This is a genomic window from Candidatus Eisenbacteria bacterium, from assembly GCA_035577985.1.
GTDB lineage: Bacteria > Desulfobacterota > Binatia > DP-6 > DP-6 > DATJZY01.
This window is the reverse complement of the sequence record DATJZY010000025.1, coordinates 54,738-111,540: the sequence shown is the minus strand read 5'-3', so window position 1 is coordinate 111,540 and position 56,803 is coordinate 54,738. Positions and strand designations below refer to the sequence as shown.

The 56,803-nt window shown below is 71.4% G+C and carries 51 protein-coding genes (2 of these 51 only partly in view); 16 read left to right on the top strand and 35 right to left on the bottom strand.

Features of this window, described 5'->3' with window-relative positions; all coding sequences use genetic code 11:
- Positions 1-612, bottom strand: the 5' portion of a protein-coding gene (locus VMS22_03780; protein HXJ33136.1) for a DHHA1 domain-containing protein. It extends 336 nt beyond the left edge of the window; only the first 612 of its 948 coding nucleotides appear in the window; it begins with the start codon at positions 610-612; its stop codon lies beyond the left edge, outside the window.
- 41 nt (positions 613-653) lie between these two features.
- Complete coding sequence (locus VMS22_03775) at positions 654-1,220, bottom strand: DUF488 domain-containing protein (GenBank protein HXJ33135.1); 567 nt, start codon at positions 1,218-1,220, stop codon at positions 654-656.
- Here VMS22_03775 and VMS22_03770 point away from each other — a divergent pair.
- A complete protein-coding gene (locus VMS22_03770; GenBank protein ID HXJ33134.1) occupies positions 1,219-1,989 on the top strand; it encodes a hypothetical protein in 771 nt (256 codons plus the stop codon). The genes VMS22_03775 and VMS22_03770 overlap by 2 nt on opposite strands.
- A 32-nt stretch (positions 1,990-2,021) precedes the next feature.
- Here the strand turns inward: VMS22_03770 and VMS22_03765 are convergent, their stop codons facing one another.
- Together VMS22_03765 and VMS22_03760 are read right to left on the bottom strand one after the other, a co-directional pair.
- Positions 2,022-2,651, bottom strand: coding sequence for a TMEM175 family protein (locus VMS22_03765; protein HXJ33133.1), 630 nt, complete (start codon positions 2,649-2,651; stop codon positions 2,022-2,024).
- The gene (locus tag VMS22_03760; protein ID HXJ33132.1) at positions 2,648-3,583 is read right to left on the bottom strand and encodes a DUF5996 family protein; all 936 of its coding nucleotides are present in this window, start codon (positions 3,581-3,583) and stop codon (positions 2,648-2,650) included. The genes VMS22_03765 and VMS22_03760 overlap by 4 nt, the downstream gene beginning before the upstream one ends.
- 371 nt (positions 3,584-3,954) lie before the next feature.
- Here VMS22_03760 and VMS22_03755 point away from each other — a divergent pair, with 371 nt between their 5' ends.
- The 3 genes from VMS22_03755 to VMS22_03745 are packed head-to-tail and all read left to right on the top strand — an operon-like array spanning position 3,955 to position 6,100.
- Entirely contained in the window at positions 3,955-4,845 is an 891-nt protein-coding gene (locus VMS22_03755) for an alpha/beta hydrolase (GenBank protein HXJ33131.1), read from the top strand.
- Positions 4,846-4,877: 32 nt separating this feature from the next.
- Entirely contained in the window at positions 4,878-5,648 is a 771-nt protein-coding gene (locus tag VMS22_03750) for an SDR family oxidoreductase (protein HXJ33130.1), read from the top strand.
- Positions 5,649-5,653: 5 nt separating this feature from the next.
- On the top strand, positions 5,654-6,100 hold the full coding sequence (locus VMS22_03745; GenBank protein ID HXJ33129.1) for a VOC family protein: 447 nt from the start codon (positions 5,654-5,656) through the stop codon (positions 6,098-6,100).
- Positions 6,101-6,103: 3 nt separating this feature from the next.
- On the opposite strand, the gene VMS22_03740 is transcribed toward VMS22_03745, so the two are convergent.
- From VMS22_03740 to VMS22_03725, 4 genes are read right to left on the bottom strand one after another with little or no spacing between them, the layout of a single operon-like run.
- Positions 6,104-7,051, bottom strand: a complete 948-nt coding sequence (locus VMS22_03740; protein HXJ33128.1) for a hypothetical protein — start codon at positions 7,049-7,051, stop codon at positions 6,104-6,106.
- The gene (locus tag VMS22_03735; protein HXJ33127.1) at positions 7,048-8,730 is read right to left on the bottom strand and encodes an AAA family ATPase; all 1,683 of its coding nucleotides are present in this window, start codon (positions 8,728-8,730) and stop codon (positions 7,048-7,050) included. Before VMS22_03735 ends, VMS22_03740 begins: the two co-directional genes overlap by 4 nt.
- A 7-nt stretch (positions 8,731-8,737) precedes the next feature.
- Positions 8,738-9,985, bottom strand: a complete 1,248-nt coding sequence (locus VMS22_03730; GenBank protein ID HXJ33126.1) for an aminotransferase class III-fold pyridoxal phosphate-dependent enzyme — start codon at positions 9,983-9,985, stop codon at positions 8,738-8,740.
- Positions 9,985-10,827, bottom strand: a complete 843-nt coding sequence (locus tag VMS22_03725) for an alpha/beta hydrolase (GenBank protein HXJ33125.1) — start codon at positions 10,825-10,827, stop codon at positions 9,985-9,987. Before VMS22_03725 ends, VMS22_03730 begins: the two co-directional genes overlap by 1 nt.
- A gap of 67 nt (positions 10,828-10,894) precedes the next feature.
- Here VMS22_03725 and VMS22_03720 point away from each other — a divergent pair, with 67 nt between their 5' ends.
- Together VMS22_03720 and VMS22_03715 are read left to right on the top strand one after the other, a co-directional pair.
- Positions 10,895-11,611 carry a gamma-glutamyl-gamma-aminobutyrate hydrolase family protein gene (locus VMS22_03720; protein HXJ33124.1) on the top strand — a complete coding sequence of 239 codons (717 nt, stop codon included), beginning with the start codon at positions 10,895-10,897 and terminating at the stop codon, positions 11,609-11,611.
- A gap of 46 nt (positions 11,612-11,657) precedes the next feature.
- Positions 11,658-12,611, top strand: coding sequence for a helix-turn-helix domain-containing protein (locus VMS22_03715; protein HXJ33123.1), 954 nt, complete (start codon positions 11,658-11,660; stop codon positions 12,609-12,611).
- Between the two features lie 238 nt (positions 12,612-12,849).
- Here the strand turns inward: VMS22_03715 and VMS22_03710 are convergent, their stop codons facing one another.
- From VMS22_03710 to VMS22_03685, 6 genes are all read right to left on the bottom strand, one after another.
- A complete protein-coding gene (locus VMS22_03710) occupies positions 12,850-15,132 on the bottom strand; it encodes a hypothetical protein (GenBank protein HXJ33122.1) in 2,283 nt (760 codons plus the stop codon).
- On the bottom strand, positions 15,129-17,213 hold the full coding sequence (locus VMS22_03705; protein HXJ33121.1) for a discoidin domain-containing protein: 2,085 nt from the start codon (positions 17,211-17,213) through the stop codon (positions 15,129-15,131). The genes VMS22_03710 and VMS22_03705 overlap by 4 nt, the downstream gene beginning before the upstream one ends.
- 40 nt (positions 17,214-17,253) lie before the next feature.
- Entirely contained in the window at positions 17,254-18,120 is an 867-nt protein-coding gene (locus VMS22_03700) for a hypothetical protein (protein HXJ33120.1), read from the bottom strand.
- 84 nt (positions 18,121-18,204) lie between these two features.
- Entirely contained in the window at positions 18,205-21,573 is a 3,369-nt protein-coding gene (locus tag VMS22_03695; protein ID HXJ33119.1) for a choice-of-anchor Q domain-containing protein, read from the bottom strand.
- Positions 21,570-22,034, bottom strand: coding sequence for a hypothetical protein (locus VMS22_03690; protein ID HXJ33118.1), 465 nt, complete (start codon positions 22,032-22,034; stop codon positions 21,570-21,572). The genes VMS22_03695 and VMS22_03690 overlap by 4 nt, the downstream gene beginning before the upstream one ends.
- Positions 22,035-22,193: 159 nt before the next feature.
- Positions 22,194-23,684, bottom strand: a complete 1,491-nt coding sequence (locus tag VMS22_03685) for a hypothetical protein (protein ID HXJ33117.1) — start codon at positions 23,682-23,684, stop codon at positions 22,194-22,196.
- Positions 23,685-23,758: 74 nt separating this feature from the next.
- Here VMS22_03685 and VMS22_03680 point away from each other — a divergent pair, with 74 nt between their 5' ends.
- The 3 genes from VMS22_03680 to VMS22_03670 are packed head-to-tail and all read left to right on the top strand — an operon-like array spanning position 23,759 to position 25,821.
- A complete protein-coding gene (locus VMS22_03680; protein ID HXJ33116.1) occupies positions 23,759-24,244 on the top strand; it encodes a hypothetical protein in 486 nt (161 codons plus the stop codon).
- Positions 24,245-24,287: 43 nt separating this feature from the next.
- Positions 24,288-25,259 (top strand): aldo/keto reductase, encoded by a 972-nt coding sequence (locus VMS22_03675; protein HXJ33115.1) that lies wholly within the window; start codon positions 24,288-24,290, stop codon positions 25,257-25,259.
- A gap of 16 nt (positions 25,260-25,275) precedes the next feature.
- A complete protein-coding gene (locus tag VMS22_03670) occupies positions 25,276-25,821 on the top strand; it encodes a YceI family protein (GenBank protein HXJ33114.1) in 546 nt (181 codons plus the stop codon).
- Between the two features lie 12 nt (positions 25,822-25,833).
- Here the strand turns inward: VMS22_03670 and VMS22_03665 are convergent, their stop codons facing one another.
- From VMS22_03665 to VMS22_03625, 9 genes are all read right to left on the bottom strand, one after another.
- Positions 25,834-27,975 carry a tetratricopeptide repeat protein gene (locus VMS22_03665; protein ID HXJ33113.1) on the bottom strand — a complete coding sequence of 714 codons (2,142 nt, stop codon included), beginning with the start codon at positions 27,973-27,975 and terminating at the stop codon, positions 25,834-25,836.
- The gene (locus tag VMS22_03660) at positions 27,972-28,376 is read right to left on the bottom strand and encodes a biopolymer transporter ExbD (GenBank protein HXJ33112.1); all 405 of its coding nucleotides are present in this window, start codon (positions 28,374-28,376) and stop codon (positions 27,972-27,974) included. Before VMS22_03660 ends, VMS22_03665 begins: the two co-directional genes overlap by 4 nt.
- On the bottom strand, positions 28,363-29,022 hold the full coding sequence (locus VMS22_03655) for a MotA/TolQ/ExbB proton channel family protein (GenBank protein ID HXJ33111.1): 660 nt from the start codon (positions 29,020-29,022) through the stop codon (positions 28,363-28,365). Before VMS22_03655 ends, VMS22_03660 begins: the two co-directional genes overlap by 14 nt.
- Before the next feature lie 25 nt (positions 29,023-29,047).
- On the bottom strand, positions 29,048-30,298 hold the full coding sequence (locus VMS22_03650; GenBank protein HXJ33110.1) for a vWA domain-containing protein: 1,251 nt from the start codon (positions 30,296-30,298) through the stop codon (positions 29,048-29,050).
- A gap of 66 nt (positions 30,299-30,364) precedes the next feature.
- Positions 30,365-31,126, bottom strand: coding sequence for a LytTR family transcriptional regulator DNA-binding domain-containing protein (locus tag VMS22_03645; protein HXJ33109.1), 762 nt, complete (start codon positions 31,124-31,126; stop codon positions 30,365-30,367).
- Entirely contained in the window at positions 31,123-32,256 is a 1,134-nt protein-coding gene (locus VMS22_03640; GenBank protein HXJ33108.1) for a histidine kinase, read from the bottom strand. Before VMS22_03640 ends, VMS22_03645 begins: the two co-directional genes overlap by 4 nt.
- A 546-nt stretch (positions 32,257-32,802) precedes the next feature.
- Entirely contained in the window at positions 32,803-34,320 is a 1,518-nt protein-coding gene (locus VMS22_03635) for a sigma-54-dependent Fis family transcriptional regulator (GenBank protein HXJ33107.1), read from the bottom strand.
- A 64-nt stretch (positions 34,321-34,384) separates the two neighbouring features.
- Positions 34,385-34,816, bottom strand: a complete 432-nt coding sequence (locus tag VMS22_03630) for an OB-fold domain-containing protein (protein HXJ33106.1) — start codon at positions 34,814-34,816, stop codon at positions 34,385-34,387.
- Entirely contained in the window at positions 34,813-35,988 is a 1,176-nt protein-coding gene (locus tag VMS22_03625; GenBank protein ID HXJ33105.1) for a thiolase family protein, read from the bottom strand. The genes VMS22_03630 and VMS22_03625 overlap by 4 nt, the downstream gene beginning before the upstream one ends.
- Positions 35,989-36,068: 80 nt before the next feature.
- Between VMS22_03625 and VMS22_03620 the strand changes: the two genes are divergently transcribed.
- Positions 36,069-37,613, top strand: coding sequence for a sigma-54-dependent Fis family transcriptional regulator (locus VMS22_03620; GenBank protein ID HXJ33104.1), 1,545 nt, complete (start codon positions 36,069-36,071; stop codon positions 37,611-37,613).
- Here VMS22_03620 and VMS22_03615 read toward each other — a convergent pair.
- On the bottom strand, positions 37,610-37,906 hold the full coding sequence (locus tag VMS22_03615) for a hypothetical protein (GenBank protein ID HXJ33103.1): 297 nt from the start codon (positions 37,904-37,906) through the stop codon (positions 37,610-37,612). The genes VMS22_03620 and VMS22_03615 overlap by 4 nt on opposite strands.
- Before the next feature lie 97 nt (positions 37,907-38,003).
- Between VMS22_03615 and VMS22_03610 the strand changes: the two genes are divergently transcribed.
- Positions 38,004-38,348 carry an SCP2 sterol-binding domain-containing protein gene (locus VMS22_03610; protein ID HXJ33102.1) on the top strand — a complete coding sequence of 115 codons (345 nt, stop codon included), beginning with the start codon at positions 38,004-38,006 and terminating at the stop codon, positions 38,346-38,348.
- Positions 38,349-38,350: 2 nt separating this feature from the next.
- Here VMS22_03610 and VMS22_03605 read toward each other — a convergent pair whose 3' ends face one another.
- Together VMS22_03605 and VMS22_03600 are read right to left on the bottom strand one after the other, a co-directional pair.
- The gene (locus tag VMS22_03605; protein HXJ33101.1) at positions 38,351-39,481 is read right to left on the bottom strand and encodes a hypothetical protein; all 1,131 of its coding nucleotides are present in this window, start codon (positions 39,479-39,481) and stop codon (positions 38,351-38,353) included.
- Between the two features lie 44 nt (positions 39,482-39,525).
- Positions 39,526-40,011 (bottom strand): gamma-glutamylcyclotransferase family protein, encoded by a 486-nt coding sequence (locus tag VMS22_03600; GenBank protein HXJ33100.1) that lies wholly within the window; start codon positions 40,009-40,011, stop codon positions 39,526-39,528.
- A 144-nt stretch (positions 40,012-40,155) separates the two neighbouring features.
- Here VMS22_03600 and VMS22_03595 point away from each other — a divergent pair, with 144 nt between their 5' ends.
- Positions 40,156-42,147, top strand: coding sequence for a beta-propeller fold lactonase family protein (locus VMS22_03595; GenBank protein HXJ33099.1), 1,992 nt, complete (start codon positions 40,156-40,158; stop codon positions 42,145-42,147).
- A 7-nt stretch (positions 42,148-42,154) separates the two neighbouring features.
- On the opposite strand, the gene VMS22_03590 is transcribed toward VMS22_03595, so the two are convergent.
- The 5 genes from VMS22_03590 to VMS22_03570 form a co-directional block, all read right to left on the bottom strand.
- Entirely contained in the window at positions 42,155-42,544 is a 390-nt protein-coding gene (locus tag VMS22_03590) for a cupin domain-containing protein (GenBank protein ID HXJ33098.1), read from the bottom strand.
- An 11-nt stretch (positions 42,545-42,555) separates the two neighbouring features.
- Complete coding sequence (locus VMS22_03585; GenBank protein ID HXJ33097.1) at positions 42,556-43,002, bottom strand: VOC family protein; 447 nt, start codon at positions 43,000-43,002, stop codon at positions 42,556-42,558.
- A gap of 19 nt (positions 43,003-43,021) precedes the next feature.
- Positions 43,022-44,056, bottom strand: coding sequence for a methyltransferase (locus VMS22_03580; protein ID HXJ33096.1), 1,035 nt, complete (start codon positions 44,054-44,056; stop codon positions 43,022-43,024).
- Positions 44,057-44,067: 11 nt separating this feature from the next.
- Complete coding sequence (locus VMS22_03575; GenBank protein HXJ33095.1) at positions 44,068-45,072, bottom strand: methyltransferase; 1,005 nt, start codon at positions 45,070-45,072, stop codon at positions 44,068-44,070.
- A gap of 65 nt (positions 45,073-45,137) precedes the next feature.
- Positions 45,138-46,223, bottom strand: coding sequence for a DUF2235 domain-containing protein (locus tag VMS22_03570; GenBank protein ID HXJ33094.1), 1,086 nt, complete (start codon positions 46,221-46,223; stop codon positions 45,138-45,140).
- 222 nt (positions 46,224-46,445) lie between these two features.
- Between VMS22_03570 and VMS22_03565 the strand changes: the two genes are divergently transcribed.
- On the top strand, positions 46,446-48,941 hold the full coding sequence (locus tag VMS22_03565) for a di-heme oxidoredictase family protein (protein HXJ33093.1): 2,496 nt from the start codon (positions 46,446-46,448) through the stop codon (positions 48,939-48,941).
- 78 nt (positions 48,942-49,019) lie between these two features.
- Positions 49,020-49,469, top strand: coding sequence for a VOC family protein (locus tag VMS22_03560; protein HXJ33092.1), 450 nt, complete (start codon positions 49,020-49,022; stop codon positions 49,467-49,469).
- Here the strand turns inward: VMS22_03560 and VMS22_03555 are convergent.
- Genes VMS22_03555 through VMS22_03545 form a run of 3 tightly spaced genes read right to left on the bottom strand, consistent with a single transcriptional unit; the run spans position 49,466 to position 54,250 of the window.
- Positions 49,466-50,692, bottom strand: coding sequence for an FAD-dependent oxidoreductase (locus tag VMS22_03555; protein HXJ33091.1), 1,227 nt, complete (start codon positions 50,690-50,692; stop codon positions 49,466-49,468). The two genes, VMS22_03560 and VMS22_03555, sit on opposite strands and share 4 nt — an antisense overlap.
- A 4-nt stretch (positions 50,693-50,696) precedes the next feature.
- Positions 50,697-53,075 carry a CoA transferase gene (locus VMS22_03550; protein HXJ33090.1) on the bottom strand — a complete coding sequence of 793 codons (2,379 nt, stop codon included), beginning with the start codon at positions 53,073-53,075 and terminating at the stop codon, positions 50,697-50,699.
- Entirely contained in the window at positions 53,072-54,250 is a 1,179-nt protein-coding gene (locus tag VMS22_03545) for an amidohydrolase family protein (protein ID HXJ33089.1), read from the bottom strand. The genes VMS22_03550 and VMS22_03545 overlap by 4 nt, the downstream gene beginning before the upstream one ends.
- Before the next feature lie 90 nt (positions 54,251-54,340).
- On the opposite strand from VMS22_03545, the gene VMS22_03540 reads away from it, so the two are divergent.
- Positions 54,341-54,889 (top strand): hypothetical protein, encoded by a 549-nt coding sequence (locus VMS22_03540; GenBank protein ID HXJ33088.1) that lies wholly within the window; start codon positions 54,341-54,343, stop codon positions 54,887-54,889.
- Positions 54,890-55,182: 293 nt separating this feature from the next.
- Positions 55,183-56,373 (top strand): hypothetical protein, encoded by a 1,191-nt coding sequence (locus tag VMS22_03535; GenBank protein ID HXJ33087.1) that lies wholly within the window; start codon positions 55,183-55,185, stop codon positions 56,371-56,373.
- A 57-nt stretch (positions 56,374-56,430) separates the two neighbouring features.
- Here VMS22_03535 and VMS22_03530 read toward each other — a convergent pair whose 3' ends face one another.
- On the bottom strand, positions 56,431-56,803 hold the 3' portion of the coding sequence (locus VMS22_03530) for an OB-fold domain-containing protein (protein ID HXJ33086.1). It continues 62 nt past the right edge of the window; 373 of the gene's 435 nt are visible here — the last part of the coding sequence; the start codon falls outside the window, past its right edge — the gene reads right to left on this strand; its stop codon occupies positions 56,431-56,433.

Sequence of the window (56,803 nt, the reverse complement as noted above, 5' to 3'; positions counted from 1 at the left end):
ACCGACGCGGTCGCGCGCCGCCGCCATGCGCGGCGTGTACGTAACTCGCTCATCGAGCGTGAGAAAATCCGGATAGGCGTCGGGGCCGAGCGCGCGCACGACCCATCCGAGCTCGCGCGATCCGGGAATCTCGTGCAACCAGCGGTCGTTGTCGTCGGCCATCGCGACGGTGGGGCGGAAGGACGCGAGGCGCACATGCGGTCGTCCCTCCCGTGCGGCACGCGCCTGCAGGTAGTCGAAGACGAGGCGCGACGCCGCGAAGTCCTCGGACAGCACCGTACCCGCGAAGGGAACGTCGACCTTGCCCGCGCGGACGCGCTCGAGCGCGGTGCGGTGATGATCGATCCAGTAGATGCGGACGCCGTCGGCGACGAGACTCCGCAAGTGGGCGTCCGTCGCCGCCTCGCGCCACGAGATGTCGGTGATCCAGAGCTCGGTGTCGCGGCTCGCCGCCGGACGCAACCCCTGGAGCACGCGATCGATCTCGCTGTTCGACGCGAAGGTGGCGGTGACCTCGGCCGCGTCGTCGAAGTAGCGCGCGACCGCGGCCGCGGCGGTGACGCCGTCGAGGCAATGAGGGCCGTGGCTCACCACCAGAACCTGCGGACGCATCGACGGATTATGGCCGAAGGGGATGAGCGGAGCCAGGCGGATCAGGTTCCCGGAAGGCGTCCCTGCCGGCCGCGATCGTAGACGAGCCGTTTGCCATCGACACGCGCGAACGGCGTCAGCCGATGCGGCTCGCGCATGCCCGGCCCGACGTTCACGACTTCGACCCCACGGACGACGAGCGCGTCGCCCAGGAGCCGGCGATGGCAGCGCCACGGCACCGCCTCGGCGCACATCACGGTCGTCGGCCGCTCGCCGGCGATCCGCAGTAAGGTCGCGATGCCGCTCGCGAACTCCGGCGTCTCCATGTGGTCGGCGTAGCCCCGGAAGGCCTCCACCTCCCACGCCACGTGGGGCGAGTCGGGGCGCGACGGCCGCCGCCCACCCAACGCTTCGATCCAATCGTAGCGCACGCGCTCGCGCCCGAGCGCGGCTTCGAGGGCTTCGCGGCTGAAGTGCGGGTGCCGGCGCGAGGCGGGAAAGCGGCGGATGTCGACCAGCCCGCGGATGCGGTGCTCGTGCAGCAGCGCCACGAACGCCTCGATGGAAAGCGTCGAGTGCCCGAGGGTGTAGACGGTCACGACGCCGTCAATGTAGCAGAGGGCGACCATGCGGTGTCTCCTGGCGCTCGCGCTTCTGCTCTCCGCCTGCCCGGCGCCGACGCAGTACGCCATCGACCGGCCGGGTCTCGACTGCGATCGAGCGACCCGCGTGGCCAACAAGACCTTCGAGGCCATGGGCTACACCGTGACCGGTCTCGTGCAAGCGACGCCGAACAGCTCCGGTATGGTCTCCGGGACGAAGGTCGGTCCCGACGGCAAGGCACGGTCCGGCCGCGTCGTGATCCGGTGCACGGCGCAGGGCGCCGACCTGCAGCCGGTCGAGGAAGGCCTCCTTCCCGGCGACTTCGAGTTCAGCCGGGCCTTCGGCTACAGCTTCAAGACGCTCGTCCAGCGACCCGACGTCGAGACGCCGTGGAAGAGCGTCGGTCTGCAGGTGCTCGTCGAGCAGATCGGCACCTTCAAGGCGAAGCTCGACCTGGGTGACGTCGCGACCGTCGGCGGAGCCGTTCCCGTCCGGGTGACCGTCCGCAACAACACCGACCGCAAGGTGCGTCTGGATGCGCCACGCCTCTCGCTGGTCGACGCCGACGGAACGTCGCGCCAGCCCCTGGCGGGCGGCGCCCTCGACGCTGCGATCGCGGGCAACGCCGCCGGGAGCAAGCTCCGCGCCGAGCTCTTCGGACCGAAGCCGATCGCCGCCCAGCAGTCGGCCGTGGGGTTCCTCGTCTACCCCCCTGGCACGTACCGGGAGGCGCGCGTTTCCATCGAGGACGTCGAGACCGAGGAGAGCGAAGGGTTCGTCGTGCCGGTCGAGTAGGCCGACCCAGGACTACGTCTCGGGTCGGTCGACTAACCGAGGGCGTCGGACAGAAAGCGCGGTGCGATCGCGTAGTTGAGCTGCACGAGGACGATGAACGCGATGCTCCACCCGGTGCCGAGGACGCAGAGTGCCGCGCCGACGGCATAGAGGCTCTGGGCGACGGCGATGCGGCGCACGACGGCGTCGGAGATCTCGTCCGTCGTCTCCGGCCTCAAGAGCGCGGCCCCGCGCGCGTACCGCCACGACGCGTAGAGCACGACGCCGAGGAACACGACGTTCAGCCAGTAGACCAGGAGCGCCGTGCGGAAGGTGATGAACTCCGCCAGCAGCTCGGTCGAAAAGGGCATCAAGGCGACCAGGGCCAGGAACGCCAGGTGGATCCAGGTGAGGTGGCGGTTCGCGTGCCGGAAGTGGTTCAGTTGCGTCTGCTGCCCGACCCAGAAGATGCCGAGGGTGAGGAAGCTCATGAGATAGGTCACCATGCGCGGGCCGAGCGCGACCAGCGCCCACCAGAGCTCACCCTCGGTGTGGAGGCTCTCGCGCACCGGGACGTGGATCTCGAGCACGATCAGCGTCATGGCGATGGCGAAGAGCCCGTCGCTCAGGGCCGCGATGCGCTCGAGGCTCGTGCCGGCAACCTGGTTGTACGATCTGCTCACGGCCGGTGCGGCTCGGCCGCGCGCTCGAGAGCGGCGCGATCCCACTTGGCTGCGATCGCCGCGGCCTCGTACGTGGACTGCAGGAAGTCGAGCAGCGTCTGGTCCGGCGCCTCGGCCTCGCGAACGGCGTCGTAGGGCAGGAGGAACTCACGCAGATCGGTGCTGTAGAACGCCGCGCCCGGCCGGACCTTGGCCTGCGCGAATCCCGGCGGCTCCGGGTATGCATAGGAGTAGAACGCGGCGTGCGGCACCGCACCGCCGCCGGCCCAGAAGCCGCAGCTGCTCACCTCGTGCGAGTACGCTTCGCGCGTCACCCAGTCCGGTAGATTGGGCACGCCGCCGGGGTGCTCCGGCGCGCGCCGTCCCGAGAATCGCGTGACCGCCAGATCCGGCGCGCCCCAGAAGAAGTGCACGGGGCTGCACTTCCCGATGAAGCGCGCGCGGAAGATCTTGAAGACGCGATCGGCCTGGACGAGCGCGTGCCAGAACCGGTTCGCGTACTCCCGATCGTAGGCGCGCTGGGCCTCGTTGCGATCGAACGGGACCGGGTCGGGCACCTCGTTCGGCCGCGTGCGGATGTCGACGTGCAGGCCGAGCCCATCCAACGCGTCCATCAGGCGGCGGTAGAACGACGCCACCGACTGCGGCTCGAGCGGCACCCGCGCCGTCCCGCCGTCGCTCACGCGGACGGCGACGTGGTGGTCGATGAAGTCGAAGTCGATCTGGAACGCGCGTACGCCGTGCGGGATGGGCGACGTGGTCAGCCCCCGCGCGGTCACGTAGAGCGTCACGTGCCAGGAGTGGTTCAGCCACGGGCTCTGCACGAGGCGGACCTTGCCGGCGATCTGCGACCACATGTGGAGCGTGGCGTAGGTGTCGCTCCACGCCTCGAGCGGAAGCGCCGGCCATGCCTCGGAGACGCCAGGGCTCATCGGAGCCGTCTAGCACGAGGCCGCTCGCACCGTCATCCATCCCCGCGCCTCGCGCGTAGCCCCGTGGGAGGAGATACCTCCCATGCCACATCGGACCCCGTCCCGAGCCCTCGTCGCGCTCGCGCTCTCCCTCGCGGCGACGCCCGCGCCATCGATCGCTGCACCGCGGATCGCCCGTCTGGACGGCCAGCGGGTCCGGCGGGACGTCGTTCGCGGATCTCGCGACGTGTCAGGTCAGCGATCGGCCCGGACATGTTCCTCGTCGGTACGCAGTTCGACCCGTCGTCCACCTCCGCCAGCGGAGTCCTGGCACGCGTGACGTTCTGACGGCACGGCGGCGCCCGCAGTTGCGACACCGTCGTGCCGGGGGCATGTGCTCCACGGCGATGGAGAACGCACCGAGCGAAGGCATCGTGCGAGCCGGCGAGGCGTCCGTGAAGTGGCGCCGCGACGGCCAGGGCCCCGCGATCGTCCTCCTGCACGGGTTTCCCCTTTCGGGACACACCTGGGACGGCGTGATCGCGCACCTTCGCCCACGCTTCACGTGCTACACGCTCGACCTCATCGGGCTCGGCGAGTCGCGCAGCACCTCCGAGGACGACTACGGCTCGCCGGGGCAGGCGCGGGCGTTCCAGCGCGTCCTGTCGGAGCTGGGCGTCCCGTCGTACGCGCTCGTCGGCAACGACACGGGGGGCTGGATCGCGCGCGAGCTGGCTCTCATCGACTCGCGGGTGTCGCGCCTCGTTCTCACCAACACCGAGATCCCCGGTCATCGGCCGCCGTGGATCCCGATGTACCAGGTGACGGCGCACGTGCCCGGGTTCGGCGCCGTCGTCCGCCAGCTGATGAAGTCCTCGCTCTTCCTGCGCTCGCCGCTCGGCTTCGGCGGCTGCTTCCACGACCTCGGGCGCATCGCGGGCGACTTCCACGCGCGGCACATCGCGCCGCTGGTCGCGTCCGACGCGCGGATCGCCGGCACGATGACGTTCCTGCGGCAGATGAAGTTCACGCGGCTCGACGAGTTCGCGCAGCTCCATCGCCGCCTCACGATGCCGGTGCTCTTCGTCTGGGGCGCGGACGACCCGACGTTCCCCGAAGGGCCCGCGCGCGCGATGGTCCCGCAGTTTCCGAACGTGGCCGGGTTCCGCTCGGTGCCGGCCGCGAAGCTCTTCTTCTACGAGGAGTACCCGGAAGAGGTGGCCCGCGCGATCGAGGAGTTCGCGTCATCGGGGCGCTCCGGTACCCTCGAAACCTCGGCTTGACCCACGAGCCGCCGCGGTGCGATCACCTGCCGATGCAGAATCTCTTCGACGTTCGCGACAAAGTCGTGCTGGTGACCGGCGGCTCGCGCGGCATCGGCCTCATGATCGCCGAGGGCTTCGTCGACGCCGGCGCCAGGGTCTACATCTCGGCGCGCAAGGCCGACGTGTGCAACCAGGCGGCGGCCGACCTCTCGAAGAAGGGCATGTGCGTCTCCCTGCCCGCCGATTGCGGCACCGAGGCAGGCTGTCGCGGGCTCGCGGCCGCGCTCGCCGAGCGCGAGCCGGCGCTCCACGTGCTCGTGAACAACGCCGGTGCCAACTGGGGCGCGCCCCTTTCGGAGTACCCGGACACCGCCTTCGACAAGGTCTTCGCCCTCAACGTGAAAGGCGTCTTCCACTTGACGCGCGCGTGCCTGCCGCTGCTCGAGAAGGGTGCACGTCCCGGCGATCCCGCGCGCGTCATCAACATCGGGTCCATCGACGGCCTGCAGGCGCCGATGCTCGAGACCTACGCCTACTCGTCGAGCAAGGCCGCGGTGCACCACCTGACGCGCGTCCTCGCGCACCGCTTCGCGCCGAACATCACCGTGAACGCCGTCGCACCCGGCCCGTTCGAGAGCAAGATGATGCACGAGACGCTCGAGCGCTTCCGCGACGTCATCGTCGGCGGCTGTCCCATGGGCCGCATCGGCGAGCCCGCCGACATGGCGGGCGTCGCGATCTACCTCGCCTCGAAGGCCGGCGCGTACGTGACCGGCGCCGTCATCCCCGTCGACGGCGGCATCTCGACGCGGCACGGGTAGCGCGCATGCCGGTCGAGGTCATCGGCATCGATCACGTCTACGTCACGGTGCGCGACCTCGCGCGCTCCGAGGCCTTCTACGATCGCGTCATGCGCGTGCTCGGCTATCGGAAGGTGCGCGCGCCCATCGGCGGCGACCCCCACGTCCACTACTACAACCGGCAGTTCGGCTTCTCGCTGCGTCCCGCGCGCCCCGGCACGCCCGACCACGATCCCTACGCGCCGGGGCTGCACCACTTCTGCTTCCGCGTCCACGATCAGGTCGCCGTCGATCGGGCGGCGCGGGAGCTCGGGAACGAAGGCGTCGGCGCGACGCCGCCGCGCTACTATCCTGAGTACGCCGCCGACTACTACGCCACCTTCTTCACCGACCCCGACGGTGTGCGCCTCGAGATCACGAACTTCCGCGAGGCGCGACGGCAGCGGATGTTCGACTGGAACGCGGAGCAGTAGCGCTCAGCCGCGAATCTCGAGCGTGAACGGCTCCCCCTGCCATTTCAGCTCGACGCGGTCGGGGTGGATGCGGATCACCTGGATGCCCTGGGCCTCCTCGCCCTCGCGCAGCGTCGTCAGCCCCGCGTCGCCGATCGTGAGCGCGACGGTGCGGCGCGCGGGCGTCGTCGAGTAGACGAGGAAGCTGACGCGCAGGCGCGGCGCACCGGTGGGCGGCCGCGTGCGCACCGGAGGGGGCGGCTCGGCGGGCGGCGGAGCGGGTGCGGGAGGCGGGGGCGCCGCCGCGAGCGTCGTGGGCGTGGTGGGCGCCGGACGCGCGACGGTGGCGGGCACGGTCGTCGTCGGCGTCGCTCCGGGCGCCGCCTCCTGCGTTGCGGCAAACGGACGGTCGTGCGCGTCGCCGGTCGGCGCGGGCACGGGAGGAGCTGGCGCGGGCGCGGGAGGCGCCGCGGCGACCGGGGCCGTCGTGGGCGGCGGCGCCTGCGCTGCCGGCGACGTGCTGCTGGTCGTCGTCGCCGCCGGCTCCGTGGTCGAGACGACGGTCGTCGTGGTGGCCACGAGCGTCGTCGTCGCCGCGGCGACCGTGGTCGTGACGGCGAGCGTCGTCGTCACCGCGAGCGTGGTCGTCTCCGCGAGCGTCGTCGGCACCGCGACCGTCGTGGGGGGCGCGATCGTCGTCGGAGGCGCGACGGTCGTCGGCGCCGCCATCGTCGTCGGTACGGGCATCGTCGTCGAGGCCACGGCTGCGACGACCGCTTCCGGCTGGGGAGGTGCCGCCGCCCGGCTGCGGATGAGCATCGTCGTGCCGGCGCCTGCAGCGATCGCCGCGACGACGAGGACGGCGATCAGCCACGGCGGCCGGCGCCCGGGGTCGCCGCCTCCGCCGCCACCGGGCGGCTGCGGCCCGCCCGTCGCCTCGAGCTTCTCGAGCGCGTCGAGGATCGAGCTCACGAAGTGCTCCCGCCGCCGACGAGCGTCGGGCGGTGGTAGCCGCCGACGGCGGCGTAGAGCACCATGCGCGTCAGCTTCCCGACCTGTCCGTCGGGCTCGATGTACCGCGAGCGCTGGAAGGCCGTGACCGCCGTGCGCGTCGTCGGGCCGAACAAACCCGTCTCGCCGCCGTCGTAGAGGCCGGTACGCCCGAGCAGGGCCTGGAGCCGGATGACGCGGGCGCCGCGCGCGTCGACCGCGATCGCACCCGGCCCCAGCCCTTCGAAGTCGGGCGAGAACACGTGGGCGCGGCCGTACCAGTAGCGCTCGAGGAAGGCAGGCTCGACGACCACCGGCTCGCCGTCCACGGCGAGCGTGGCACGGTCGGGCTCGAGCGCGACCAGCGCCGCCCAGCGCGGGTCCGGAGCGCCGGGGAAGCGAAGCTCGAGCACGGCGGGCACGTCGATGAGGCGCAGCATGGCGAGGTTGCCGGTGATCGCCAGGTCCTCGAGGCCGCGCCGTTCGGCGAAGCGCGCGAGGTCGGCTTCCTGCCGGTCGTCGTCGGCCGGTCCGGGCTTCTGCCAGGCGCGCGCGATGGCGCCGAGCGCGCCGTGGAGGGTCGCGGCGCCGTCCATGGCCGTGAGCCGCTGCTCGGGCGAGGGCGCCGGCACCGTGGTCGACGTCGTCGTCATCGCCGCCAGGTTCTCGCCAGGCTGGGGCGTGTCTGCGGTGATGTTCGCGAGCAGCGGACCCGTGCTCGGCGCGGTCACGGTCGGGGCCGGCGACTCGGGCGGCGGCGCGAGCCGGCGGGCGCCGATGGCGATGAGCGCTCCGGCGGCGGTCGCGGTCACGATCGCCGGGACGAGCCACGAGCGACGCCGCGCCCCCGGCAGCGGCACCGTCGACACCTCGCGGTACGCCTTGCGCACGTCGCGCGCCGTGACGCGCTGGCGCTCGGCGGCGAACGCGGCGAGCAGTGCGCGATGCGCGAGCATGTTGGTGAGACGCGGCACGCCGCCCGAGTAGCGATGGACGAGTGCCAGCGCGCGGCGGGTGAAGAGATCGCGCGCCTTGGCGTGGCTCGCCACCGAGAGGCGATGGCGCACGTAGGCGCTGGTCTCCGCCGCCGAGAGGGGGCCGATGTGCCAGCGCAGCGTGATGCGCTGGTTCAACTGCACCAGCTCGGGATGCTGCAGCAGGCCGCGGAGCTGTGGCTGCCCGACCAGGATGATGCGCAGGAGCTTCTCGGTCGGCGTCTCGAGATTCGAGAGCAGCCGGAGCTGCTCCAGCACGTCGATGTCGAGGGCCTGGGCCTCGTCGATGATGACGACGGCGCGCCGGGCTTCCTGGCGCAGCTTGAGCAGATGCGCGTTCAGCAGGTCGGTGAGGGCCTTCTTGCTCGTGTTCGACGCGGGCAGGCCGAACTCGGCGTTGATCGTCTGCAGCAGCTCGAGCGCCGACAGGGACGGATTGAAGACGTACGCGGTCGAGACGTCGGGCCCGAGGTTCGCGAGGAAGTGACGCAGGAGCGTCGTCTTCCCGGTGCCGACGTCGCCGGTGATGCAGACGAAGCCGCTCTCGGTGAGGCCGAGGCGAAGGTGCGCGAGGGCGTCCTCGTGCTTCTTCGACAGGAAGAGGTAGCGCGGGTCGGGCGTCAGCCGGAACGGCGCGTCGCCGAGACCGAAGAACGTCTCGTACATGTCGTCTCTAGGGTTCCGGCGACCGCGCGACCTCCGCGAACGCGGCGTCGGTCACGTCGAGGATGCGCTCCACGTCCGGGTCGCCGAGCGCGGCGCAGACGAACCAGTTGTGGTACGGGTGCAGATAGACGCCGCGCACGACGCAGGCGGCGGCGAAGAGGCGACTGCGCGCGAAGCCGCCCTCGTCGGCGAGAAACGTCATGAACGGCAGCGCGGGTGGACCGGTCCAGTTGACCTCGAGCCCGTACGCCTTGCCCTGTGCCACCACGCCGTCGCGCAGGCGCGTGCCCGCACGCTTCATCCGCGCGATGGCGTCGCTCGCCTCCAGCTCGTCGATGCAGGCGAGGGCGGCCGCCATCTCGACCGGACCCGTCCAATACGAGCCCGTGAAGAAGACGCGCGTCGCGGCCTGCCGCAGGTGCTCCCGCCCGAGCGCTGCCGAAATGGGATACCCGTTGCCCAGCGCCTTGCAGTAGCACGTGAGGTCGGGCTCGACGCCGAAGGCGGCGCCCGATCCGGCGAGCGAGAGCCGGAAGCCGGCCCGGACGTCGTCGAGGATCAGCACTGCGCCGAGCGTGTCGCACCGGTCGCGGAGCCCGGCGAGAAAACCCGGCGCCGGCATCTCCTGGTCGTGGAAGGCATCGTGACGAAACGGGCTCACGATGATGCCGGCGACGTCGCCCGCGGCCACGCCGAGCGCGTGGTCGACGCTCGCGAGGTCGTTGTAGCGATACGACTCCACGTGCGCGCGGTCCTCGGACGTCGTGCCGCCGGGCAGCGGCGTGCACCAGGCGTGCGCGCCGTGGTACGCGCCCTTGGCGGCCAGGATCTTGCGCTTGCCGGTCGCCTCGCGCGCCACCTCTGTGGCCCACGTGCACACGTCGGAGCCGTTCTTCGCGAACACCGTCCACGCGGCCCACGGGGTGAGGCCGACCAGCCGCTCCGCGAGCTCGACGAACGGACGGCCGGGGCCGTTGTAGCAACGGCCGTTCGCGGCCTCGTGGCTCGCCGCCTCGTCCACCTTGGGGTGGTTGTGCCCGAGCACGATCGGTCCGTAGCCGCACATGAGGTCCAGATACTCGTTGCCGTCGACGTCCCACAGCCGGGCCCCCGCGCCGCGCGCGAAGAAGTACGGATAGGCGCCGGGAACGAGCGTGAGGGGCGACTGATGGCCGTAGATGCCGCCCGGCACGACGCGCTCGGCGCGCGCGAACAGCGCCTGCGTCTCGCGGTAGCGACCCGCCTCCGCTCCCATCAGGCGAGCACCCGGTCGAGGAACGCGTCCATGGCGGCGTTCGCGCGCTGATTCGCTTCGCCGCGCCAGTCGACCTGGAAGGCGTGCGGTGCGTCCTCGAGGATCAGGAGCTCGCTCGTCCGTCCGGCCTGCTCGAGCGCCTCGTGCATGCGGACGGATTCGCGATGCGAGACGACCGTGTCGGCGGTGCCGTGGACCAGGAACACGGGCGCGCTGGCCGCTGCGGCGTGTTGCACGGGCGACGCCAGGCGCACCCATTCGGGATCGGCGACACGCGGGCCCAGCAGGTCCGCGATCGGATCCCATCCCTCGATCGGCCTGCGGCGCGCGAGGTCGTAGGGGCCGTAGTGCGCGATGACGCCGCGCACGTCTTCCGGCACGCTGGCGAGCTCGGCGGGCAGATCCGGATCGAGCGGCCGCAGCTCGCGCGCGACGTGCGCCATCATCACCAGGTGTGCGCCGGCCGAGAGACCGAGCAGGACCATCCGGTCGGGGTCGATGCCGAACTCCGCCGCGTGCGCCCTCACGTGGCGCAGCCCGCGCCGGACGTCGTCGAGCGGGGCCGGGAAGCGATGCGCCGGGGCCAATCGGTAGGAGATCGACACGGTCGCGATCCCGCGCCGCGCGAAATGAAGGGCGTTGCCGCCGGCCTGACTCGGGTCGCCCCCCGTCCATCCCCCGCCGTGCACGACCACGACGACCGGCCGCGGCCCCGCAACCCCGAGCGGCCGGTAGTGGTCGTAACGCAGCGGAACACCGGCGACCTCGGCGTAGACGACGTCGGTCGTGAGCTCGTGGGTGGCCGAGCGCACCGGGATGAAGGGGACCTGACGCGGAAACATGTGCGCGGGACTACCATAGGGCCCCCAATGCTGGAACATCGCAGGGTCGGCCGTTACTCTAGGGGTGGTGCGACCACTCATCGGCATCTCGAGCTACGCGCGGGGCGGACAGCGGCTCTCGTTCTCGGTCCCCTGCGAGTACGTCGACGCGGTTCGCAAGGCGGGCGGCGTTCCGGTCGTGCTGCCGCCCATCCTGGGCCCGGTCTCCGAGGCGCTCGACGTCGTCTCCGGCTTGATCCTGCCCGGCGGCGGCGACATCAACCCCGAGCAGTACGGCGGCGACGAGCACGAGGCCAACTACGGCATCTGCCACGAGCGCGACCACTTCGAGCTCGTCCTGGCCCGCTCGGCGCTCGAGCGGCGCGATCTGCCGATCGTCTGCGTCTGCCGCGGCATGCAGATCCTGAACGTCGCGCTCGGCGGCGACCTCATCGCCCACGTCCCCGACGTCTACGGCTCCAAGGTCGTGCACCGCTCGCCCGACGTGCAGCCGGTCCCGCACGACGTACGGATCGCGCCGGAGAGCCGCCTCGCCACGATGTACGGCCGGCCGATGGTGACGGTGCAGTCGGTGCACCATCAGGCGGTGGGACGGCTCGGCGACGGGCTGCGGGCCGTCGCGTGGGCCGAGGACGGGCTCGTCGAGGCGGTCGAGTCCGAACGGCATGCGTTCGTGGTCGGTGTGCAGTGGCACCCCGAGCTCGACTGGGAGACCGACGACGCGTCGGTAGGCGTCTTTCGCGCCCTGGTCGAACGCAGCAAGTCCTACGCCGCCGAGCGCTGACCTGCGCTCTTGAACGTCGCGCCCGCGTCCGTGGTATGGGCTCTGCATGGGGGCGAGCCCCCTTCGCGACTACGTCGGTCTCGACCGATCCGGGAATCCGCTGCCGGAGCTGCTCGCGCCGCACCCGCGCACGCGGGTGCGGCGCCAGCGGCCGGGCGAAGTCGCGTGGGAGCTGTGGCTCCGCGACCCGCCGCCGGCGGTCTCGGGTTACGTCGCGAAGCTATGGGGCGGCGACGCCGACGAGACCTACGCCCTGCATCGCGCGCTGCCGAACGGCGAGCTGACGCTCATGTTCAACCTCGGCACGCCGCAGCATCTGCTCGACGATCGCGAAGCGCGCGGCCGCTTGTATCGCACCGCGTGGATCTCCGGCCTGCAGGAGCGCCCCGTCGGATGGGAATCGGTGCTCCGCCACCCGCGCGCGATCGCGGCGCAGCTCCGGCCGCTCGGCGCCTGGGCGCTCTTCGGCGGGCTCCCGCAGCAGGACCTCGCGAACGACACGACGGACCTGGAGTCGGTCCTCGGCGCCCCCGCCGGGGTCGAGCCGCTGCGCCAGCGCATGCTCGCGGCGCCGGACCTCGGCGTCGCGCTCGATCTCCTCGAGGGTTGGCTCACGACGCGCCTCCTGCGCGGACCCGCGGCCCATCCGCTGACGCGCGCCGCCGTCGACCGCATGCGCGCCAGCTCCGGCACGGTGCGCGTCGAGTCGCTCGCCCGCGACCTCGGCGTGTCGTCGCGCTATCTGGGTGACCTCTTCCACCGCGAGATCGGCCTCTCGCCGAAGGGCATGATGCGGATCCTGCGCTTCGAGCGCGCGCTCGGACGCCTCGCCGATCCGGCAACCGTCGAGCTCTCCGAGGTCGCGCAGGAGTGCGGCTATTACGACCAGTCGCATCTCCATCGCGACTTCCGCGAGCTGGCGGCGCTGACACCGACGGAATATCGCGCCCGCGTGTTCCGCGCGGAGGGGTGGCGGGAGATCCGCGGCCAGCGGGCCTAGGGGCGAGAATGATGCGCTCGTGGTACGGGCGACCGGCATGCCGCGGCCGGCGAAGGCGGCGGCACCCTCGCAGCGCGCGAGAGCATCGTTCCCATCGACCGTAAGCCGTCGTCGCGCCGCAACGCGCGTATTTCGTCTGCCGCGCCAGCTTGGCTGGCCGCGGCATGCCGGTCGCGCGTGCCCGGACGCCACACTCGCGTCCTCCCCGACCCAAGACGGAGTCTTGGGTCGGTCTCCTCTAGCCCGGCTCGTCGCTCGCACCAGCGCCGTCGCGGCGGGCCTCGACCTCGACGGGGATGCTGATCGGATTCTGCGGCGACGACAGGTCGGCGCCGCCCACCTGCTCGACGCCGACCTCGAGCCGATAGCTGCCGGGCTCGCGCGGCGCCGGCAGCATCACTGTCTGGCGCAGGGTCTCGCCCGCGGGCACGTCTCGCCGCAGGCGCTCGGCCGGCAGGTCCTCGCTGTGACCGTCGGCCCCGACCCAGCGCGCGAACAGGCGCACGGTGAGCACGCCGTCGACGGGTCGCCCCGGCAGCGCCGCCGGCCACCCGGCACTGCCGCGGTTCGTGACCTCGACGGTGACCGGGAGCCGCCGCCCGACGGACACCGTGCCGCGCGCCCCGGCGACGACCCCCGCGCGACCGCTTCGTACCATGACGACCGGGGTACCGAGGACCGTATGGTCGCGCTCCACGCCGCTCGCGACGGCCCGGAACCAGGCCGGGTGTCGCGAGCTGGGATCGAGCTCGACCAGGATGAACGGGTCCATGAGGAGGGAGCGGCGCACGCGCGGGCTGTGCACCAGCCGATCGAGATCGGCGGCGTACCGCGCGGGCTGGCGCCACTGATACGGCGGGCGGACGAGGATCCACCGCAGCCCGGTCATGTCGACCAGGTCGTCGAGCGCGTCCGTATCCGGGAGGCGCCCGATCAAGCTCTCGACGAGCAGGAGGTGCAGCGGCACGTAGCCCGTGAAGAACCGGATGCTCGGTTGGCGATGGATCATCTGTGCGACCGTGGCTGCCGGATCTCCGATGCCGCTCGGCCATTCGAGAAGAGGCCCGGACCCTTCGCGCGCGACGAACGCCGCGACCGCGCGATACGCGTCCGCGTCGCGGTCGAGCGCGGGCGTGGTCAGGTACTTCGCCGGTGCCAGGCGCGACCAGCGGGTCACGCCGTCGAGCCGGCGTTCGGCCGCGGCGCCGGGTGGCAGCGGCGCGAGCCGCACGGCGACGAGCAGGCACACGATCAGCGCCGGTACGGCGGCGCGCCGCGCGCCGAGCCGCGACCATGCCGCGTCGAGCCCGATTCCCGCGACCAGTGACGTGCCGAAGAACGTCATGACGAGCGCGCGGTACGACGCGCGGATGAAGCGCGCCGGTGTCCACGTGAGCCAGGTGGCGAGCAGCGGAACGTCGAAGCCGAGCACGTGGACCGCGAGCGGTTCGACGGCGAGCGCACCGAGGCACGCGACGGCGAGCGCCGCCACGACCTCGAGACGACGGCGGCGGGCCACGAACGCGCTCACGATCCCGACCAGCGCGAGCGAGCCCAGGACGAGGTTTGGCAGCGCGAGGTGCCAGGCGAACGGCGCCTCGCCGACCGCCCGCATGCACGGGTGGAGATGGCCCGCACCGGCGACGCAACCCGCGATGCTCGCGACGAGCTCGGGCACCGAGGACGACTCCCGCACGAGCAGCGGCGGCGCCCCCGCGAGATGCGCCGTGCCCGCCTCGCTCTCCACCAGCTCCGTGTCGCCCGCCGTCTCGGGTCGCGTGAGATAGGGGCCCGACACCCACAACAGGAGCGCGAGCGCCGCGAGACCCGCGCCGGCCGCGAGCGCGGCGAACCGCCAGCGCCCGGGGCCCGGTCGGAGGAGCTCGGCGGCGGTCCACACGGGCGCGACGAGCCCCACGTAGACGGCCATGTGGTACGAGGAGAACAGGGCGAACCCGACCGCGCCGAACACGGCCAGCGTGCGAGGGGGATCGGGGCGCCGGCGCAGGGCGTGGAGCGCCAGGACGACGAGCGGCAGGCACACGTGCGAGTACTGCAGTACGTGGAGCGTCCCCATGGAGCCCCATCCGACGCCGTAGACGAAGCCCAGCGCGAACGCGGGCGCACGCGCGACGCCGAAGCCGACGAGGCAGCGCTCCATGGCGAGCGCGGCGAGGGGATACGACACCCACGCGGTGAGATTCGCCGCGACGAAGGCGCTACCCGTGAGCACGCGCAGCGGCGCGAAGAGGATCTGCCACGCGAGGAAGTGCTCGGAGCCGGCGAGCTGCGCCAGGGCCGGATAGTTGACGGGTGGGTCGAAGAGCTTGGCGGGCGACGTCGCGAGCGCGTGGGTGCCCCAGTCGAGCACCCAGAGGATCAACCACGCGTCGCGCGACGCGATGTCGCTCGGCAGCGCCGTCGCGGCGCGGGCGAGCCACGGCGCCGCGAGGACCCCGAAGATCGCGACGTACGCCGCGCAGTCGACGACGACGGCGCGTGCGGTCGCGCCCCTCGTCACCGGGACGATCCCTCCGCGAGCGTCAACACGTCCACCTCGGCCAGCTCCCACGTGCCGGTGCGGTTGCCGAGGCGGGCGTTCGTCAGCCGCACCCAGCGGGCGGGACGGGGCGTGAAGCGCGCGTCCCACCAGCGGACGTCCGCCGGATGCGCGAACAGCGCCGGGAGCGAGTCGGGGTCGAAGCGCGCGCCGGTCGGCGTCCACTCGGTGCCGTCGACCGACGTCTCGACGTCGGCGAGGTAGACGCCGACGGAGTCGAGCGAGCCGCCGACGCAGCGCACGCCGGCCACCATGCGGGCGACGCCGAGGTCGATCGTGAGCGACGGGACGGCGCCGCGCTCGACCGCGAGCTGCCAGACGGTTCGCGGGTCGTCGTCCTCGAGGGCGGCGAGGGCCTCCCGGTTGCCGCTTGCGCTGAGCGCCCGTCCCGCGCGCGCGAGCGGGACGGCCGCCGGCGGCGGGCTCGGCGCCGGCTCGTCGACACGCACGAGCGCGGCGGCACCGTCGCGGGCGACGATCTGCGTACCCGTGCTGGGCAGCGCCGCCAGACGCCGATCGAGCGCGGCGGGCGAGATGTCGCGGACGAGGACGGCGTGCACGCCGAGTGTCGCGAGGAGCGCGCGCGCGGGTTCGGCGGGGAACTCGAACAGGCGCTGGACCGCGAACGTGGGGCCGGGGCTGGTGAAGCCGCTGTACCCGTTCACCAGCGCCTTGCCGTGGAAGATGGAGAAGTAGAGGGCGCGCGCTGCGCCCTCGATCTCGTCGGTGCGCTCGTACAGCACGCGATCGGGCAGCCCGCGGACGGCCTCGTAGATTGGCGGCAGGTCCGACGCGACCGGCATGCGCCGGCGCTCGGTCGGCGCGGCGCCGGCGTCGAGGGCGAGCAACGCCACGAGAATCGTCGCGATGGCGACGCGCGGCACGCGCGCCGGCCCGAGCGCGACGACGGCGTCGACGGCAGCCCCGGCGAACCAGGCGGCGAACAGGAGGCCGACGTGGAAGGCGCGGTTCGTCATCCGCATCATGTCGAAGCCGGGCAGGCGGAGCTGCAGCTCGATCGGCACGAACATGATCGCGAGGGCGATCGCGAGCCCGAGCACGTTCGCGACCCAGACGAACCGCTCCCAGGACGTCGCCGCACGCCGGCGCGCGACCACGAGGCCGGCCGCGACGAGCGCACTCGTGAGCAGGCCGGGTCCGAAGGACACGATCGCGTCGCCGATCCGGCCGTCGAAGCCGGCGAGCGTGCCGCTCAAGGTCCCCGGCCCCGGCAGAAGGAAGGTCCACTGCGTCCCGAGACCTGCCGTACGGACGTGGCTCTGCGTTGCCCGCAGGACGACGTACGGCCACAGGGTCGGCGCGAGCAGCGCGGCGGTTCCGAGACCTGCGATCACCGTTCCGCGCGCGATGCGCGCGCGGCCGCCGGCGGGCGCGATCGCGATCGCCGCGAGCGCCAGGACCCCCATCACGACCGCGAAGTAGAAGGCGAGGTACATGCCCATGAGCGAGTGCACGACCCACCAGCCGACCCACGCAGCGAGGTCGCGCCCGCGTCCGCCCTGCACCCAGCGCAGCCACGCGGCGACCGCGAGCGGCATCGCGAACGTGAGCAGCACCTGGGGCCACATCGGCGAGTTCAGCCGAAACGGCGTGAACGAGAACACGAGCCCCGTCGCGACGGCGCCTGCGAGGCCGCCGCCCGTCTCGCGACGATACCGGAACGCCGTCGTCGCGCAGAGCACGAAGGAGGCGAGCGTCAGCAGGTTGAACTCGAGCAGCGGATTGCCGGTCGCGAGCCAGATCGGCAGGCCGAGGAGCCCTTCGCCGATCATGTGGTCGCCGTAGGCGAGCGTGTGCCTGGCCGGATGGAAGATGCCGGCTTCGAAGAGGTGGAGCGGATCGACGAGGATCGTGCGGGAGACGTGGTTCGTCCCCCAGGTATGGAACAGCGCATCGCCGGCGAGCCCCGAGAACGCGGGGATCGTGTGCGCGAGGCCGGACGGCGTCGGCCGGAACGTCCAGTACGCGACGATCGCGTAGCCGGCGGCAGCCGCGGCAACGGCTCGGAGCCCGACGCGCACCGGTCGCTCCTAGTCCATGTCGGAACGACGGTTCAAGCGATCAGAGCGCGCTGTCGCCGCGCACGGTGGCGCGTGGCTTCACCTTCACGGTACGACCGACGAACGCGCCGCGAAACGACCCGGCGCGTCCGAGCACGATGTCGCCCGCAGGGGCGAAGATGGTCGCGGCGACGGTGCTCTGCGCGCCCGCGACGAAGACCGGCACGTCGGAGCCGCCCGCGATGTCGATGCGCGCGTTGTGCGCCCGCATCGGGGCCGCCGCGCCGATCTGCGCGCCCCGCCGCAGGACGACGCTCTCGAGCACGCCGATGCGGCACAGGTCGGCGCACACGACTCGCCCCCGGGGGGCGATCGTGATGGATCTCACCTGGAAGTCGCCACCCGCGAGCTGCAGGAGCGAGCCGGGACCGACGACGATCGCCCCGTAGCTGCCCGGCGGATACGGCGCCGTGCCGGTGCGCGCCGGCACGCGCACGTCCGTCGTTCCCGGCGTCACGGCCACGGGCGCGAGGAGCGCCGGGTCGACGACCGGCGCTACGAGCGGCTGGCACGCGGGTACGGTCGCGCCCTGAACCGACGGGCCGCCGACCACGCCGCGCCCGAACACGGCGCCCGTCACCAGGCGACAGAAGATCGGATCGACCTTCGCGCCGTTGCCCATGCGCACGACGTCGGCGACGGCGCTGCCGGAAACGGTGACGTGCGCCGCGAGGCGCAGCTCACCGCCCGCGGACGCGACGGAGCCCGACTGCACGCGCACCTGCGGGCGCAGCATCACGTTCGCGACCCCGAGAATCGCGTAGGCCGGCAGCGCCGGCTGGATCGGCGCGGCGGCCGCCCGCCGCGGCCCGAGAGCCACGGCGGCGAGAGCGATGAGGGACAGCGCGATTCCGGGGCGACGTCTCACCTCCATACAGCCTATCCGGATCCCCCTCGCGGGCAAGCAGAAAGGGCAGGCGCGCGGTGAGGATCGCGAGGCCCTGCGCGCAGCTCAGGGACAGGCGACGGGCGCCGCCGGACACGCCGCCGGCGCGTTCTTCGCCCGGAACTTTGTCTTCTGCTTGTCCTTCAGGACCTTGCCCCCGAAGACCGTGCAGTACTCGGTACCGCCGCTGCGAAAGCGCACGCCCACCCGCTGCTGTGCGGGCTGGTCGAGCGAGTAGTCGATCGGCCGCACCTTCGCCTGACACACGACCACGAGCGACTTGGCGTCCTGGACGGTCGTGAGGCTGCAGGGACCCATCGCGAACTTCTTGTCCCGATAGCGGAACGTCGGCTTGGCCGGCTTGCCCTTCCTCGTCCATCCGGCCGCGGGAAGATCGAAGCAGGCCGAGTCCCCCGTGCCCGCATCGTTGAAGACCTGGAACACGGCCCCGTCCGTGACCGGATCGATGCCGCTGCCCGCGCTGGTGTCGATGCTCGCATCCTTCGCCTTGAAGACGATCTTGCGCTTCTTGGCGTCGGTGCCGTCGACGATGAGGAGGAGCTTGCCGCGGATCGCCTGCCCGGGCAGCGTCGTGGTCGTCGTCGTGGGCGGCGGCTCGGGCTCGCGGTCGAAGCGCGCCACGGCCGCGTCGTTCCCGGAGCTCGTGTAGAGCTGGAGCCCGACGGGGCTCACGAGGAATGCCTGCGGATTGTCGACGCCGGAGTTCGTGCCGAACGAGGTTGCGCTCGGGATCTGGGCACAGGCGTTCGTCCCCGTAGGGCCGGTCTCTGCCTCCGCCGTGATGCAGCTCTCGTAGGTGAGCGCACCGCTCATGGGGTCACGCACGAAGTGCGCGATCGTGTCGTCCTGCGGCGAGGCGACGTAGAGCGACGTCCCGTCCGGGCTCGCCGCCATCGAGCGCAGCTTGTCGAGTCCCGAGTTCGTTCCGCGCGAGGTGGCGCTCGCGATCTCGACGCACGCACCGGTGCCTGGGATCGGGATTGCCGGACCGCTCTCGGTCTCGCCGGTGATGCAGCCCTGGTAGGTGAGCGCGCCGTTTCCCGGATCGCGGTCGAAGCGGTCGACGGCGTCGTCCTCCTGCGAGACCGTGTAGACCGACTTGTCGTCGGGGCTGACGACGATCGCGTAGAGCGCATCGAGCCCGGAGTTGACGCCCGACGACGCCGCGGCGCCGATCTGGGCGCAGGCGCCGGTGCCGGTGGGGCCGCTCTCGATCTCGCCGCTGATGCAGCCCTGGTAGACGAGGGCGCCCGCCCCCGGATCGCGGGCGAAGCGAGCGACCCCATCGTCCAATAGGGAGACGGCGTACAGGGACTTCCCGTCCGCGCTGACTGCCAGCGAGAAGAGGTCATCGAGCCCGGAGTTCGCGCCCCCCGAGGCGGCGCTCCCGATCTGCACACACGCGCCCGTGCCGGCGGGCCCGCTCTCGGTCTCGCCGGTGATGCAGCCCTGGTAGGTGAGGGCGCCGGTCGCCGTGTCGCGATCGAAGCGCGCGACGGCGTCGTCGTCGCGCGAGACCGTGTAGAGCGACTTTCCGTCCGTGCTCACCACCAGAGCCGACAGGGAGTCGAGACCCGAATCGATGCCCGACGAGCTCGCGCTCGGGATCTTGGTACAGGCGGTGTCGTTCGCCTCGGACTTCCCGGTGAGGCAGTCGCGGTAGGTGAGGGCACCCGTCGCGGTGTCCCGGTCGAAACGGGCGACCGCGTCGTCCGTGAGGGACGCGGTGTAGAGCGACTTCCCGTCCGGGCTGAGCGCGATCGCCTGCGGCAAATCGAGCCCGGAGCTCTGTCCGGCCGTGGTGGCGCTCGGGATCTGCGCGCAGGCGCTCGTGCCCGTGGGGCCGGTCTCGATCGCGCCCGAGATGCACCCCTGGTACGCGAGCGCTCCGGTCGTGGGATCCCGGTCGAAGCGTGCGACGGCGTCGTCGTTGCCGGACGTGACGTACAGCGAGATCCCGTCCGCGCTCTCGGTCACCGATCGCAGGTTGTCGAGACCCGAGTGCTGGGCGACCGAGGTGGCGCCGGCGATCTGCGTGCACGCGTTCGTTCCCGCCGGGCCCGTCTCGAGCTCGCCGGTGATGCAGGTGCGGTAGGTGAGGCTTCCCACTGCCGGGCACCCCGGGGTCGTGCCGGCCGAGCAGACGCCGCTCGCGCAGGTGTCGCCGAGCGTGCAGTGGTCCCCATCGTCGCAGGGCGCTCCGGTCGCGGCAGTCGGATGCTGGCACGCGCCGAGGGCGTCGCACACGTCGTCGGTACATGGATTCGCGTCGGGCGCGCACCGGCTGTTCGGAGGGATCCCGTCGCCGCAGCCGACCTCGTAGGCGCCGATGTCGCAGCCGGCCCTTCCGTTGGCGTCGCCGTCGACCGGCCGGCCGACCCCGCGCTGGTCGGCGGGGGGACACGCGGCCGCATCTCCGGCGTCGATCGCCGGGCTCCCGGCGACGAGCGCCAGAGTCGGCGTCGGACCGCCGTGGTCGCCGAGTGCGCTGAGGCCCGCGGCGACGCCCTGGAGATCGCCGGGGCCCGCGAGCGCGCAGGTCGTGTCGTCGGAGAGGTTGTGGCCGCCCGACGTGATCGGCCCGAGGCAGCCGTGGCCGGACTGGTTGGCGACGATCGTGTTCTTCAAATGCAGGGTACCGACGGGGTCCTCCATCGGGACCAGGTTCATGATCTCCCACCCGCCCGTGCTCGTGCCAACGTTGTTGGCGAAGGTGCAGTTGGTGATCGTCGCCGTGCCACGAGAGAGCAGGAGTCCCGCGCCCGCGCGGTCCAATCCCGTGTTGGTGTTCCCGGCCACGGTCGTGTTGGTGAGGACGAGCGTCGAAGAATGGGCGCTCAAGATGCCCGCGCCGGCGTTGCCGGTCGTGGTGTTGCCGACGATCGCGCTGTCGACGATCGTCATGGTTCCGCCCCCGTCGTTCGCGATCCCACCGCCGTTGAAGCCCTGAGAGAGTGTGATCACGACGCGCGACAGCGTGAGGGCGACCGAGCCCGCGAGGGTCTCGACACCGCCGCCCCGACCAGAGCCGGCAGCGAGGCCGTGCGCGATCGTCACGTCGGAGATCGTGACGGTCGGGCCCGTCACGACGAAGACCTGCACGCTGTCCTGTCCGCTGATGGTGAGGACGTGCGCTCCCGGACCACGCAGGGTCATGTTCGTCGTGATCCCGGGGAGCGCGGCTCCGAGCAGGATCGTTCCGCCGAGACCGCTGAGGTCGATCGTGTCGTCACCGGCCCCGGCCGGGCACGCGCCGCTCACGGCGTCGGTGTTGGCGGCCGTGATCGCGTCGCGCAGCGTGCAGGCGACCGCGTTCGTGTCGTCGGTCGTGGCGACCGTGATGGTGGCGGCGACGATCGGCCTCGGCAGGAGAAGGGCAACCCAGAGCGCGGCGATCGACAGGGGTTTCGTCATGGGCTCTCCTTGGATCGACGCTCGAGCGTGTCACGCACGGCGCGTGCGGTCTGGCCGGCTACGTTGCTCACCGCCGCCTCGAACGCCTCGCGCTGCGCATCCATCCCGGCGAACGTCTGCCCGGGAATGGGGAGCATGCCCGGACTCGCCGACGCCTCGTCGTGCCAGTTCCAAGCGGGATCGCGATCGTCCACGAGCCGATTGTCGATCGCGACGAGCGCGTAGCGGTTGAAGCCGATGCCCGATCCGCCGCCCTCGAGCCTCACGATCTTCGTGTGCAGCACGTAGCGGCCGCCGGCGCCGTACGCGCCGGCGTCGGTGAGGGCGCGTTGCAGCACGTCGCGCAGCATCTCCGGCGTGACCACGCGCAGCGACGGCATCGAGAGGGCCGACGAGACCTCGACGGTGCGAACGACGTGCGCGCCGAGGCCCGTGGCGGGGGGGCCGACGGACGGTCGCATGCGATCGCTTCGAAGGTCGCAACCGGTGGCAAGGATGACGGCCGCGGAGGTCGAGAGGGCCAGCGCGGCCACGGGCCCATACGTCGACATGCCAGTCTCGCCCCCGCCGCGGCGTCTAGCGCGGGCCGGGAACGGCCGTCAACGAGCCCGAGCAGGTGCCTACCCGAGCCGTGCGAGCACCTGCTCGCGCCCGATCGGCGGGAACTGCTGCGGCGGAACGTCGCCCCGCAGCACGCGCGCCAGCACGGGCAGCGAGCGCAGGACGATCTCGGGGTTGAGCAGGAGCTGCTCGGGCACGTCGAGCATGTGGAAGACGCGCAGGAGCCCGCGGAAGACGACCGGATCGACGCGCGTCGCGGGACCGATGCCGCGGTCGAAGAGCCAGGCGAACGCCTCTTCGGCCATCTGCACGAGCGCCGCTCGGCCGTTGGTCGCGAGGCGGCGGCGCTCGCCGAGCATCCGGCGATCGGATCCGACCGCCGCGTCCCAGAACGGCCGCACGTGCGTCTCGCACGCCGCATGGTAGTGGCGGCCCATCGCGATCGGATCGTCGGGATGGCGGCCGATCGCCTCGTCGAGCAGCTCGACCATCATGAGCGCCGACGGACAGCCGCGGCCGTAGATCGGATTCGAGTGGTAGGCCGCGTCGCCGACCGCGACGAAGCCGGGCGCGAGCGGCCCCTCGTCGTCGACGAAGTGGCGGAGGCGATTTCGGAGCTGGCCCATGACGAGGACGGGCGTCGAGCGGCCGAAGATGGGCTCCGAGGTGCCGGGAGCGCGCCACGGCGCGATCGTGGGGAAGGCGCCCACGAAGCGCTCGAACTGCTCCGGATCGCCGAGGCGCTTCAACGCCGCGTCGTCGACCGGCGGACCGACGGTGATCGAGAACGTGCCGTGGTCGCCGGGGAAGATCGCCAGCTTCACCCAGCCGACGTCGCCCGCGACGAGCCCCGTGCCGCCGGTCGGCGGCTTGCCGTGCAGGAGGCGGTAGAAACGCGTGTAGTAGAGGATGCCGGTGTCGCTCGACTTCTCGCGTGGCCGCGCCGTGCCGAGTGCCTCCAGCCACTGCACGGCGCGCGAGCGCCGCCCGCTCGCATCGACGACGAGCGCTGCGGGGAGCACGCCGTCGTCGTCGAGACGCACGCCGCTCACCTGCGGACGGCTCCCGTCGCGGCCGATCGCCGTGAGACCCGCCGCGCCGACGCCCTCGCGCAACTCGACGGTCGGCAGGGCGCGCACGCTCTCGCGCAGTGCCCACTCGAACGTCGCACGGCGACAGGCGAGCAGCACCACGTCGTCGTCGCCGGGCGCGGGCGCCCACGTCATGCCGGGCGGCACGGTCTCGGCGAGCTGGATCTCGCGCACGCCCGCGGTGCGCAGGCGCTCGAGCACGTCCGGCATGTGCGCCAGGAGCACGAGCCGCAGCCGGGCGAGGAATGCGTGGGAATGGCGGAACTGCGGAACGCCAGGACGCTGCCACGATGCGAAGGCCGTCTCGGGTCCGTCGACCTCGGGACGGACGTCGCGCTCGAGCACGATCACGCGGTCGAAATGCCGCGCGAGCAGGCGGGCCGTCGCGAGCCCGGCGACGCTGCCGCCGAGCACGACGGCCGTGACCCCTCCATTCTCCGCCACCGCCGCAGGGTCCACGTGACGCCGAGGTCCGTCAAGGCACGAGGGGATCGCGCTGGACAGGGGCGGCGGGGGTACGCCATATGCCCCGCATGTCTCCCACCCACCGGCGCTACCTGATCCTCGACCAGGGCATCGGCGCCGGCGTCGTGAACCTCCTGCTCAATGCCGCGATCGCCTGGGCGACGTTCCGCGGTGCGACGACGGTGCCGCTGTGGGGCCAACAGAGCATCGGCGGCGACACGATCGGAACGACGTTCTTCCTGCCGTTCTTCACGACCCTCATCGCGAGCCGCATCGTGCGCAGCCAGGTGCGCAGCGGCCGCGTGCCGCCGCTCCCCTGGGCGGGTCCGTCGCTGCTGCGCCGGCTGCCGGCGAGCCTCGCGGGACGCGGCACGCTGCTCGGGATCGCGTGCATCGCCGTGGTCGGGATCCCAGCGACCTGGATGATGGGCGCGGCCGACGTCGGCCCGATGACGTTCGGCGGCTTCATCGCCTTCAAGGCGCTCTTCGCCGCCGTGCTGGGGATGGTCGTGACCCCCGTCATCGCGCGCATGGCGCTCGCCGACGCCGCCTGACGGCGGGGTATCGTCGGCCGCGCGCGTGCGCTAAGCGCAGGCCATGGACTACGCTCGTCTGGGTCGCACCGGCCTGCGCGTGAGCCGTCTCTGCCTCGGCACCATGAACTTCGGGCCGTACACCACCGAGCCCGACAGCCATGCGATCATGGACAAGGCGCTCGAGCTGGGCCTCAACTTCTTCGACACCGCGAACGTCTATGGCTGGAAGACCGGCGAAGGCGTCACCGAGCAGATCATCGGCCGCTGGCTCGCGCAGGGCGGAGGGCGGCGCGAGAAGGTCGTCCTCGCGACCAAGGTCTACGGGAAGATGGGCGGCGGTCCGAACGACCAGCGTCTGTCCGCGCGCCACGTCCGCGAGGCGTGCGAGGGCAGCCTGCGGCGCCTCAAGACCGATCACATCGATCTCTACCAGATGCACCACATCGATCGGGAGACGCCGTGGGACGAGGTCTGGCAGGCGATGGAGCTGCTCGTCCAGCAGGGCAAGGTCCTCTACGTGGGATCGAGCAACTTCGCGGGCTGGCAGATCGCGCAGGCGACGGAGGCGGCGGCGCGCCGGAATTTTCTCGGCCTCGTCTCCGAGCAGAGCCTCTACAACCTCACCATGCGCACGATCGAGCTAGAGGTGGTTCCGGCCTGCCGGGCGTACGGCATCGGGATCATCCCGTGGAGCCCGCTCGCGAGCGGCGCCCTCGGCGGCGTCCTCGGCGATCGCGGCAAGGGCCGGCGGTCACGCGACCTGGTCGCGCAGAAGCTCGAGAAGCACCGTCCGCAGATCGAAGCCTACGAGACGCTCTGCCGGCAGCTCGGCCACGAGCCCGCCGACGTCGCGCTCGCGTGGACGCTCCACAACCCCGTCGTGACCGCGCCCATCATCGGGCCCCGCACCATGGAGCAGCTCAGCGGAAGCCTGCGGGCGCTCGAGATCGTTCTCGACGAGGGCGTGCTGCGGCGTCTGGACGAGATCTGGCCGGGTCCCGGTGGCGAGGCGCCCGAAGCCTACGCATGGTGAGGCGAACGACGCGCGCATGATCCGTCTCGGTCCGCCGGCCGCCGTCTGCCGGGTCCTCACGTTCCGCGAGGGACTGCTCTCCGGCTTCGGTCACGACCTCGCGCTCGAGGTGACCCGCTTCGACCTGCGGATCGACGAGGCGCGGCGCGAGGTCGACGCGAGCTTCGATGCGGCCTCGCTCCGCGTCCGGCAGGTGCTGCGCGACGGGGCCGAGCTGCCGCCGACCACCCTCTCCGACGCCGACCGCCGCACGATCGAGGACAACGCCCGGCGCGACGTGCTGGACGCCAACCGCTACCCGGAGATCCGCTTCCGCTCGACGCGCGTCGTCGAGGTCGCGGACGGCTTCGACGTCGTCGGCCGCCTGACCCTGCACGGCGCGGAGCGCGAGGTCGCCGTACCGCTGCGGCGGTCGGGAGAGCGCTGGACGGCCGAGGTCCAGCTCCACCAGCCCGACTTCGGCATCCAGCCCTACAGCGCGCTGCTCGGGACGCTCAAGGTGAAGCCCGGCGTCGTCGTGCAGCTCTCGGTCCCCGATCCGCGCCGCGCGGCGGCGACCTGAACGGCCGAAGCGTCAGCGACACGACGCGGTCGCGATCTGCCGGAGCTGCTTGTCGAGCTGATCGCCGCCCGTGGTGGTCGACTTGCCGATGGACAGGCGCGCGACCTCGCACGCTTCGCCCTTCTGGCCGGCGTCGAGGAAGAGCTTCACCTGGGCGATGCGCGCTTCGTACCAGCCGGTGCCGCCGGTCGGGCTCGTCTCGACCACCTGCTTCCAGCGCGCGAGCGCGCCCGCACGATCGCCGAGCGCCGCCGCCGCCCGCGCGGCGCCGCGCATCGCCTCGGCCGAGGTCGGATCCTTCGCCAGCACCTCGTCGTAGCTCCGCCGCGCGTCGGCGGCGTTGCCGCCGCGCAGCTCGAGGTCGGCGAGCGCCACGCGGTCGGCGGTCTCACCGCCGCTCGCCACCAGAGCGCCGTAGACCTTGCGTGCGAGCGCGAGCGCCGCGCGTCGCTTCGCCTCGTCGGGGTCGTCGAGCTGCTTCTGGAGCGCGCGCCCGAGGTCGTCGAGCACGCGCCGGCGGTCGGCCTCGGGACCGGCGGCGAGGTACGCGTCGAGGTCACGCTCCGCGGCGTCGAGCTGCCCGAGCGCCACGCGCGCGACGAGGCGCCGTTGGACCGCCGTCGCGTGCCATTCCTTCGCGGCCGGGAACCGGGTCTCGTACTTGTCGAGGAACTCGACCACCGCCGCGGAGTCGGGTGGGCGCGCGTCTGCCGCGACGAGACCGCCCATGAGGGCCGCGCGCGCGACGGCCTGTTCGTCGGCGCCCTTGGCGGGCACGTCGCGCACGAAGGCGCGCAGGCGTTCGAGGAGCGCGCGGCGCTGCTCCGGCGGGGCGTCCTTGCCGGCCTTTACGAGCGCGCCCACCGCGCATTCGAGCGCGCCCAGGCGCGCGCGCGTCGCGAACGGACCGGCCGTGACGTGTGCGTACTCCGCCTCGGCCTTCGGACAGTCGCCGCGACTGCGCAAGAGCTCGCCCAGCTGGTAGCGCGCCTCGCCGACCGCGTCGTCCTTCGGGAAGCGCGTCGCAAAGGTCGTGAGTGCGTCCTCGTACGCGGCTGCGAGCGACGCGTCGCTCGCACGTGCGACGTCGAGCGCGCGGAAGCGGTAGTAGGCGGCGTCGCGCGCGCGCGCCGCATCCGGGAAGTCGCGCAGCAGCTCCTCGAACGCCTGGGCGGCCTCGCGCGTCTTCCCCGCGTTCATGAGGCAGCCGGCGTCGAGGTAGAGCAGCTCCGGCCGATAGCGCGCGCGCGTCGCGTCCTTCACCGCGCCGCCCGCGTCGGCGAGCGGCGCGACGTCTGCGCAGCGATTACGATCGATCGCGAGCTGGGCCAGGAGGAGAAGGCCGTAGCTCGACGTGACGCCGCTCGGGGTGCCGTTGCCGAGCTTGGTCGCGATCGTGCCGTCGACGCGCTTCGGCCAGTCGCCGCCGCGGGCCGCGAGACCGCGGGCGAGGGCCGTCGTGTCCTTCTCCAGCGCCGCGTTGCTCGCCACCTTCGGCAGCGCGTCGCCGAGCTGCGCGAGGAGCGTCTCGGGATCGTCGGGAGCCGGCTCCTTGCTCGCCTTGCCGCCCTGCCGTCGCGCCAGCTCGGCGAGCGCCGATCGCGCCTTGGCGGCAGTGCGCGGATCCTTCGCGGCGGCCTCGAGGTCGTCGCGCGCCTGCGCGTAGTTGCCGAGGTCCAGGAACGCGAGGCCGCGCCCGTACTGGCTCTCGGCGTACACCTCGGGAACCTCGTTCACGACCAGGAACTGCGAGAAGCCCTCGACCGCCTTGTCGAGGAGCTGATTCTTGCGGCGCTGGTCGGTCGTGAGCTGCGCGCCCTGATAGCGGACCCACGCCAGATGATAGGTGATGACCAGCGATGCGATCTCCGGGTCGCGCCAGCGCGATTCCTTGTAGAGCGCTTCGATGTCGCCGTCGCGCTCCATCACCTCGTCGCGCATGCGATCGAGCCGCTCCTGCAGGTCGTCCAGCGTCGAGGCGAGGGCCTTCTCCAGGTCGGGGAAGATCGCGGCGGCCTGCTCCTTCTGCCCGCGCTCGAGCAGGTCGTAGAACGCCTTCGCCCGGCGCTCGAGCTCGCCGAGGCTCTCGGCGCGCAGGGCGGCCGCGACCCCGAGGACGATCAGGGTCGCCAGGCAGAAGGCGCGGGCGATCACTCCGAGGCCAGGGCGAAGCCGGACGCGCCCGCCTCCTTGGCAAGCCCGAGCACGCGAACGACCTCGCCGAGCACGACCTGCCGGTCGCCGGCGAGGATCACGACCTTCTGCTTGGCGCGCGCGAGCGCGTCCTTGAGCGCGCTCACGACCGCCGCGTCGTCGCCCTCGACCGAGCGATCGCCGACGTAGATCTGCTTGCTCGGCGTCATGGTCACCATGACGCCCTGGGTCTCCTGGTTGTCCTCGGCGGTCTCGGGCAGGTTCACGTCGGCCGCGGGCTTCACCATGGCCGAGGTGGTGATCATGAAGATGATGAGGAGGACCAGGAATACGTCCGTCAGCGGCGTGACGTTGATCTCGGCGACGATCTGGCCGCGGCGATGGGCCTTACCGAACGCCATGCGCTCTCCGTCCGGCCATGAGCGCTTCCACGACCCGAGCGCTGCCGATCTGCAGGGCCGCGTCGATGCGTTCCACGCGCGCCTGGAAGTAGTTGTAGAGGACGACCGCGAGGATGCCGACCGCGAGCCCGAGCGCGGTTGCGATCAGCGCCTCGGAGATGCCGCCCGCGACGACGCCGAAGCCGCCGGTGCCGGCGATCGCCATGCTGTGGAACGAGCGGATGATGCCCATCACCGTACCGAACAGGCCGATGAACGGCGCCGACGATCCGATCGTGCCGAGGATCCAGAGATAGGATCCGGCCTCCTGGGCCTCCTCGAACTGGCGTTCGTCGGCGATCCGCTCGAGCTCGGTCCGTTCGAGCCCCGGCTCGGCCAGGATGTCGGCGAAGACGCGTCGCGCAGCGGTGGCGGGGGCCTGCGCCAGCGTCGCGATCGCGTTCTTCGCGTCGCCGTTGGCGAGCGTCGGCGCAATGCGCGCCGCGAGCGCGGGCGCCGCGGCGAGCGCGCCGCGCAGCGCCCAGGCGCGTTCGAGCGCGACGGCCACCACGATGACCGAGCAGATGAGCAGGGGATAGGTCGAGATCGCGCCCTGCTGGATCAAGGTCCAGAAGCTGAGGTCCACGGGGTTGACGGCGTTCTCCATTACGGTGCTCCTCGTAGCATAGTCGTTACCGGCCGCGTGCGACGCGGCCCACCTCTTTCTCCCACTGCGACCCGAATGCCAGCACGAGCACGTTGCGCACCAGCGCCGCGTCCTCGCCCAGCGCGACGTCCGTGCCGCCGCCCTGCTTCGAGATCTCGTGGAAGCTCTGCTGCAGCTCCTTGTAGAACTCGGGCAGCGGCGAGATCTCCTTCGGCTCCTCGCCGTAGAGCCAGCGATTGAGCTTGCGCTCGTGCTCGGCGTGGAGCGGATAGCTGACGTCGATCGTGCTCACGTAGCCGTTGCGCGCGCGCCAGTCGGCGATGAGGTTCCGGATGGCGGGGAGATCTTCGTCGTGCGGCGGTGAGCTGCCGACGATGATGATCACCTTCTTGGCATCGGGGCGCCACTTGAGCTGCTTCATCGCCGTCTCGAGCCCTTCCTTCACGGCTTCCTTCCAGTCGCCGCCGCCCTCGGCGACGATGCCGCCGAGGAAGGACTGCACCTTCGAGGCGTTGTAGGTGAGGTCGCTCCACTTCACGAGGAAATCCTCGCTCTGCCGCGGTGCGGTCGCGACCTTGTCGTCGGTGCGGTCGCGATAGGCGACGGCGCCGATGCGCGCCGTCGGGACGAGGCGCTGCATGGTGCGCACCAGGTCCTGCAGGCGGCGCTTCAGGTCGTCGATGATGTTCTGCATGCTGCCGGTCGAGTCGACGACGATGGCGACGTCGAGGCCGACCTTGCGGAGCCCCCCGACGTATTTTCCGAACGAGCTGCCGAGCGACCAGCCGAGACCACCGCCTCCGCCGCCGAGGCCGATGCCGCCCGAGCCCGCGCCCGCCGCCGCGAGGCGCGCGCCGAGATCGGTGCCGGCGCCGATCGGCTTCACGGGTCGGGCGAACTGGATGACGGGCGCGTTGGTCGACGTCGCCGTCTTGGGCTTCGCCGGCTGCGGGACGAGGATGCGCTCGGCTTCGCGCGGCGCCAGCAATGCGGTCAGCTCCTGCTCGGAGTTCGGCTCCTGCGGCCGCACGAGGTCCGGGATGTCCTCGAGCGAGAAGATCTCGCGCCGCTGCTGTTCGCCGAGGCCGGGACCGCCGCCGCTGCCGATGCCGAAGCCCGGACCGACGCCGATGCCGAACCCGCCGCCGAGCCCCGTCACGTCGAAGATCACGAGCGCGACGAAGACGACGTGGAGGAGGATCGAGACCAGGAGCGCGACGGCGCTGCGGGCGGCCCGGGGATGGAAGGACGAGACCGGAGGAGGGGGGGGCGACATCGAGGCGGGACCGATGGGGTCTACGGACGGTGCCGAAACCTGTCAACCTCGCCGCGGTGCCATCGATCACCAGCGCAGCTTCGTGCGCAGCTCCCGCGCCTGGGCACGGCTGACGGCGACCTCGCTTGCCGCGCCGTCCTTCATGACGAGCTTGTAGCGACCACCGAACCAGGGGACGATCTCGCGCACCTGGCGCATGTTCACGAGGCTCGCCTTGTGGGCCCGGAAGAACGCGTCGGGGTCGAGGCGCTCCTCGAGCTCGCGCAGCGTGAGGTTGGTCATGTAGGCGCGCTCGGCCGTGTGCGCGTAGACCAGGCGATACTCGACGCCGAACCACAGGACGTCTTCCACCGGGAGCAGCAGGATGCGCTTACCCGCGTGCACCGGCACCTGCCGCACGTGGTCCTTGCGGCTGTCCTCGAGGCGCTTCAGCACCGCTTCGACGTCGAGCCCGGGCGTGCCGTGATCGAGGCGCGTCCGGACGCGGCCCACCGCTTCTTCGACGCGCGCGCGGGCGAACGGCTTCAGGAGGTAGTCGACCGCCTGGACCTCGAAGGCGCGGATCGCGTACTCGTCGTAGGCCGTCGCGAACACCACCTGCGGCGCGGGGCGCGAGAGCGACTTCAGCACGTCGAAGCCGTCCATGCCGGGCATCTGGACGTCGAGGAACACCAGGTCCGGCTGGTCCTGCTCGATGCGTTCGACGGCCTCGACGCCGTTGATCGCCTGCCCGATCACCTCCACCCCGTCGACCTTGGCGAGAAACCCGATGAGGCGATCGCGCGCGAGCTTCTCGTCGTCGACGACGAGCGTGCGGATCGATGTCATGCCGCCTGGCGTGGCAGGGCGTCGCGCGTGGGCAGGCGCAAGCACACGCGAGTGCCGCCGCCGGGCGTGCTCGTGATCTCGGGCAGGTGCGACGGCCCATAGAGGCGCTCGAGGCGGGCGCGCAGGTTGCGCAGGCCGACGCCGCGGTCGTACACCGAATCGAGCACCGAGGACGACATGCCGAGCCCGTCGTCGCCGATGACGAGCGTCAGCATCTCGTCTTCGACCAGCGCGTCGATGCGCAGCGTGCCGGGCCCGACCTTGCGCGAGAGGCCGTGCTTCACCGCGTTCTCGACCAGGGGCTGCAGGATCAGGTTCGGAATCAGGCGCCGCAGGCTCCGCGGATCGACGCGCGTCTCGACCCGCAGCCGTTCGTCGAACCGCGCGCGCTCGATCTCGAGGTAGGCCGTCGTCATCTGGAGCTCGTCCGCGAGCGGCACGAACTCCTGCTCGGCGCGGTGCAGGAGGTAGCGGAAGATCTCGGCCAGCCGCTCGACGCACGCCTCGGCCTTGGCGGGGTCGACGTGGATCAGCTGCGCGATCGAGTTGAGACTGTTGAACAGGAAGTGCGGATTGATCTGCGCCCGCAGGGCGGCGAGCTGTGCGGTCGCGGCGAGCTCGGTCAGCTCCTGCGCCCGGGTCTGCAGCGTCTCCATACGCCGCCAGACGAGGTGATAGCCGATGACCGACGAGATGACGGTGGGCACGATCGGCATGAGGGCGTACATGCGGACGCCAGCCTGCCGCATCGCCGGGGTGATGAGGATGTGCTCCTCCGCTCCGGTGGGGCTGCCGAAGAGCGGCGGCGCGCCCAGGAGGTACGCCACCGTCGATGCGACCACCACCGACAGCGCGCCGAAGGCGATCGTCGCGGCCACGACCTCGAGCGTCACCTGGGCAGCGAAGGACGGCCGTGAGAGCGCCGGGAAGATCCATCGCTGCAGCGCGTAGGCGACGGACGCGAAGACGAGCGCGCACACGAAGAAGGTGAGCGGGGCGGCCGCCGTCTTCCACAGGAAGAGGTGGAGGAGGCCCAGGTGGAGGCCCACGGCCGCGCCCATGGCGAGCACGACCTGGAACATGCGATCTCGAAGGAACGGTCGCTTCATGACGATGTCGGCCGAGACCATGGCGCCGATGCTACCGCAGGCCGGGCCTCACCGACTACGGTTGCGCGCCGGGCGCCCGCGCGCGAGCAGTTTCGCCCGAACGGTCGGCCGGGGGTTGCAGGCCGGCTACTCCGGGGCCCGAACGGTCGCGCTCCGCGGGGCCGACAGGCGGCCCCGCGGAGCCCGTCACCCGGCGCGGAGGGAGATCTGCGCCAGGAAGGTCAGGTCGATGAGACCGCGCCCAGCCTCGGTGCTGCCGAGCGTCTGGGCGCCGGGTGCCGGTCGCGTGGGCACGCCAGCTCGTGCCGGCGGAGCTGTGTCTCGGCCGCTTCCCACCCATCGGCGGCCCCTTCGAGCGCCACGCCGCAGGCGGCACAGGTGCCATAGGCCCGACGCCGTCGCGGGACGCGCCTGTGCAGGAAGCGCACGTTCCCGCGTACCGTCTGCAACCAGCTACCCGTCATGCCGTCTTTCCGGAGCAAGACGGGTGCCACGGGATTGCGCACGGAACCGCCGCCGCGGCGTCGCGCGGTGTTGACGCCGTGTCCACGATCGTGGACGCGGAAGCTACTTCGGGCGCTCGATGCCGAGGGCGCGGATCAGGTTGTAGACGTGCGAGCGCGCGAGGTCGAGACGGCGGGCGGCCTCGATCACGCTCCATCCAGATTCGTCCAGCGTGTCGCGGAGCAGCTTCACGTGGAAGCGCCGCGTCGCCTCCTGGAACGTCAGCTGTCCGTTGTGCTCGGTCCCGTTCGATCCCGTCTCGGGGAAGAAGTGGCCGCGCTCGACCCAGCGCGCGCCGGTCGCCGCGGCGCGGATGGTGGCGGCTTCGACGCTGTGCGCGAGCTGGCGCACGTTGCCGGGCCACTCCGCGGCCTCGAGCGCCCGCTGGGCGTACGGCGAGATGCCGACGTGCGGCAGCCGATGCCGCTCGCTCGCCTGGGCGCAGAAGTACTGGGCGAGCGCGCCGATGTCGTCCCGCCGCTCGGCGAGGCTCGGCACGTGGATCGGCAGCACGTGCAGCCGGTAGAAGAGATCCTCGCGGAAGCGGTGCTCGGCCATCGCGGCGGCGAGATCCGTGTTGGTCGCGGCGATGATGCGGACGTCGGCGCGGATGGACCGCGCGGCCCCCAGCGGAAAGTATTCCCCCGATTGCAGGAGCTGCAGGAGCTTCGCCTGCGCCGGCAGCGAGAGGTCGCCGACCTCGTCGAGCAGGAGCGTCCCCTGCGTGGCGGCGGCGAGCTTGCCCTCGATCCGCTTGGTCGCCGTCGAGTGGGCGCCGGGCATGGCCCCGAACAGCTCGCTCTCGATCAGGTTGTCCGGGAGCGCGGCGCAGTTGAGCTCGATGAACGGACCCGACGCCCGCAGGCTGTTGTCGTGGATCACGCGCGCGAGCTGGCTCTTGCCGGTTCCGGTCTCGCCCGTGAGCAGGATGGACAGCTCGAGCGGCGCCACGAGGGCCACCTGCTGGAGGACCCTGGCGAGCGCGGCGCTGCGCCCGATCACGCCGTCGGCGCGCAGGCGCAGGCGAGCCGCGCGCGTGGCGTCGGTGTCGATCCGCCGCCGCTCCTGCGTGAGCAGTCGGTCCGCCAGCGGCGCCAGGTGGCGCGCGAACACCTCGGCGTTCGATCGATCCTCCTCCGTGAAGGTCCCGGGCTCGGTGCGGCCCTGCAGGTAGAGCACACCCAGGCGCGGATCACGGCCGATCGGCGCGCACAGCACCGACTCGATGCGGCTGGCGCGGACGCTCCCGCGCTCGCGGAAGCGCGGGTCGAGGAGGGCCGACGCCGTCATGATCGTCTCGCCGGTCTCGAGCGCCTGCGCCACGATCCCCTGCGAGATGCTGGCTCGCACCTGGGCGAGCTCCCCCTCCGAGAAACCGTGCTGCATCCACCACCCCTCGCCCGCGGGATCATGGTCGACGTCGTCGACCTGCAGGTAGCCGAGGCGTGCGCCGGTCACCTCGACGATGAGCGCGAGGGCCTCGCGAAGAAAGGGCTCGAGCTCCTGTGCGTCGCCCAGCCGCAAGAGTCGAAGATAGAGGTCACGCTCCCGTCTGACTTGAAGCTCTGACTCCTCGGACATGCGCAGGTACTAGCACTCCTGCGTCGTCCCGTAGAAGCGCCCTCGGCGGGGTGTCCCCGGGGGGTCAGGCACCCCGCCGGGGGCGGAACTTCGGCAGGGTCACCTCGGGGGTCACGTCGTCGAACGTGACCTCGACCGGGAGGCCGATCCGGACCTCCCGGACGGGGCAGTCGACCACGTTCGACAGCATGCGGACGCCCTCCTCGAGCGCGACGACGACCACGGCGTACGGGACCTCCGCGGCGAAGCCCGGGTGATTCGCCTGGTGCATGACGGCCACGCTGAAGACCTCGCCACGCCCCGATACGGGAACCCATTCGCTCTCGCGCCCGAGGCACCGGCTGCACACGGCCCGTGCCGGAAATCGCATCGTGTGGCACGTGCCACAGCGCTGGACGACCAGCTCGTGGCGACGCGCGGCGGCGAAGAAGGGCGCCATCTCGGGCGAGATCTGCGGCAGGGGCTTCGCAGGAGGGCTGGCGGAGGGGGTGGTCACGCGGGCAGCCTCGAGAGGACGAGCGTCGAGTGGGTCGAGAGCACGCCCCCGTTGCCGGACACGAGCGCCACGTCGTGCTTCGGCACCTGGCGGTCGCCGCCCTCACCGCGGAGCTGGATCACCGCCTCGGAGATCGGCGTCATGCCCCACATGTAGAAGCTCGAGAGCTGCCCTCCGCCGGTGTTGAGCGCGAGCTTGCCGCCGGGGCCGGTCACGTGCTCGGCGACGAATGGTCCCCCCTCGCCCTTCTTGCAGAAGCCGTAGTCCTCGAGCGTGACGAGCACGGTGAACGTGTAGCAGTCGTAGAGCTCCACGACGTCGACGTCGGCGAGCGTGATGCCCGCCATGGAGAATGCCGGTTCCTTCGCGATGACGGCGCCCGACGCGAGCGTGTCGGCCGCGTCGCCGCCGAGGTGCCCCTGGCCCATGCCCCAGACGTAGACGGGTGGTTTCTTCGCGTTGCGCGCCCGCTCGGCGCTCGTCACGATCACCGCGAGGCCGCCGTTCGACACCAGGCAGCAGTCGAAGAGGTGGAACGGCTCGACGACCCATCGCGACCGCCGGTAGTCCTCGAGCGACAGCGGTTGATCGTGGAGCTGTGCCGCGGGATTGCGATTCGCCCACTTGCGCTGCGCGACGGCGACCATGCCGAGGTGATCCTGGGTCGTGCCGTAGAGGTGCATGTGCCGTTTGGCGACGAGCGCGTACATCGCGTTCACGCCGAAGAAGCCGTAGGCGGCCTCCCACCCGCGCGCGAACGCATACGCCGCGCCCGTCGACTGTTTTTCCCCCTTCGGCGCCGGCGGCTTCAGCGGCGCATCCGAAAAGACGCACACGACCGTCGTGCACAGGCCCGCCGCGATCGCCTGGGCCGCGTGCTGGATCATGGCGGCGGCGGTGGCGCCGCCGAGGTTCATCGTCGCGGAGAGGCGCAGGTTGTGGAGCCCCATCGCCTGCTGGAGCTGGAAGGAGCCCATGCCCATGTCACCCCAGGTGAGCCCCGGGTTGAGGAGGAGGCCGTCCAGATCCGAGCGCTGGAGACCGGCGTCGTCGAGCGCCGTGCGCACGGCGTCGACCGCGAAGCCGACCGCGCCCTGTCCGTACACCTTGCCCTGTGGCGTGATGCCGAGGCCGGCGATCGCGGCGCTGCCACGCAGCGGATGGGCGGACATGCGGTGGGTCTACGAAAGGCCCCACGGCGGTGCAAGCGCCGTTGCACCCCGGGCGCGGTATGACTACGAATTCGTCCGCGGTGTCCGACGATCCCCGCCGGCTGCGCCTTCTCTACGAGCTCGGCTGCGCCTTCGCGGCGCGTCGCGAGCTCGACGATCTGGTGTCGCTCGTGGTCGAGCGCTGTCGCGAGGTGCTCGACGCCGAGGGCGCCGCCGTCCTGCTCCTCGATGCGTCCCGGCAGGAGCTCCACTTTCCCTACGTCGCCGAGGAGGACCCGGTGGTGGCGGAGCGCCTGCGCGGTCTGCGCTTTCCCGCCAGCCAGGGGATCGCCGGCGCCGTTCTCGAGAGCGGCACCGCGATGCGCGTCGACGATTGCGCAGCCGACGCGCGCTTCTGTGGCGACGTGGACGCCGGCAGCGGCCTCACGACGCGCAACCTCGTCTGCGCGCCGCTGGCAGGGCAGGGTGGTCGGCTCGGCATCCTCGAGGTCGTGAACAAGCGCGGCGGGGGATCGTTCAGTGCCGAGGACCTCGACTTCCTCGCCGCGCTCGCGGGCAGCGTCGCCGTCGCGATCGAGCACGCGCAGCTCTGGACCCGGCTGCGCGCCTCCGCCGATCGCCTGCGCGCGCAGGTCGGCGTCTTCCGGCGCGACCAGGCGCGCAAGGACCGCTTCGACGACATGGTCGGCACCGGCCCGGCCATGGCCGAAGTCTTCCGGCTGATGCAGAGCGCGGCGACGTCGCCCATCCCGGTGTTGATCGAGGGCGAGACGGGCACGGGCAAAGAGCTGGTCGCCCGCAACCTGCACGCGGCGAGCGCGCGCGCCGGCGAGCCGTTCGTCGCCGTCAACTGCGCCGCACTGCCGGAAGCGCTCCTGGAGAGCGAGCTCTTCGGGCACCGCCGGGGCGCCTTCACCGGCGCCACGCACGATCAGGTCGGGCTCTTCGAAGCCGCCTCCGGGGGCACGATCCTGCTCGACGAGGTCGGCGAGCTGCCCCTCGGAATGCAGGCGAAGCTGCTGCGCGTCCTGGAGGCGGGCGAGGTCCTCCCGGTCGGCGAGCGACAGCCCCGAAAGATCGACGTGCGGATCCTGTCTGCGACCAATCGCGACCTCGCCGCCGAGGTCGAGGCCAAGCGTTTCCGGGAGGACCTCTACTACCGTCTCGCCGCCTTCCCGATCCGCGTGCCGCCGCTCCGCGCGCGTCGAGACGACATCGCGCAGCTCGTGGACCGCTTCCTCGCCGAAGAGGCTGCGCGCCACCACAAACGGATCCCCGGCGTCGAGCCGGGCGCGCTCGAGCGCCTGGTCGCGTACCGGTGGCCGGGCAACGTGCGCGAGCTGCGCAACGAGATCGCGCGCGCCGTCGCCCTCGCGAGCGATGGCGAGCGTCTGGGTCTCGCCCACTTCTCGCCGAAGCTCGGTACGGCGGTGGCCGCCGCCGAGGAACCGGCGGTCGCCGCGCTCGGAATCACCGATCTGCGCGAGGCCCGAGACGCGTTCGAGGCCTCGTTCCTCGCGCGTGCCCTGCGCGACCACGACGGCAACGTGTCGCGCAGCGCCAAGGCGCTCGGCATCTCCCGCGTCGCGCTGCAGAAGAAGATGAAGGAGTTCGGGCTGCGCTAGGAGGCCGGGCGCTTCAGGATCGAGAAGTGCCGCCGCAGGAGCTCGGCCTGGTCCTGGACCGAAGCCGTGCGCCGCGCCTGCATGAGCACGTCGAACAGCTCGCGGTCGCCGGCCTCCTCCCAACCGCCCTCCTCGTGCATCGCGTCCAGGATCTCGTGCACGACGCGCGGGATGTCGCGCTGCGGAATCACGAGGTCGCCGCGCCCGAGCGTGCCGCTCCAATTCGACGCATACGGTCGAAGCACGGAGAGGATCCGCTCGGTGAGCGAGCGATCGGCCCGCATCCGATCCACGCGGGCATTAAAGCACGCGCGCACCGCAGCGGCGAGCGACCCCGTTTGCGGTCAGGCGACGCGCACGGTACGAATCGGTTACGCGGAGGAGGGGGTGATGGCGAGTACCTTCCAGCCGACGACGGCCGTTGCAGCCGTCCAGGGTCTGCCGCAGGTGTTCGATCCGAGCGCCGCGGAGGGCGTGGAGGCGATCGTGCTCTTCGACCTCACCGGATCGGAGCCCGGGCAGTGGACCGCGATGATCCACGACCAGACCTGCCGCGTGACGCCGGGGCGCACGGTGGAGCCGACCGTCACGCTCACGATGGACTCCGATCTCTGGCTCGCCATCGCGCGGGGTGAGAAGAGCGGCCGCGACGCGTTCATGAACGGGGAGTATCAGGTGAGCGGCGACGCGATGTTCATGATGCGCTTCGGGAAGCTCTTTCCCGTACGCGGCTGAGCTCAGCGGCACGACGCCGGCGGCACCAGCGCGTTCGCGCAGATCGCCCGCGCGAGATCGCTCGCGATGATCGCGTGGCCTTCGGGGCCCCAGTGCGGGTCGCCGGGGACGCGGAAGCGCTTGCCCTGGCCCCGGAGATCCCCCAGCGTCCGCCCCGCGTTGACGAACACGCCGCCGTCCTCGCGCGCCACGCCGGCCAGCACGGGCTCGAGTTGCGCCGAGTCGTCCTCGATGTTGAGCAGCACGAACCGCGCGCCGTTCGCCTGCGCCTCGGCGGCGAAGCGACGCAGGAGCGCGCGCGTCGTCGTCCACGCAGGCCCGGTCGGGGCATAGAGGCGAAGGGCCTCGAGCTGCAGCAGGATCTGCCAGGTCCATCGCAGCAGGACGCTCCGATCGAGCAGCCTCCAGGGCTGCGGAGGCGCCACCGACGCCGCGTAGACGTCGGGGGTCGGAACCGGGACGCCCGTGAGGCGCAGCTCGCCGCCGTCGATCACGAAGCGGGGCTTCGCGAAGAAGCGGAAGTCGTCGAGGTTTCGCTGGATGTGGTAGTACGCGAAGCCCACGACGACGACGTCGGGGTCGAACGGGACGCCGTCGCGCTCGTAGCGCAGGAGCATCTGATCGGTACCGTAGCCGTGGACGCCGAAGTTGAGGACGTCGGCATCGGCGAGGAGGTCCTGCAGGCGCGCGCTGTAGGTCTGACCGTCCTCGACCTCGGCGCCGAACGTCTGCGAGCACCCGAAGACGGCGATGCGCGCGCGGCCCGGCGGGCGCTCGCGCGGCACGGTCGCCTCGCCACGGAGCCCGTCGGCGTTCGTGTGGATCGTGACGTCGAAGGCGCCCGCCCGCACGCGGCGCCGCGCGAGGTCCGGAATCGGCGACCAACCGAGGTCCGCGTCGGGGCGATCGAAGCCGAGCTCGTCGCCGCGATCCCTTCCATGCCGGCTCGCCCGGCGCTCGAACCAGCGCAGGCGGTTCTGATCCTGGTCGCCCAGGCCGACGTGCGGCAGCGCCGCGCGGGCGTGCGGCGAGAGCCGCATGCGGATCGCGACCTCGGCGATGGCGAGCCCGACCGCCAGCGAGCACACGGCGAGCGCGAGCTCCGCCCAGGGCGGTCGCGTACCGGGCCGCATGGGCGCCGCCCATAGCAGGCGGCTCGCGAGTCCGCGAACCTCGCCTAGGTCCGCACCGCGCCGATCCGCTCGTCGAACGCGAGCTCGAGCGACTCGAGATGGCGGATGTAGTCGACCGGCAGGTCGTACCGCCGCGCGCCGTCGAGGAGGAGGTCCAGATAGCGCGCCGACGGCTTGCGGCCGGCGACGGCGATCGTCGAGCGATACGTGAAGCCCGGAACGACGCGCGCGTCGAGCCGCACCTCCACGGACTCCCGGTAGTAGAGGCGCGGGACACCTTCGGTCGCATCGAGGCGCTCCGCGTCCCGGACGGTGAGCAGATACGCCACGCCGTGCGTGCGCGCGGCGCCGTGCGCGGCGAGGTTCGCGACCGCACGCTCGCCCGGGCCGACCGGGATGTCGAAGGTGAGCCGATAGCCGTCGATGAACGCACGCGCCGTTTCGAGCGGGCGCATCTCGCGCCGCTCGAGGAACGTGCCCGGGCTCATGTTGCTGCCGTAGGCGAAGTACCAGACCTGGGCATCGTCCATCGGCGGGCGAATCTGCCACGCGGTTGAAGCTCATCCCAGCCGGGCATTTGGTGCGTGCGCGTGCGAATGCGAAAGATCGTGGACGGAGTCTTGTGGCGGATATCGCACCGTGGCAGCATCGCGCGCCCGCGGGTGATGGACCGAATGAAGAACGCAAGCACCGTCCTCCTTTGGGCCGCCCTCACCGCGCTCGCGGGACGCGCCTCGGCGATTCCGCCCCCGCTCGGCGCTCTCACCCAGCTCTCCGGCCTCGACGCCTGCATCTCCGACGATGGCACGGGCGGCGCCTGCACCGACGGCAACGCCCTCGCCGCCGACGGCTACGGCGTGATTGCCCTCAGCCCCGACGGCAAGAACGTGTACAGCGCATCCCAGCATGGCGTGGCCGTCCTGTCGCGCGACCCGGCGAGCGGCGTCCTCACACAGCTACCGGGTAGCGCCGGTTGCGTCGCAGAGGACCCGATGGCGACGCCTGGCTGCACGGCCGGCAGAGGCCTGGAGGGCGCGACCAGCGTGGCGGTCAGCGCCGACGGTCGGAACGTCTACCTCACTGGCCAGAACAGCGATTCGGTCGCGGCGTTCTCGCGCGACACGTCGACCGGCGCGCTGACACAGCTTCCCGGGACCAGCGGCTGCATCAGCGAGGATGGCTTCGATCACCCCGGAGGCACAGCGGGAAGCTGCGTCGACGGCAGGGGGCTCAGCGGTGTTCGTTCGGTGCAGGTCAGCGCCGACGGCGCGAACGTCTACGTCGCCTCGTCCTTCGGCAACTCGATCGCCGCGTTCTCGCGCGACGCATCGACCGGCGCGCTGACCCAGCTTTCCGGCACCGACGGCTGCGTCAGCGAAGATGGCTTCGACCACACCGGCGGCACGGCGGGGAGCTGTGCCGACGGCGTCGCGCTCGCCGGTCCCCGGCAGATCACGCTCAGCCCCGACGACAAGTTCGCGTACGTCGCCTCGAACAACAACGGCGCGATCGCGATCTTCTCGCGCGACGCTCCGCTCGGCGCGCTCACGCAGCTCCCCGGCACCGCCGGCTGCGTCAGCGCGAGCGGCAGCGGCGGAGCATGTTCCGAAGGCAACGGTCTCACCTTCGTAGCCCACGTCGGGATCAGCCCCGATGGCGCCAACGCATACGTGGCCTCCGGGGGAGGCTCCGGTACGGTCACGATCTTCGCCCGCGACCCGGCAGCCGGTACGCTGACGCAGCTCGCCGGTCCCGCCGGCTGCATCGCCGAAGCGCCGGCGCCGCCGGGATGCGCGACGGGGAAGGCGCTCGCTCGCGCGAACTGGGCCGTGGTCTCCCCCGACGGGCTGAGCGTCTACGTCGTCTCGATCGATCCAGTCAGCGCCGTGGCCGTATTCTCCCGCGATCCCGCCGACGGCAAGATCTCGCAACTCCCGGGTACCGCCGGCTGTGTCAGCGAGACTGGAACGGGCGGGCAGTGCGCCGACGGGGTCGCTCTGATCGCCGTGTCATCCCTCGTCGTGAGTGCCGACAACGCAACCGCCTACACCCGGGCGGATGGCAGCAGTGCGGTGTCGGCGTTCTCCCGGGAGGTCGCGCCGATCTGCGCGAACGTATCCTCGCTCGTCCCGAACGGGACGCGCACGATGATCGCGTTGTCGTGCAACGACCCCAACGGGGATCCCATCACGCGCTCGATCGTGGCCGCCCCCATGCACGGCACCCTCGAATCGATCGACGAGGCGTCGGGAGCCGTCGCGTACACGCCGGCTGCCGGATTCGACGGCGACGACTCGTTCACGTTCGCGGCCACGGACGGGAGTGCGAGCTCGGCAACCGCGACCGCCTCGCTCACCGTCGCCTGCCCGGCGATCGGCGCGGACGGCGCGCTGTGCGTGCTGCGCGGCTACCCGCCGGCGGCGTGCAAGAGCGACAGCATTCCGGCGGCGATCGGGGCTCGCGTCGACGCCGCGCGGACCGTGCTCGAGAAGGCGCAGGCTGCGGCCGCCGCGAAGGCGCGGAAGCGCCTGCTCGCGAAGTCGCGCGGCAAGCTGAAGAAGGCCGCGAAGTCGGCGCGCAAGGCGGGTCGCAAGGGTTCCATCGGCCCCGACTGCGCCACGGCGATCGACCAGCTGCTCAAGGACGCCGCGAGCCGCGCCCGTTGATCGACGCCTACGCGGGGCGGTGCTCGGTTCCCTCGCCGCGCGTGATGAAGAGCGCCTCGCTCGGCGCGTGCACGATCGCCGAGTGCCAGACGCCGCGCGGGATGATGAACGCGGATCGTCCCCGGAGCTCGACCGTCCGCTCGTCCCGTCCCATCTCCAGAACGAGGTCCATCGCGCCCGAGAACTGACACACGATCTCGTCGCCCGCCGGGTGCATCTCCCAATGGTTCCATTTACCCGGCTCGAAGCGATACGCCGTGACGAGTCGGCCCCGGTGCAGGTCGCTTCGTCGATCGATCGTCGCCCAGAAGTCGGGGCCCACGGGGACGGGCACGGCCTCCGGCCCGTCGGCGAGATGGACGTAGGTGTCGACGATGTCGAACGCGCTCGCACCCATGGTGGCTCCTCCTAGCCCTTGACCATCGCGTCGTACCGCCGCTGCATCTCGGCGGCCGACACGTTCTCCTTGGGGGTCGACACCATCCACTGGTGCCCGAACGGATCCTCGATCGTGCCCGACCGCTCACCGTAGAACTGGTCCGCGACCGGACGGATCACCTTCGCGCCGGCGGCGACGGCCTGCTTCACGACCGCGTCCGAGTCGCCGACGTGGAGGTGCAGCTTCACCGGCGAGCCACCCAGCGTCTGCGGGCTGAGGGCGCCGAAGTCGGGGAACTCGTCGGCGAGCATCAGCACCGTGTCGCCGATCTTGATCTCGGCGTGCCCGATCCGGCCGCTTCCGGGCTCGGCGAGGCGCATCGTCTCGGTGGCGCCGAAGGCCTGCTTGTAGAAGTCGATGGCGCGCGCGGCGCCCTTGCAGCAGAGGTACGTGGTCACGCGGGGGGTGGTCGTCATGGCGTCCTTTCTTCTCACGTCATGCGGGGGTGGCTTCGATCACGCTCATCGTGGCCTGCGTCGGCACGACCCGGGTGACGTGGAACCCGGCGCCCTCGATCACCTGACGGAACTCGGTCTCGGTGCGCTCGCGCCCGCCGGTCACCACCATCATGTTGAGGTCGCTCGACGCGAGCATGGCGTGGAACGGCGTCGAGCCCATCCGTTCGGGGACGATCGGCTCGACGACGAGCAGGCGCGATCGCTCGTGTGCCGACTTCCGGACCGTTCGCAGAAGGGCGATGCTGCGCTCGTCGTCCCAGTCGTGGATCACGCTCTTCACGAGGTAGGCGTCGGCAGGTGGGGGCGTGTCCTCGAAGAAGCTTCCGGCGACGAACTCGCAGCGGTCGGCGATGCCCGTCTTCCGGAAGAGGGCGAGGGCACCGTCGCGGCAGTGCGGCAGGTCGAAGACGGCGCCGCGCAGCTCGGGGTTCGCCTTCAGGATCGGCGGCAGCAGCGCACCGTAGCCGCCGCCGACGTCGACGATCGTGCGGAACCCGGAGAAGTCGTATGCGGCGGCGACGGCCGGTGCGAGATGGCGCGTCAGCTGCGCCATGGACTGGTTGAAGACGGCTCCCGCTTCGCCGTCGGCGACGATGCCGTCGAACGCGCCGACGCCGTTCTGCTTCGGCACCGAGTCGCCGGTCCGCACGCAGTCGACGAGGCGTCCCCACGACGCCCACACGCGCTCGCCGGCGACCATCATCACCCAGGCGCGGACCGAGTCGGGCGTGTCGGAGCGCAGGCACGCGCCGAGCGGCGTCAGCGCGAAGGCGCCGTCGTCGGTCTGCGTACACACCTCGAGCACGGTGAGGGCGCGCAGGAGCCGGTGCAGCGCGCCGGGGTTCGCCCCCACGGCGCGCGCCACGTCGGCGCTCTGCTTGGGGCCGTCGGCGAGCACGTCGGCGACGCCGAGCTCGGCGGCCACGTGCAGGGCCTGGGGCACCCAGTAGCTCGTCACCATGCGGGAGATCTGGAAGGGCAGGGGAATCGCGGGAGCGCTCTGCTGCGACATGGATCCTCCGTTCAGCGGGCGAAGATCGCCGTGGGGCCGGTCGGCGTGGGCTCGACGTCGATGCGCGTGAAGCCCGCGTCGCCGAGCCAGCGCCGGTAGTCCGACTCGCGCCAGGTGGCGCCCTCGGGCGTGCCGATCAGCATCTGGAGATGGAAGAGGAGCGCGAAGGGCGGCCCGCTGCGATCCTCGTTCACGACGAAATCGACGACGATGAGCGTACCGCCGGGTGCGAGCGCGCGCCGCAGGCGGCGGAACGCGGCGGCGTTCTGCTCGGGGCTCAAGCCGTGGGCGATGTGCGAGTAGATCGCGAGGTCGTAGATGCCGGCGCCGAAGTCCACCTCGTGGAGGTCGCCGTCGCGGGTCTCGAACCGCTCACCCACGCCCATCTTGCCGACGTAGTCGCGCGCGATGCGGTTCACGTTCGCCCAGTCGACCTGCGTCGATCGCGCCTGCGGGTTCGCCGTCAGCAGCGCCGCCGAGTAGACGCCCGCGCCACCGCCCACGTCGAGCATCCGTACGGGTCCGAGCGACGCGAAGCCGAGACGCGCGCCCACGTGCTGCGCCACGGGCCACGCCGCGGGGATCAGCGCCACGACGAGCTTGTCCCAGAAGGGCGCTTCGGCGAGCACGAGCGGCTCGGCGCGCCGGCCCCGCTTCACGATGTCGGGCAGCGCCGTCCACAGGGCGAGCTCGCCATCGGGGCCGAGCAGGCGCGTCGCCCACGCGCCGAGATACGCGGGCTTCCCCTCGACGAGATAGAAGCTCGACTCGCGCGTCGTGGCATACCGGCCGCCGGCCGTCGTGAGGAGGCCGAGACCGACGAGGCCGTCCAGCAGTCCCTGCGCGCCGCGCGTCGAGATGCCGGCCGCGCGCGCGAGCGCGGCGCACGTATCCTCGCCGCGCTCGATGCGCGTGAACACGGAGTACTCGACGGCGGCGGCGAGCGCGATCGACGCCCAATGGCCGGAGAGGTACTGGTTGATGAGCTGCGGGCTCGGCACGTCGCCCTGCGACATGCCGTCCCTGTAGCACCGTGCCGGGCCGCCGTCTTGGAAAAATCGGAAGTGGGCCCCCCCGTGGTCTACTGAACCGGCAGAGGCTCCAGGCCGGGCATCTCCGGCGAGTCACCCGGCGCAAGCGATGGTACGTTCTGGGGCTGATACTCCCGATCGTGCAGCATCCGCTCGACCACCGACGGATGGATCGTATCGTTCGTCGGCGCCGCCCCGGCGCCGACGATGCGCCGGACGAACGGTCGCATCAGCCGGTAGAAGCCGGTGCGCGAGTCACGCATCCTCCCCAAGGCATTGGGTCGCATGTTGGTGTCGACGTAGGCCTGATCGAACGCCAGCCCGCACGAGCCCGCCCGGTCCTTCATCCACAGGAAGGCGATGTCGGACAGTCCGGGGTCGCTGTAGCCGCCGCCGACGTTCGTGTGCACGCCGGCGAACCATGCCTGCTCGAGGCGTTGGCCCTTCGCATCGGGCTGCTGCTCCCAGACCGACGGCTGGAACGGCGGGCGCTTCTCGTCGACGGCGAGCGCCTGGAAGGCGTTGTCGACGAACGTGCTCAGCTTGACGTCGTGGAACTCGAGCTTGAGGAGGAGCTGGCTCGCCCGGGCGAGCCAGCCCACCGGGATGCCGAGTGCGCCGACCGTGTCCCAGACGCCGATGCACTTGATGCGCACGACGTGATCGTGGCTCTCGTGGGTGTAGCTCTTGCGGAACAGCTGCGCCTCGATCGCGCGCGGGTTCGAGTCCTTGTCGCGGCGCCGGTAGAGTCGGTACGCGCCGTCGGCGAGGTCGGCGTGCTCGCGCCGCAGCAGGCCGCAATTGCGAACGAGCCCGGCGAGGCTTCGCACCGTATACGCACCTCGGCTGAACCCGAAGAAGAAGAGCTGGTCGCCCGGCTCATAGTTGTCGACGAGGAAGCGATAGGCGTGCTGAACGTTCCGGGACAGCCCGATCCCGAAGGCGCCTCCGCCCGCGCGGTCCCACCAGTTCGTGCCGACGCCGGGATGATAGTAGACCTGCTGGAGATTTCCCTGCGCGTCCCGGGGCGCGATCGCGAGGGCCATCCGCGTGACGTTGCTCGGACAGACCTGCCCGTCGTCGGTCTGGTCGGGGCGGTTCCACGTGCCGTCGCAGCAGACGACGATGCGCTTCATGGATCCACGCAGGAGCAATGGACGTTCCACCCCCGGGTACGGCAACCCACGCGAGGAAACCAAGTGGGGGTGCCGGCGCGTGTCCGGTGGAGCGGACGCGTTGTCGGCACGGGTGGACACGACGCGCGAGGTCGTCGTCGCGCTTCCCCCACGCCGGCATTGACAGCCGAACGACCCGGACGATAGGGACGCTCAGGTCCCGGCAACCGACGGAGGGTCCACATGAGCGGTCGAGCAGGTCCGGTCGTGGCGTGTGTGATCGTGCTCCTCGGGGCGCCGGTCGCTCGGGCGGGCATCGTCTCCCGCATGAGCGTCTCGTCGGCGGGCGGCCAGGTGGTCGGACGGAGCGGCAAGCCGGGGCTCTCGGCCGACGGCCGCTGGGTCGCCTTCATCAGCGATGCGCCGAACCTGGTGCCCGGCGACGGCGACGATCTGATCGACGTCTTCGTGCGCGATCGCCTCACGGGAACGACGACGCTCGTCAGCAAGTCGTCGGCGGGCGTGAAGGGCAACGGGGACAGTGGCTACTTCTTCAACAACGGCGCCGTGCCCGCGGTGTCGGCGACCGGGCGCTACGTCGCGTTCGTCAGCAGCGCGACGAACCTCGTGCCCGACCTCGGTCTGGGAGGCGGCGGCGTCTTCGTCCACGATCGCGACGCCGACGGCGACGGCGTCTTCGACGAGCCCGGGGGCGTGACGACCGTGCGCGTGAGCGTCAGCTCCGCCGGCGTCCCGAACGACGGCTGGAGCTCGGGGCCCGCCATCTCGGCCAGCGGTCGCTTCGTCAGCTTCTTCAGCTCGGCGACGAACCTCGTCCCGAACGACACCAACGGCGTGATCGACGTCTTCGTGCACGATCGCGACACCGATGGCGACGGCGTCTTCGACGAGCCCGGCGCGATGCGCACGACGCGCGTCAGCGTCGGCCCCGGCGGGGTCGAGGGGAACCTCGACAGCTTCGACGGCGACTCGCCGTCGCTCTCGGACGACGGGCGGATCGTCGCCTTCACGAGCTATGCGTCGAACCTCGTTCCCCTCGACACGAACGGGGCGCGGGACGTGTTCACGCACGACCTGGTCACGGGACGAACCGAGCGCGTGAACGTCTCCTCGTTCGGCCAGCAGACCCAGTATCTCGACAGCTACAACTCCGCCCTCTCCGCCGACGGCCGCTTCGTGGCGTTCCTTACGGCCGACCACCAGCTCGCCGATGCGTCGGGCTACGAGCCGGGCTACTACGACATCCTCGTCCACGATCGCGTGACGGGCAGCACGACCACGTGGACGCAGACGACGCCGGTCGGGCTCCGCCTCGGCGGATCGCTCTTCGCGCCGCGGCTCTCGGCCGACGGACGGCTGATCGCGTTCACCGTGCGCTTCGGCAACTTCTACGACGACCCGGGCGAGGCCTTCGTCTACGTCCACGACCGCATCGCCGACACGACGACCGCCTTCTCGATCGGCAACGGCGACGACTTCCAGCACGCCGAGGATCGCGAGTTCGCCCTCTCGACCGACGGCCGCGCGGTGGCGTTCGAGAGCGTCGACGAGACGTTCATCGCCGGCGACACGAACGGGACCATCGACGTGTTCGTCCACGACTGCCCGCTCGCCGTGCCGGGCCAGACGGCCTCGTGCGAGCCCATCCCGCTGTCGCCGCTCGACGCGACCCGGCGCGCGCGCTTCGTCGCCGGCGCCGAAGAGTTCACGACGGTGGAGACGCTGGCCAGCGGTCTCGGCCCCGTGTTCAACGACGTCAGCTGCGTCGCCTGCCACAACCGGCCGCAGGTCGGCGGATCGAGCCCGCGCACCGTGACCCGCATCGGACGCGACGGCCCGGGCGGCTTCGACGAGCTCGCCGCGGTCGGCGGGCCGATCATCCAGGAGCACGGCATCGTCGACAGCGCCGCGGGCTGCTTCGTTCCGGGCGAGGTCGTTCCGCCCGAGGCGACGATCGTCACGCACCGCGACACCCCGGCGCTCTTCGGGCTGGGCGTCATCGACCGCCTGCCCGACAGCTCGATCCTGCGCTTCGCCGACCCCGACGACCGCAACGGCGACGGCATCTCGGGCCGCCCGAACATGGTCGGCGGCCGCGTCGGCCGGTTCGGGCGCAAGGCGCAGATCGCGACGCTCGCCGAGTTCGCGGCCGATGCGTACCTGAACGAGATGGGCGTGACGACGCCCGGCCACTCGAGCGAGCTCCGACCCCAGGGTAATGATCCCGTTTGCGACGGAGCGTACGAGCCCGAGGACGACGGCCACGCCGTGGTCGCGTTCACGGACTTCATCTCGCTGCTCGGGCCGCTGCAGCCCGGCTACGCGCTCCGCCAGGTGAAGCGGGCGGCCCGTCCCGGCGCACGACTCTTCCGGCTGGTCGGCTGCCAGACCTGCCACACGAACAAGTTCAAGGTGCTCACGTCCGCGCCCGGGGGGCCCCGCGTGAAGGTCGTCGTGTGGTCGGACCTCCTCCTGCACGACATGGGCCCCGACCTCGCGGACGGGATCGTGCAGGGCGACGCCACCGGAAGCGAGTTCCGAACCTCGCCCCTGTGGGGGGTCCTGTGGAGCGCCCCCTACCTCCACGACGGCCGCGCGCCGACGCTGGAGGCGGCCATCGCGCAGCACGGCGGTGAGGCGACGAGCGCGCGCGATCGCTTCCTCGCGCTACCGCCCGAGATGCAGCAGGAGCTCCTGACGTTCGTGAAGAGTCTGTGACGGGCCGCAGGATCTTGCCGCGCCTTCGGTAGCGGGCTAAGCGTCGGGCCTCATCCCCCGCACGAGGAGGTCCGACTCATGGCGAAGAAAGTGAAGCCGATCCCGAAGGGGTATCACGTCGTCACGCCCTCGTTGAATCAGGCGGACGCCGCGCAGACGATCGAGTTCTGCAAGAAGGCGTTCGGCGCGAAGATCCGCATGCGGATGGATTCGCCCAACGGCAAGGTGATGCACGCGGAGATCGAGATCGGCGACTCCGTCATCATGCTGAACGATGCGATGCAGGAGCCGCCGCAGCCGGCGGGCATCTTCCTGTACGTTCCCGACGTCGACAAGACGATGGCGAAGGCCGTGAAGGCCGGGGCGAGCGTCATCATGCCGGCGCAGGACATGTTCTGGGGCGACCGCTTCGGACGCGTCGAGGATCCGTCGGGCAACCGCTGGGGGATCGCCACGCATCGCGAGGACGTGCCGCCACGCGAGCTGAAGAAGCGCGTCGCGGCGATGGCGGCGGGTCCGAGCGCCTAGACCGCGAGCCGCACCGCCGTCGTCCCGTAGAGGAACGGGCGTCCGAGGCGGGGTGCCAGGCGACCGGGAAGACCCGTGCGCGACAAGAGCGGGAGCAGCCGGAAGAGGACGATCTCGCGAAAGAGGCGGCCCTGCCGGCCGAGGACGACGGCCGCGGCGCGATCCTGGATCTCCTGGATCGTAGCGACCTCCGGCAGGCGCTCGCTCTCGATCCGCGCCGCGGCGGCGTCGAGCGCATCCGGCGTGGCGCCGGACGCCAGCAGCGGAACCAGGTGGTTCGCCGCGACGACGACGTCGCGCAGCGCGATGTTCACGCCCTGCCCGCCGACCGGCGACATCGGATGCGCCGCATCGCCGACCAGCAGGAGACCTGGTGCGCACCACCGCACGAGGCGGTCGCACACGACGTCGAGCAGGAAGGGCGCCGTCACGTCGCCGCGGTGGGCGCGCAGGTGAGCGCCGACATCGGGCGAGACGTGCGCGGCCATGTCGTCGATCCAGGCTTCGATGCCCTGACGGCGGAGGTCGCCGAACGTGCCCTTCTCGATCGCCCACGCGATCTGCAGCCGGCCGTCGTGGGACGGGATGAGGATCGCCGTGTGGCCGGTCCCGACGTAGCCCCGCAGGAGGACCGGCGAGCGCATGAACTCGGGCAGCGGGACGCGACACCAGACGATGTCGAACGCCTGCGGGTGGCGCTCCTCGTCCAGGTTTGCGCGCTTGCGGAGCACCGACGCCCGGCCGTCGGCGCCGATCACGTAGTCGGCGCGGAACGCGTGCGAGCCCGATGCGGTGTCCGCCTCGACGCCGACCACGCGCCCGCCCTCGACGAGGACGTCGCGCACCGTGCAGCCGCGTTCGAGGTGGAAGCCCGGGAAGCGCGCGGCGTCGTCGACCACGGCTTCGAGGAAGGCCGCCTGCGAGAAGGTGCGCGGGCGCGCCGCCTGCGGCCACCACTCACCGAAGCGGATCGCGAGCAGGCGCCGGGCGCCGTGGTACACCTCGAATCCTTCGGCGACCACGGTTCCCGACGCGTCGAGGATGGGGCGCAGACCCATCTGCCCGAGCGCGTCGACGCCGCTCGGCATGAGCACCTCGCCGCGGAACTCGCGCGCGAAGTCGCGCTGCCGCTCGAGGAGCGTCACGCGCATGCCCCGCGAGGCGAGCAGGTGGGCGAGGCACGCGCCGGCCGGTCCGGCGCCGATGATGACGACGTGCCCCATGCGGCTACAGCCCTGCCGGCCGCTCCCCGATGATCCCGTCGGCCTGCAGTTGCGCGATCTCCTCGTCGTCGATGCCGAGGAGATCGCGAAGCACCTCGGCGGTGTGCTGGCCCAGCGTCGGCGCCGGGGCGCGATACCAGCGATCGATGCCCGCGATGCGCATCGGCAGCCCCGGCAGCTCGTGCGTGCGGGTCACGGGATGGGTCTCGATCTCGAAGAAGCCGCGCGCACGGACCTGCGGATTCCTCGCCAGCTCGCGAGGATGGAGCACGGGAGCAGCGGGGATGCCGGCGGCGAGGAGCCGTGCGACGAGCGCGTCGCGATCCTCTTCGCCACACCAGCGGGCGAGCTCGACGTCGATCCGGTCCTGCCGCGCATGCCGCCCGCTTGCCGTCGCGAGCGCCTGATCGGTCGCCCAGTCCGGGCGGCCGAGCAGATCCACGAGCGCGCGCCAATGCGCGTCGGTCACGACGGCGAGCGCGATCCGCCGCTCGTCGCCGCGGCACGCGTAGAGGTTCTGCGGCGCTGCGACGGGACCGTGGTTGCCGTCTCGCGTCGCGAGCGTCCCATACGCCTGCCATTCGAGCACCTGGTCCGCCGTGGCGTTGAGCGCAGCCTCGACCATGGTCGATTCGACGAGCTGGCCCTCGCCCGTGCGGCGCCGGTGCTCGAGCGCGACCAGGAGCGCCAGCACGGCGTGCATGCCGGCCAGCGGATCGCACGGGCCGCGCGGGATGACCGGTGGACCGTCGGAAAAGCCGGTGGTCCATGCCATGCCCGAGATCTGCTCCATCGTCTGCGCGAAGCCGGTACGGTTCCGCCATGGACCGCCCAGGCCGAAGGCGGGCATGCGCACCATGACGAGGCGCGGGTTCGCGCGCGCGAGCTCCTCGTAGCGCAGGCCGAGGTTGTCGAGCACGCGCGGGGAGAAGTTCTCGACCGTGGCGTCGGCGGTGGCGAGGAGCCCCTTCGCGATCTCGAGGCCACGCGGCCGGGAGAGGTCGAGCGTGATCCCGCGCTTGCCGGCGTTCATGCCGTGGAACATCGCCGACCATTCCCACCAGCGCTCGGCCGTCGGCTGCTGCGTGCTCGCGAAGCGGATGCCGTCCGGCCGCTGGATCGACTCGACCTTGATCACGTCCGCGCCGAGCACGGAGAGGAAGTGGCCGACGAAGGGACCGGCCCAGAACATGGTGAAGTCGACGACGCGCAGGCCGGCGAGCGGTAGCGCGTCGCCCGCGGGCGCCGGCGGAGACGCCGGTCGGCGTTCGGCCAGCACCTCCGCCGTATGCTCGCCGAGCCGGGGCGAGCGGACGAAGGGGCGCAGGGTTCCACGGCCCAGGCGATAGGGCGCTCGCGGTTGCACGAAGCCCGTCTCCGGTTGCGGGACGTACGCGCCGCGTTCGCGGAAGTGCTCGAGCCCGGGCACGGTCGCACCGTTGCCGATCGGCACGGCTGGAATGCGCAGCAGCGTCGCCTGCTCGATGATGTCGGCGATCGTGCGCTGCCGGGTCCACGCGTGGATCATCGCGTAGATCTCGTGACGGCGCTGGTCGCGTGTGAAGTAGTGCGCCAGCTCGGGGTCGTCGACCAGCTCGCCGTGCTCGATCAGCACCAGGAAATCGCGCCACTGCTGGTTCGTGATCGTGCAGAAGCCGACGTAGCCGTCGGCGGCCGGCTCGATCGACGGGATCTCGACCGTCCGCGACTGGACGAAGGCGCCGCCGCTGAAGCCGTCGACGACGGTCGCGAACGGCGCCATCGAGAGGTGCACGGCTTCGAGCAGCGAGAGGTCGACGTGACGCCCGCGTCCGGCGCGGCGCGCGCCGATCGCTGCCGCGAGCGCGCCGATTGCCGCGTAGCCGCCGCCGAGCCATTCGCCGAGCCGGCCGCCGGCGGCGAGGGGCTCGCGATCGATCGTGCCGCGGATCGCCGTCGAGCCCGCCCACGCCTGGACGGTGAACTCGGTCGCCGGCCGGTCCTTCCACGGCCCGGTGCGCCCGAACCACGAGATCGAGACGAGCGACGTCGCCGGCGCGCTGGCCGCGACGGCCGGCCACTCGACCCCTGCATCGGGTCCGACGCTCTCGATCACGACGTCGGCGCCGGCAATCAGCCGCGCCACCTCGGCGCGCCCGCCCGGCGTCGTCCAGTCGATCGCGACGCTGCGCTTGGAGGCGTTGAGGAAGCGAAAGAGGACGCCGTCGTCGCCGGGCGGAAGCTCGACGCGCGCGGACGTCCAGCGGCGCATGGGATCACCGCCGGCCGGATGCTCCACCTTCACGACGTCGGCACCGGCGTCGGCGAGCAGCTTGGTCGCGTACGGGCCGGCGATGTCGGTCGCGAGCTCGACGACGCGCAGCCCCGCGAGCGGATGGCTCACGGAAGCGTGTCCGGGATGTGATCCAGTCCGTAGAGGGCTTTGCAGTTGCCGTGCAGCATCTGCTTCACCTCGGCCGCCGGCACGCCGCGGAAAAGGCGCTCGAGGGTCACACGGTGGTTCGGCCAGTCGCTCCCGGTGTGCGGGTAGTCCGTCGACCACATGATGTGCTCGCCGTTCATGCGGTGGCGTAGCTCGATCCCGACCGTGTCGACCATGAACGTCGACCAGAAGTTCCGCCAGAAGATGCGGCTCGGCGTCTCCTGCATGTGCTGGACGGCGCCGCTGAACCAGCGGTAGCGCAGGAACATGTCGTCGAGCTGCTCCATGACGCTCGGGATCCAGCCGATGTTCGCCTCGACGAGCAGGAATTTCAGACGCGGGAAGCGCTGCGGCACGCCCGAGAAGACGAGCTCGGCGACGACGGGGATCGTCTGCGCGCCGGCCTTCGAGGCGCCGGCGCCGGCCATGAAGGATACCGTCGACTGCTCGATCTTGCCCGGCGCGAGCCCGGCCAGCGTGAAGCTGCCGATGTGCACGCCGAGCGGCGTGCCCGACTCCTGCGCGAGATCCCAGAAGGGATCGTTCTCGGGCCCGGGCGTCGCGTACGACCCGTCCGGGTAGGCCGCGATGAGGGCGCCCCTCATGCCGTGATCGAGACCCCAGCGCAGCTCCGCCACGGCGTCGGCGACGGTGGTCGTGGGGATGATGGTCTGCCCGATCAGGCGTCCCTTGCCGCCCGCGCAGAACTCGACCAGCCACTCGTTGTAGGCGCGCACGCACGCGAGCTGCAGCTCGCGATCGTCGGCGTAGGTGCGGGCGCCGGCGAGGGTGACGCTCGGATAGAGCACCTGCGCCCAGATGCCGTCGGCATCGAGGTCGGCGAGCCGGGCCTTCGGATCGAAGCTGCCGGGACGGATGTCCTCGTAGCGATAGCCCTCGGCGCGGAACTGGAGATAGGAGAGGCCCGCCGTGGCGGTGAGGCCGAGCGGCCGGAGCCGCTTGCCGTCGTCGAAGCTCCACACGTCCCCCTTTTCGGTGCGCAGGACCTTGGGCGCCCGGTCGCGCAGGCGCGCGGGGACGCGGGTCTGCCAGGTGTCCGGGGGCTCGTTCACGTGCGCATCGGCGTCGATGATGGGGTAGTCGATGCTCGCGACCTCGCAGAACAGGTCCGACATGCGAGCCCCATAGCCCGCGCCGTCGCGGACGGGCAAGGCGGCCGTCCGATCAAGGAAGTCCACTCGGCTGCCGATGATCGTAGGCAAGGCATGCTGCGCGCCGTCACGATCTTGACGCTGGCCCTCGGGATGGCGCTCGGGTGTGTGCCGCGCGCCGGCGCCGTCCCACCCGGCTCCGACCTGTCGGGCGAGGCCTTTGCCGTGTGCCGGCAGGCCGAGCGCACGAGCGGCGACGACGCGCGCGCGCTGCTCGAGCACGGCGTCGCGCTCGCCGAGCGCGCGGTCGCGGCCGACGCCGCCGACGCCCGTGCCCACTTCGCGCTCTTCTGCAACTTGGGTCGCCGCCTGCAGACGACGGGTCGCATCTTCACCCACCCGTTCGAGTTGATGCGTGCCCTGCGCGCGCTCGACCGCGCCGTGGAGCTCTCGCCCGAGGATCCCGACGTCGCGACGGCGAAGGGCGTTCTCCTCCTGAACCTGCCCCATCTCTTCGGCGGCGACGCGGTCCGCGGCGAAGAGTGGCTCCGCCACGCCCTGCAGGTCGACCCGCACCACTGCGTCGCGCGCTGGTATCTCGGGGACGCGCTCTCCCGCCGCGGCGCCGATGCCGAAGCCCGCACGCTGCGCGAAACCTGCTAGCGTCCACCAGAAGCCGAAGATTCGGGCAGATGGCGCCATCTCGAGTCGCCCAGCTCGGCGGCGCGCTTGGTGGAGCGCACGATACGGAGACGCTCGCGGCGCAGTGCGTTGGAGCGTAGAACTTCCCTCGCTCTCGCATTGACGCCCCTCGCCTTCGCGTGGATTGTCCGTATCCAGAGGGAGGGCCCATGATCAATCGCAGCTTGATCCGATCCGTGACGTCCTTCATCAGCGCAAGTGGGCGGGCGACGTGTGGAGTGGCACGCACGAAGAGGCTTGCGAGGTGGCTCGGCGTGGCGGTGATCGCTTCGTCGTGCTGCCTTGCCGCGTCCGGGGTCGAGGCCGCGCTCAAGTGTTACAAAGTGAGGGATTCGGCGACGAAGGCGGCCTACACCGCCGATCTCACCGGCCTTGCTCCCGAACCTGGCTGCGAGATCAAGGTCCCGGCGAGCGTCATGTGCGTCGACTCGATGGCAACCAACGGAACGGTGTCGATTCCCGACCGGCCGGGTGGCGACGGAGGCCCGGTCGTCTGCTACAAGATCAAGTGCCCGAAGCAGACGCTGGCGCCCATGCAGTGGAACGACGTGTTCGGTGTGCGCGCGATCCAGCCGGTCACGTCCCAGCTCGTGTGCTCGTCCGGAACGGCCCAGCCGGTAGTCACCCCGCCGAGCGACAAGTGGACGACGCTGATCAGCCGCTCGTGGACGGTCGCCCCCGGCGCCGAAGACTACAAGTGCCGGCGGATTCAGTTGCCGACCGAGATGTTCATCACCGGGTTCCGTGCGATCGCCCCTCGGGGCAACTTCTTCACGCTGGTCACGGTCTCGGACAGCGGGACTCCGGGGGACTACGATTGCACCGGCGCGACGGCCTTCGTCGAACCGCGTGCGATCTACGGCGCGGGCATGGGCACCGGGGACTTCGTCCTTCCGCCAGGTGTCGCGGTCCACGTGAAAGCCGGTCAGTTCCTCAACCTGCTCGTGCACGTCGGCAACGACACGGCGAAGTCGGTGACTCGCACCTCCGGCGTGATGGTCCAGACGGGGAGCGCCGCCGCCGTGACCGACGAGGCCGAGCTGATCTTTGGTGGCACGACCAATATCGGCGGTGCCAGCGGCATCCCGAGCGACGGTCTCTTACATACGGCGCAGGGCGGCTGCGCGGCGTCGGACGACTATCACGTGTTCGCGTTGTGGCCGCACATGCACGGAGCCGGAATGCGCATGCGACTCGGCTTGTCCCACCTGGGGGTGCTCGAAACGCTGCTCGACACGCCGTACATGGTCGCCGCACAGCAGGTGTATCCGATGACGCCCGTGCTGGTTCATGCGTTCGATCAGCTCCAGATCACCTGCTCCTACGTGAACAACAGTGGCTCTCCGGTATTCTTCGGCGACTCGTCGACGGACGAGCAGTGCTTCCTGGGCATGTACCGCTATCCGGTGATCCCCGGCGCCAATGCCTACCAGTGTGTGAGCTGAAGTCGGTCGAGCGTCCGACGTCGCTGAAGATGAGAACGACTACGCGGCGACGTTGATCTAGCCCGGGACGAACATCGGCGCCACGACCTCGCCGGGCACCTCGGCGAAGCGCAGCGGCCGGAAGACGACGCGCATCGGCATGTCGATGCGGAGCCGCTCGGGCGCGCAGTCGGGGACACGGGTCACGATGCGAACCGCCGGGTCCTCATCGATCGCGACGAGACCAGTCACGTACGGAACGGCGTCCGCGAGCTGCGGGATGAACGGTCGGTGCACGACCGACCAGGAGAAGAGGCGGCCGCTGCCCGACACCGTCGTCCACGTGTACGCGGCCCCGCCGCAGAAGCGGCACGCACCGTCGGGATACCAGACGTAGCGCGCGCACGCGTCGCACCGCGGCACGGCGAGCTCGTGACGTGCCGCCGCGTCC

Excerpts from the sequence above, each read along its gene's own strand:
- VMS22_03625 (HXJ33105.1), bottom strand. The coding sequence starts at position 35,988 with ATGTCCGCCCATCCGCTGCGTGGCAGCGCCGCGATCGCCGGCCTCGGC.
- VMS22_03725 (HXJ33125.1), bottom strand. The coding sequence starts at position 10,827 with ATGTTTCCGCGTCAGGTCCCCTTCATCCCGGTGCGCTCGGCCACCCAC.
- VMS22_03690 (HXJ33118.1), bottom strand. The coding sequence starts at position 22,034 with ATGCGACCGTCCGTCGGCCCCCCCGCCACGGGCCTCGGCGCGCACGTC.
- VMS22_03635 (HXJ33107.1), bottom strand. The coding sequence starts at position 34,320 with ATGTCCGAGGAGTCAGAGCTTCAAGTCAGACGGGAGCGTGACCTCTAT.
- VMS22_03775 (HXJ33135.1), bottom strand. The coding sequence starts at position 1,220 with ATGGTCGCCCTCTGCTACATTGACGGCGTCGTGACCGTCTACACCCTC.
- VMS22_03605 (HXJ33101.1), bottom strand. The coding sequence starts at position 39,481 with ATGCGGCCCGGTACGCGACCGCCCTGGGCGGAGCTCGCGCTCGCCGTG.
- VMS22_03655 (HXJ33111.1), bottom strand. The coding sequence starts at position 29,022 with ATGGAGAACGCCGTCAACCCCGTGGACCTCAGCTTCTGGACCTTGATC.
- VMS22_03770 (HXJ33134.1), top strand. The coding sequence starts at position 1,219 with ATGCGGTGTCTCCTGGCGCTCGCGCTTCTGCTCTCCGCCTGCCCGGCG.
- VMS22_03735 (HXJ33127.1), bottom strand. The coding sequence starts at position 8,730 with ATGTACGAGACGTTCTTCGGTCTCGGCGACGCGCCGTTCCGGCTGACG.
- VMS22_03540 (HXJ33088.1), top strand. The coding sequence starts at position 54,341 with ATGCTGCGCGCCGTCACGATCTTGACGCTGGCCCTCGGGATGGCGCTC.
- VMS22_03570 (HXJ33094.1), bottom strand. The coding sequence starts at position 46,223 with ATGAAGCGCATCGTCGTCTGCTGCGACGGCACGTGGAACCGCCCCGAC.
- VMS22_03555 (HXJ33091.1), bottom strand. The coding sequence starts at position 50,692 with ATGGGGCACGTCGTCATCATCGGCGCCGGACCGGCCGGCGCGTGCCTC.
- VMS22_03680 (HXJ33116.1), top strand. The coding sequence starts at position 23,759 with ATGTCTCCCACCCACCGGCGCTACCTGATCCTCGACCAGGGCATCGGC.
- VMS22_03755 (HXJ33131.1), top strand. The coding sequence starts at position 3,955 with ATGTGCTCCACGGCGATGGAGAACGCACCGAGCGAAGGCATCGTGCGA.
- VMS22_03595 (HXJ33099.1), top strand. The coding sequence starts at position 40,156 with ATGAAGAACGCAAGCACCGTCCTCCTTTGGGCCGCCCTCACCGCGCTC.
- VMS22_03590 (HXJ33098.1), bottom strand. The coding sequence starts at position 42,544 with ATGGGTGCGAGCGCGTTCGACATCGTCGACACCTACGTCCATCTCGCC.
- VMS22_03610 (HXJ33102.1), top strand. The coding sequence starts at position 38,004 with ATGGCGAGTACCTTCCAGCCGACGACGGCCGTTGCAGCCGTCCAGGGT.
- VMS22_03750 (HXJ33130.1), top strand. The coding sequence starts at position 4,878 with ATGCAGAATCTCTTCGACGTTCGCGACAAAGTCGTGCTGGTGACCGGC.
- VMS22_03675 (HXJ33115.1), top strand. The coding sequence starts at position 24,288 with ATGGACTACGCTCGTCTGGGTCGCACCGGCCTGCGCGTGAGCCGTCTC.
- VMS22_03565 (HXJ33093.1), top strand. The coding sequence starts at position 46,446 with ATGAGCGGTCGAGCAGGTCCGGTCGTGGCGTGTGTGATCGTGCTCCTC.
- VMS22_03600 (HXJ33100.1), bottom strand. The coding sequence starts at position 40,011 with ATGGACGATGCCCAGGTCTGGTACTTCGCCTACGGCAGCAACATGAGC.
- VMS22_03560 (HXJ33092.1), top strand. The coding sequence starts at position 49,020 with ATGGCGAAGAAAGTGAAGCCGATCCCGAAGGGGTATCACGTCGTCACG.
- VMS22_03545 (HXJ33089.1), bottom strand. The coding sequence starts at position 54,250 with ATGTCGGACCTGTTCTGCGAGGTCGCGAGCATCGACTACCCCATCATC.
- VMS22_03745 (HXJ33129.1), top strand. The coding sequence starts at position 5,654 with ATGCCGGTCGAGGTCATCGGCATCGATCACGTCTACGTCACGGTGCGC.
- VMS22_03585 (HXJ33097.1), bottom strand. The coding sequence starts at position 43,002 with ATGACGACCACCCCCCGCGTGACCACGTACCTCTGCTGCAAGGGCGCC.
- VMS22_03695 (HXJ33119.1), bottom strand. The coding sequence starts at position 21,573 with ATGACGAAACCCCTGTCGATCGCCGCGCTCTGGGTTGCCCTTCTCCTG.
- VMS22_03715 (HXJ33123.1), top strand. The coding sequence starts at position 11,658 with ATGGGGGCGAGCCCCCTTCGCGACTACGTCGGTCTCGACCGATCCGGG.
- VMS22_03730 (HXJ33126.1), bottom strand. The coding sequence starts at position 9,985 with ATGGGAGCGGAGGCGGGTCGCTACCGCGAGACGCAGGCGCTGTTCGCG.
- VMS22_03640 (HXJ33108.1), bottom strand. The coding sequence starts at position 32,256 with ATGGTCTCGGCCGACATCGTCATGAAGCGACCGTTCCTTCGAGATCGC.
- VMS22_03575 (HXJ33095.1), bottom strand. The coding sequence starts at position 45,072 with ATGTCGCAGGGCGACGTGCCGAGCCCGCAGCTCATCAACCAGTACCTC.
- VMS22_03760 (HXJ33132.1), bottom strand. The coding sequence starts at position 3,583 with ATGAGCCCTGGCGTCTCCGAGGCATGGCCGGCGCTTCCGCTCGAGGCG.
- VMS22_03650 (HXJ33110.1), bottom strand. The coding sequence starts at position 30,298 with ATGTCGCCCCCCCCTCCTCCGGTCTCGTCCTTCCATCCCCGGGCCGCC.
- VMS22_03660 (HXJ33112.1), bottom strand. The coding sequence starts at position 28,376 with ATGGCGTTCGGTAAGGCCCATCGCCGCGGCCAGATCGTCGCCGAGATC.
- VMS22_03670 (HXJ33114.1), top strand. The coding sequence starts at position 25,276 with ATGATCCGTCTCGGTCCGCCGGCCGCCGTCTGCCGGGTCCTCACGTTC.
- VMS22_03645 (HXJ33109.1), bottom strand. The coding sequence starts at position 31,126 with ATGACATCGATCCGCACGCTCGTCGTCGACGACGAGAAGCTCGCGCGC.
- VMS22_03580 (HXJ33096.1), bottom strand. The coding sequence starts at position 44,056 with ATGTCGCAGCAGAGCGCTCCCGCGATTCCCCTGCCCTTCCAGATCTCC.